Source organism: Burkholderia sp. YHN3-13, assembly GCF_055810675.1.
In genome coordinates this window covers 169468-211619 of record NZ_JBVVNQ010000013.1, presented here as the reverse complement: position 1 = coordinate 211619, position 42152 = coordinate 169468, and the positions used below count along the sequence as shown (strand labels likewise).

47 protein-coding genes, 4 tRNA genes and 2 rRNA genes (1 of these 53 running past the window's edge) are annotated in these 42152 nt (G+C 61.5%); 51 read left to right on the top strand and 2 right to left on the bottom strand.

Annotated elements, in window-relative coordinates; all coding sequences use genetic code 11:
• The 51 genes from AC0KUR_RS26500 to dsbD form a co-directional block, all read left to right on the top strand.
• Nucleotides 1–101: ribosomal RNA gene (locus AC0KUR_RS26500) — 23S ribosomal RNA — on the top strand; the annotation flags it as partial.
• Between the two features lie 121 nt (nt 102–222).
• Nucleotides 223–335: ribosomal RNA gene (gene rrf / locus AC0KUR_RS26495) — 5S ribosomal RNA — on the top strand.
• Nucleotides 336–2532: 2197 nt separating this feature from the next.
• A tRNA-Tyr gene (locus tag AC0KUR_RS26490) sits at nt 2533–2618 on the top strand.
• 43 nt (nt 2619–2661) lie between these two features.
• A tRNA-Gly gene (locus AC0KUR_RS26485) sits at nt 2662–2735 on the top strand.
• A 24-nt stretch (nt 2736–2759) separates the two neighbouring features.
• Nucleotides 2760–2834 (top strand) — tRNA-Thr (locus AC0KUR_RS26480).
• A 66-nt stretch (nt 2835–2900) separates the two neighbouring features.
• The gene (tuf, locus tag AC0KUR_RS26475; RefSeq protein WP_006482910.1) at nt 2901–4091 is read left to right on the top strand and encodes an elongation factor Tu; all 1191 of its coding nucleotides are present in this window, start codon (nt 2901–2903) and stop codon (nt 4089–4091) included.
• Between the two features lie 59 nt (nt 4092–4150).
• A tRNA-Trp gene (locus AC0KUR_RS26470) sits at nt 4151–4226 on the top strand.
• Between the two features lie 42 nt (nt 4227–4268).
• A complete protein-coding gene (secE, locus tag AC0KUR_RS26465) occupies nt 4269–4649 on the top strand; it encodes a preprotein translocase subunit SecE (protein ID WP_006482892.1) in 381 nt (126 codons plus the stop codon).
• A gap of 1 nt (nt 4650) precedes the next feature.
• Complete coding sequence (gene nusG / locus AC0KUR_RS26460; RefSeq protein WP_006400672.1) at nt 4651–5208, top strand: transcription termination/antitermination protein NusG; 558 nt, start codon at nt 4651–4653, stop codon at nt 5206–5208.
• Between the two features lie 141 nt (nt 5209–5349).
• Nucleotides 5350–5781: a 50S ribosomal protein L11 gene (rplK, locus tag AC0KUR_RS26455; RefSeq protein WP_006477201.1), complete on the top strand. Its 432-nt coding sequence runs from the start codon at nt 5350–5352 to the stop codon at nt 5779–5781.
• Nucleotides 5782–6480 (top strand): 50S ribosomal protein L1, encoded by a 699-nt coding sequence (gene rplA, locus AC0KUR_RS26450; protein ID WP_006482906.1) that lies wholly within the window; start codon nt 5782–5784, stop codon nt 6478–6480.
• A gap of 308 nt (nt 6481–6788) precedes the next feature.
• Nucleotides 6789–7286: a 50S ribosomal protein L10 gene (gene rplJ / locus AC0KUR_RS26445; RefSeq protein ID WP_034191212.1), complete on the top strand. Its 498-nt coding sequence runs from the start codon at nt 6789–6791 to the stop codon at nt 7284–7286.
• 63 nt (nt 7287–7349) lie between these two features.
• Entirely contained in the window at nt 7350–7724 is a 375-nt protein-coding gene (gene rplL, locus AC0KUR_RS26440; protein ID WP_006477198.1) for a 50S ribosomal protein L7/L12, read from the top strand.
• A gap of 381 nt (nt 7725–8105) precedes the next feature.
• Complete coding sequence (rpoB, locus tag AC0KUR_RS26435; protein ID WP_034191213.1) at nt 8106–12212, top strand: DNA-directed RNA polymerase subunit beta; 4107 nt, start codon at nt 8106–8108, stop codon at nt 12210–12212.
• Nucleotides 12213–12233: 21 nt separating this feature from the next.
• A complete protein-coding gene (gene rpoC, locus AC0KUR_RS26430; protein WP_034191214.1) occupies nt 12234–16475 on the top strand; it encodes a DNA-directed RNA polymerase subunit beta' in 4242 nt (1413 codons plus the stop codon).
• 266 nt (nt 16476–16741) lie between these two features.
• On the top strand, nt 16742–18589 hold the full coding sequence (gene recQ, locus AC0KUR_RS26425) for a DNA helicase RecQ (protein ID WP_034191215.1): 1848 nt from the start codon (nt 16742–16744) through the stop codon (nt 18587–18589).
• A 227-nt stretch (nt 18590–18816) separates the two neighbouring features.
• Nucleotides 18817–19197: a 30S ribosomal protein S12 gene (gene rpsL, locus AC0KUR_RS26420; protein WP_006400662.1), complete on the top strand. Its 381-nt coding sequence runs from the start codon at nt 18817–18819 to the stop codon at nt 19195–19197.
• 172 nt (nt 19198–19369) lie between these two features.
• Nucleotides 19370–19840, top strand: a complete 471-nt coding sequence (gene rpsG, locus AC0KUR_RS26415; RefSeq protein WP_006477195.1) for a 30S ribosomal protein S7 — start codon at nt 19370–19372, stop codon at nt 19838–19840.
• 123 nt (nt 19841–19963) lie between these two features.
• Complete coding sequence (gene fusA / locus AC0KUR_RS26410; protein ID WP_006482929.1) at nt 19964–22066, top strand: elongation factor G; 2103 nt, start codon at nt 19964–19966, stop codon at nt 22064–22066.
• Nucleotides 22067–22108: 42 nt separating this feature from the next.
• On the top strand, nt 22109–23299 hold the full coding sequence (gene tuf / locus AC0KUR_RS26405) for an elongation factor Tu (protein WP_006482910.1): 1191 nt from the start codon (nt 22109–22111) through the stop codon (nt 23297–23299).
• Nucleotides 23300–23585: 286 nt separating this feature from the next.
• Nucleotides 23586–23897 (top strand): 30S ribosomal protein S10, encoded by a 312-nt coding sequence (gene rpsJ, locus AC0KUR_RS26400; protein WP_004199280.1) that lies wholly within the window; start codon nt 23586–23588, stop codon nt 23895–23897.
• A 178-nt stretch (nt 23898–24075) separates the two neighbouring features.
• Nucleotides 24076–24726 (top strand): 50S ribosomal protein L3, encoded by a 651-nt coding sequence (gene rplC, locus AC0KUR_RS26395; RefSeq protein ID WP_006482922.1) that lies wholly within the window; start codon nt 24076–24078, stop codon nt 24724–24726.
• Nucleotides 24726–25346: a 50S ribosomal protein L4 gene (rplD, locus tag AC0KUR_RS26390; protein ID WP_006477192.1), complete on the top strand. Its 621-nt coding sequence runs from the start codon at nt 24726–24728 to the stop codon at nt 25344–25346. Before rplC ends, rplD begins: the two co-directional genes overlap by 1 nt.
• On the top strand, nt 25343–25657 hold the full coding sequence (gene rplW, locus AC0KUR_RS26385; RefSeq protein WP_004199275.1) for a 50S ribosomal protein L23: 315 nt from the start codon (nt 25343–25345) through the stop codon (nt 25655–25657). The genes rplD and rplW overlap by 4 nt, the downstream gene beginning before the upstream one ends.
• Nucleotides 25658–25659: 2 nt before the next feature.
• Nucleotides 25660–26487 carry a 50S ribosomal protein L2 gene (gene rplB, locus AC0KUR_RS26380; RefSeq protein WP_006482900.1) on the top strand — a complete coding sequence of 276 codons (828 nt, stop codon included), beginning with the start codon at nt 25660–25662 and terminating at the stop codon, nt 26485–26487.
• 10 nt (nt 26488–26497) lie between these two features.
• Complete coding sequence (gene rpsS, locus AC0KUR_RS26375) at nt 26498–26773, top strand: 30S ribosomal protein S19 (RefSeq protein WP_004199273.1); 276 nt, start codon at nt 26498–26500, stop codon at nt 26771–26773.
• A 12-nt stretch (nt 26774–26785) separates the two neighbouring features.
• Nucleotides 26786–27115: a 50S ribosomal protein L22 gene (rplV, locus tag AC0KUR_RS26370; RefSeq protein WP_004199272.1), complete on the top strand. Its 330-nt coding sequence runs from the start codon at nt 26786–26788 to the stop codon at nt 27113–27115.
• Nucleotides 27116–27126: 11 nt separating this feature from the next.
• On the top strand, nt 27127–27927 hold the full coding sequence (gene rpsC, locus AC0KUR_RS26365; RefSeq protein WP_006482899.1) for a 30S ribosomal protein S3: 801 nt from the start codon (nt 27127–27129) through the stop codon (nt 27925–27927).
• Between the two features lie 2 nt (nt 27928–27929).
• Nucleotides 27930–28346 (top strand): 50S ribosomal protein L16, encoded by a 417-nt coding sequence (gene rplP, locus AC0KUR_RS26360; protein WP_006482873.1) that lies wholly within the window; start codon nt 27930–27932, stop codon nt 28344–28346.
• Between the two features lie 9 nt (nt 28347–28355).
• Entirely contained in the window at nt 28356–28550 is a 195-nt protein-coding gene (gene rpmC / locus AC0KUR_RS26355; protein WP_006400652.1) for a 50S ribosomal protein L29, read from the top strand.
• Nucleotides 28547–28819 (top strand): 30S ribosomal protein S17, encoded by a 273-nt coding sequence (rpsQ, locus tag AC0KUR_RS26350; RefSeq protein ID WP_006752928.1) that lies wholly within the window; start codon nt 28547–28549, stop codon nt 28817–28819. Before rpmC ends, rpsQ begins: the two co-directional genes overlap by 4 nt.
• A gap of 309 nt (nt 28820–29128) precedes the next feature.
• Entirely contained in the window at nt 29129–29497 is a 369-nt protein-coding gene (rplN, locus tag AC0KUR_RS26345) for a 50S ribosomal protein L14 (protein WP_006752929.1), read from the top strand.
• Nucleotides 29498–29506: 9 nt separating this feature from the next.
• Entirely contained in the window at nt 29507–29815 is a 309-nt protein-coding gene (gene rplX / locus AC0KUR_RS26340; RefSeq protein WP_006477187.1) for a 50S ribosomal protein L24, read from the top strand.
• A 16-nt stretch (nt 29816–29831) separates the two neighbouring features.
• Nucleotides 29832–30371 (top strand): 50S ribosomal protein L5, encoded by a 540-nt coding sequence (gene rplE / locus AC0KUR_RS26335; protein WP_006477186.1) that lies wholly within the window; start codon nt 29832–29834, stop codon nt 30369–30371.
• 7 nt (nt 30372–30378) lie between these two features.
• Nucleotides 30379–30684, top strand: coding sequence for a 30S ribosomal protein S14 (gene rpsN, locus AC0KUR_RS26330; RefSeq protein ID WP_006482884.1), 306 nt, complete (start codon nt 30379–30381; stop codon nt 30682–30684).
• A 14-nt stretch (nt 30685–30698) separates the two neighbouring features.
• Entirely contained in the window at nt 30699–31094 is a 396-nt protein-coding gene (rpsH, locus tag AC0KUR_RS26325; protein WP_006477185.1) for a 30S ribosomal protein S8, read from the top strand.
• A gap of 18 nt (nt 31095–31112) precedes the next feature.
• Entirely contained in the window at nt 31113–31643 is a 531-nt protein-coding gene (rplF, locus tag AC0KUR_RS26320; RefSeq protein ID WP_006477184.1) for a 50S ribosomal protein L6, read from the top strand.
• 12 nt (nt 31644–31655) lie between these two features.
• Nucleotides 31656–32021 carry a 50S ribosomal protein L18 gene (rplR, locus tag AC0KUR_RS26315; RefSeq protein WP_006477183.1) on the top strand — a complete coding sequence of 122 codons (366 nt, stop codon included), beginning with the start codon at nt 31656–31658 and terminating at the stop codon, nt 32019–32021.
• Between the two features lie 14 nt (nt 32022–32035).
• Nucleotides 32036–32554, top strand: coding sequence for a 30S ribosomal protein S5 (rpsE, locus tag AC0KUR_RS26310; protein ID WP_006482895.1), 519 nt, complete (start codon nt 32036–32038; stop codon nt 32552–32554).
• A 15-nt stretch (nt 32555–32569) separates the two neighbouring features.
• Nucleotides 32570–32752 (top strand): 50S ribosomal protein L30, encoded by a 183-nt coding sequence (gene rpmD, locus AC0KUR_RS26305; protein WP_006400644.1) that lies wholly within the window; start codon nt 32570–32572, stop codon nt 32750–32752.
• 26 nt (nt 32753–32778) lie between these two features.
• Complete coding sequence (rplO, locus tag AC0KUR_RS26300) at nt 32779–33213, top strand: 50S ribosomal protein L15 (protein WP_006482880.1); 435 nt, start codon at nt 32779–32781, stop codon at nt 33211–33213.
• A 42-nt stretch (nt 33214–33255) separates the two neighbouring features.
• Complete coding sequence (secY, locus tag AC0KUR_RS26295; RefSeq protein ID WP_006482915.1) at nt 33256–34605, top strand: preprotein translocase subunit SecY; 1350 nt, start codon at nt 33256–33258, stop codon at nt 34603–34605.
• Nucleotides 34606–34610: 5 nt separating this feature from the next.
• Entirely contained in the window at nt 34611–34829 is a 219-nt protein-coding gene (gene infA, locus AC0KUR_RS26290) for a translation initiation factor IF-1 (RefSeq protein WP_004521905.1), read from the top strand.
• A 20-nt stretch (nt 34830–34849) separates the two neighbouring features.
• Complete coding sequence (gene rpmJ, locus AC0KUR_RS26285) at nt 34850–34966, top strand: 50S ribosomal protein L36 (RefSeq protein ID WP_004199844.1); 117 nt, start codon at nt 34850–34852, stop codon at nt 34964–34966.
• A 38-nt stretch (nt 34967–35004) separates the two neighbouring features.
• Nucleotides 35005–35370 carry a 30S ribosomal protein S13 gene (rpsM, locus tag AC0KUR_RS26280; protein ID WP_006477178.1) on the top strand — a complete coding sequence of 122 codons (366 nt, stop codon included), beginning with the start codon at nt 35005–35007 and terminating at the stop codon, nt 35368–35370.
• A gap of 28 nt (nt 35371–35398) precedes the next feature.
• The gene (gene rpsK, locus AC0KUR_RS26275; RefSeq protein ID WP_004197937.1) at nt 35399–35800 is read left to right on the top strand and encodes a 30S ribosomal protein S11; all 402 of its coding nucleotides are present in this window, start codon (nt 35399–35401) and stop codon (nt 35798–35800) included.
• A 154-nt stretch (nt 35801–35954) separates the two neighbouring features.
• A complete protein-coding gene (gene rpsD / locus AC0KUR_RS26270) occupies nt 35955–36578 on the top strand; it encodes a 30S ribosomal protein S4 (RefSeq protein ID WP_006477177.1) in 624 nt (207 codons plus the stop codon).
• Nucleotides 36579–36702: 124 nt separating this feature from the next.
• Nucleotides 36703–37680: a DNA-directed RNA polymerase subunit alpha gene (locus AC0KUR_RS26265; protein WP_006477176.1), complete on the top strand. Its 978-nt coding sequence runs from the start codon at nt 36703–36705 to the stop codon at nt 37678–37680.
• Between the two features lie 137 nt (nt 37681–37817).
• Nucleotides 37818–38213 carry a 50S ribosomal protein L17 gene (rplQ, locus tag AC0KUR_RS26260; RefSeq protein WP_006477175.1) on the top strand — a complete coding sequence of 132 codons (396 nt, stop codon included), beginning with the start codon at nt 37818–37820 and terminating at the stop codon, nt 38211–38213.
• 201 nt (nt 38214–38414) lie between these two features.
• The gene (cutA, locus tag AC0KUR_RS26255; RefSeq protein ID WP_034189858.1) at nt 38415–38741 is read left to right on the top strand and encodes a divalent-cation tolerance protein CutA; all 327 of its coding nucleotides are present in this window, start codon (nt 38415–38417) and stop codon (nt 38739–38741) included.
• On the top strand, nt 38734–40584 hold the full coding sequence (gene dsbD / locus AC0KUR_RS26250) for a protein-disulfide reductase DsbD (protein WP_124670929.1): 1851 nt from the start codon (nt 38734–38736) through the stop codon (nt 40582–40584). Before cutA ends, dsbD begins: the two co-directional genes overlap by 8 nt.
• Nucleotides 40585–40689: 105 nt before the next feature.
• On the opposite strand, the gene hemB is transcribed toward dsbD, so the two are convergent.
• Both hemB and yihA read right to left on the bottom strand, forming a co-directional pair.
• On the bottom strand, nt 40690–41688 hold the full coding sequence (hemB, locus tag AC0KUR_RS26245; RefSeq protein ID WP_124609869.1) for a porphobilinogen synthase: 999 nt from the start codon (nt 41686–41688) through the stop codon (nt 40690–40692).
• A gap of 253 nt (nt 41689–41941) precedes the next feature.
• Nucleotides 41942–42152: the end of a ribosome biogenesis GTP-binding protein YihA/YsxC gene (gene yihA / locus AC0KUR_RS26240; protein WP_034189856.1), read on the bottom strand. It continues 449 nt past the right edge of the window; only the last 211 of its 660 coding nucleotides appear in the window; its start codon lies beyond the right edge, outside the window; it ends in the stop codon at nt 41942–41944.

The following is a 42152-nucleotide window of genomic DNA, read 5'->3' as shown; positions in this document are numbered from 1 at the left end:
CCTTGAAGGGTCGTTCGAGACCAGGACGTTGATAGGTCAGGTGTGTAAGCGCAGTAATGCGTTCAGCTAACTGATACTAATTGCCCGTAAGGCTTGATCCTATAACAAGTCTGTTTTACAGACAGCGGTTGAATGACCGCGATGTGCTGATACGCACAACTCAAAAATTACTGCTTCTTCCAAGATTGGTTGCGCTGCGAAGCAACGCAACAACCCTCTTTGCCTGATGACCATAGCGAGTCGGTCCCACCCCTTCCCATCCCGAACAGGACCGTGAAACGACTCTACGCCGATGATAGTGCGGGTTCCCGTGTGAAAGTAGGTAATCGTCAGGCTCCCTAAGCCAAGAACCCCCGCCCGAAAGGCGGGGGTTTTTGCATTTCGGCGACGAAAATGCACGTGCGCGGCCACGTGCAATGCGGTCGGAACTGATGCGTCGATGACGTCGACGCGGGCCGCGCTCGTATCCAGTCGGCGCAAATTCCCTCCGTCTGCTGGGTGGCTCAGCACCTGCAAATAGCAATTGGTGTCGCTGAGGTCGGCATCCTCTCGTCATCGACTCGAAGTGACGACACGCTCGGCCGACAGCCGGTCCGCTCGATCGCTTGTTCGCCGGAACTCCATGTCGAGGATTTGCACAACGCCATGTGGCTTGGCGCAATGGTTCTTGCCGTCAGGATGTTTGCCATCTCGTCCCATCTGCATGCGTACGGAAGCCTTCTCCCGCGAAAATTGCGGCACTCGTTCCATTGTTACGAGATCCCTCCTGCGTATTTCGCGACTGGGTCGGCTGCCGGTGTGAGCGTCGTACGGCTTGCGGCGCAGCTGAACTCCGACGTTTCTTGTCGAAGGTACGGAATGATCGAGGCGCCATGAAGCGGCACGACAGAGTTGCGTCGGATAACGCAAAGTGGTGCTATCAAGTGCCGTTCCTCGCCTAATCCGCCGGATATCGTCCGGATTCGACTCATTCGAGGCGGTGAGCACCCGGTTCGCGGCAAACGTAACGATCCGGCTGGAGTGCCAGTTGTAACGCCTGTGCGTCGCCCGGCAGGCGCTATCAACAATCCGCGCTGTTCTTTTTAACGAGCATGGGGCGGCCGCCTCAGAACACGTAGATTTCCTCGATGAGCGAATAGGCGGTGCCGCCGAAGCAGGCGCTTCCTTCTTCGATCGGCGCAAAGTGCGCGCCGTTTGCGTCGACGCCGGTCGATCGCACCGCGCACGTCGTGCTGAGATCGCGCAGCGCGGAATCCTTGGTTGGCGGAAACCGGCGTGTTGTGTCCCGGCCTTATTCCCGAGTCGGCACGGGCATCGCTGGGCAGCGCGCGCCGGTCATCAACGCCGCGGGGCAGAGGTCAGCTTTCCAGTGCCTCCGGAAGTATGAGGTGCGGCGAAAGCCCCTGCACCGAACCCCGCACAACTATTCACATTCAGCTGAACGAGATGGGCGTCGTGCGGGCACGCAGGATGTCGTGTGTACGCGGAGGATTCGCTGCGATAAGCCGACCAGATGCTGACGTTGGTCGGCCAGCGCGACGGGGAGAGGTAGCGGGCACCGTATTTCAGGACGTTTGCCAAGGTCGTGGTGCGGTGACCGTATATCATCGCCGAGCAAAGGCTGCAGCACGCCCCCCCCAGGCAGGTCGCGCTGTCGGATTCGGCGGGCGGGGCGCTGTCGCCGGCCGGGACGGGATAAACGGACGCATCGTTGGTCCGCCGTGCATAGGCGATCGCGTCCTGATTCATCGGCCATGCTGCGGTCGAACCGCTATGCGTCGAGCTCAGGCAGCGGACGTCGAGCACGCGGGCTTCAACTGATCATATGCGGCGAGAGCTGCTGCCGCTCCGGAGCGTCTCTCGGCGTGGTTTTTATCCTGGGCTTGCTGACGGATCTTCGCGATCGGGCTCGAGCGACACCGGGTGTCAGTGGCTGCGGCATGTGCGGCCGGTCCGCCCAAGGCCGTGAAGGCAATCGCAAGAGCGAGCAGGTGCATGGGAATCCACGCGGGAAGATGACGGAAGGCGAGGGTTGGTATCGCGCCGGCCGTAGGTTCGCGTGGGGGATTTCATCCGGGCGCGGCGGTGCCGTTGCCATGGCGCCACCACCGGAAGGTTCGGATAACCCCTTGCCGGGTACCCCGGGCAGTTCGAGCCTGGCCGCGGCGACGCGGGTAGCGAGTAGTCCCGATTTCGCGCAAGCAACTGCGTGCGGAAGCCGCCAGGCACACCGTCCGCGAGGTCGACGAAGCCGCCCGGCACGAAATTTGCGGAAATTTTGCGTCTACCCGCTTGGCATTGTGTGAAAGAGGTCGTATGATGGCGGTCTTTCGTTTTTAGCGCAGATGCAGATCGGCGCTAAGGGCGGAGTCTGACGAAGATGTGGCGCCGGTCGGCAACATCTCGTGCTTGCCTTAGCCGGGCAAGGGCGGGAGATCGGTGGTAAAGCGGGAGTCAGGAAGAGAGTGAAAATAATCTTCCGGATGTGCTTGACACGAGTGCGATGCACCCCCATAATCGTCAGTTCTCTACGGAGGGGTGCCCGAGTGGCTAAAGGGGGCAGACTGTAAATCTGTTGGCTTACGCCTACGTTGGTTCGAATCCAACCTCCTCCACCAAGATATCAGCGTAGCGAGCGGTAGGGAATCGTTAGTGGCCCGTGCGGGTGTAGCTCAATGGTAGAGCAGAAGCCTTCCAAGCTTACGACGAGGGTTCGATTCCCTTCACCCGCTCCAGACCGCGAAGTTGAAGCGTAAAACGCCCATGTGGCTCAGTGGTAGAGCACTCCCTTGGTAAGGGAGAGGTCGGCAGTTCGATCCTGCCCATGGGCACCAGCAGTAAAAAGTCAGTGTCTTGTTTGCGCGCGGCGCAACCTGTGAAATTCCTTTTGGGAGTTGAAAATGGCCAAGGAAAAGTTTGAGCGGACCAAGCCGCACGTGAACGTTGGTACGATTGGTCACGTTGACCACGGCAAGACGACGCTGACGGCAGCGATCACGACGGTTCTGACGAAGAAGTTCGGCGGCGAGGCGAAGGCGTACGACCAGATCGACGCGGCACCGGAAGAAAAGGCGCGCGGCATCACGATCAACACGGCACACGTCGAGTATGAAACGGCGAACCGCCACTACGCACACGTCGACTGCCCGGGCCACGCTGACTATGTGAAGAACATGATCACGGGCGCAGCGCAGATGGACGGCGCGATCCTGGTTTGCTCGGCAGCTGACGGCCCGATGCCGCAGACGCGCGAGCACATCCTGCTGGCGCGTCAGGTTGGCGTTCCGTACATCATCGTGTTCCTGAACAAGTGCGACATGGTGGACGACGCTGAACTGCTCGAGCTGGTCGAGATGGAAGTTCGCGAGCTGCTGTCGAAGTACGACTTCCCGGGCGACGACACGCCGATCGTGAAGGGTTCGGCGAAGCTGGCGCTGGAAGGCGACACGGGCGAGCTGGGCGAAGTGGCGATCATGAGCCTGGCCGACGCGCTGGACACGTACATCCCGACGCCGGAGCGTGCGGTTGACGGCGCGTTCCTGATGCCGGTGGAAGACGTGTTCTCGATCTCGGGCCGTGGTACGGTGGTGACGGGTCGTGTCGAGCGCGGCATCGTGAAGGTCGGCGAGGAAATCGAAATCGTCGGTATCAAGCCGACGGTGAAGACGACCTGCACGGGCGTTGAAATGTTCCGCAAGCTGCTGGACCAAGGTCAGGCAGGCGACAACGTGGGTATCCTGCTGCGCGGCACGAAGCGTGAAGACGTGGAGCGTGGCCAGGTTCTGGCGAAGCCGGGTTCGATCACGCCGCACACGCACTTCACGGCTGAAGTGTACGTGCTGAGCAAGGACGAAGGCGGCCGTCACACGCCGTTCTTCAACAACTACCGTCCGCAGTTCTACTTCCGTACGACGGACGTGACGGGCTCGATCGAGCTGCCGAAGGACAAGGAAATGGTGATGCCGGGCGACAACGTGTCGATCACGGTGAAGCTGATCGCTCCGATCGCGATGGAAGAAGGTCTGCGCTTCGCAATCCGCGAAGGCGGCCGTACGGTCGGCGCCGGCGTCGTCGCCAAGATCATCGAGTAAGCCAGTTATTCGTTGATCGACAGTTTTGGGGCTGGCCACAGCCGGCCCCAACATGGTTTAGGGGTATAGCTCAACTGGCAGAGCGTCGGTCTCCAAAACCGAAGGTTGGGGGTTCGATTCCCTCTGCCCCTGCCAAAAATAGCCACGTGTCCTACGTGGCATTTGTTTTAAGGTGTTATGGCGAATCCATCCGTCGAAACTGTAAATACCTCCGGCGATAAGCTGATGCTGGCCCTGGGTGTATTGCTGGTGTTGGCCGGATTCGTGGGCTTCTTCTGGCTGGCCAATCAGCAGTGGTATGTCCGCGGTGCCGCGTTGGCGGTAGGGATCATCGCCGGTGTGGCCGTCGGGCTGATGTCGGCCCCTGGCAAGAGCCTCATCGCTTTTGCCAAGGATTCGTACAAGGAAGTCCGGAAGGTCGTTTGGCCCACCCGCAAGGAAGCAACGCAAACCACGCTCGTCGTGTTCGGTTTCGTGCTCGTGATGGCGATTTTCCTCTGGTTGAGTGACAAATCGATCGAATGGGTGATTTTCTCGGCGATTCTGGGTTGGAAATGATATGAGCGATACTCCGGCATCCCCGAGCGGAAAACGTTGGTACGTCGTGCACGCCTACTCCGGTATGGAGAAGAGCGTGCAACGTGCGCTTCAGGAGCGCATCGAACGTGCTGGCATGCAGGACAAATTCGGTCAGATCCTGGTCCCGACCGAAGAAGTGGTTGAAGTCAAGGGCGGTCACAAGGCGGTGACCGAGCGTCGTTTCTTCCCCGGCTACGTGCTGGTGGAAATGGAGATGACGGACGAAACGTGGCACCTCGTGAAGAACACCGCGAAGGTCACCGGCTTCGTCGGCGGTGCGCGTAACCGCCCGACCCCGATTTCCCCGAAGGAAGTCGAGAAGATCATGTCGCAGATGCAGGAAGGCGTCGAGAAGCCGCGCCCGAAGACCCTGTTCGAAGTCGGCGAGATGGTGCGTGTCAAGGAAGGCCCGTTCACGGACTTCAACGGCACCGTCGAAGAAGTCAACTACGAAAAATCGCGCGTGCGTGTGTCGGTCACCATCTTTGGTCGATCCACCCCGGTCGAACTCGAATTCGGCCAGGTCGAAAAAGTTTGATCCCGATTCGGTGGGCAGCCTCGGCTGCCCACCTTCGCGCTTACGGCCCGCGTCATGGCCGTTGAGGAGCGTCAGTAGCCAGCGGCGAACGCGCGTTATTACTCACCGAACGCCCTTTCGGCGTTCCAATGAGGTTCACAAATGGCAAAGAAGATTATCGGCTTTATCAAGCTGCAGATCCCTGCAGGTAAAGCCAACCCGTCGCCGCCGGTCGGTCCGGCACTGGGCCAGCGCGGCCTGAACATCATGGAGTTCTGCAAGGCGTTCAACGCGCAGACTCAAGGCATGGAGCCGGGTCTGCCGGTGCCGGTGGTCATCACGGCATTCGCTGACAAGAGCTTCACGTTCGTGATGAAGACGCCGCCGGCAACCGTCCTGATCAAGAAGGCGGCGAAGGTGGACAAGGGCTCGAGCAAGCCGCACACCGACAAGGTCGGTTCGATCACGCGCGCTCAAGCCGAAGAAATCGCGAAGACCAAGATGCCGGACCTTACGGCAGCTGATCTGGACGCAGCCGTTCGCACCATCGCTGGTAGCGCACGCTCGATGGGCATCACTGTGGAGGGCGTGTAAATGGCTAAGATCTCCAAGCGCCGTCAGGCATTTGCCGCCAAGGTTGATCGTCAGAAGCTGTACGCGATCGAAGACGCACTGAGCCTCGTGAAGGAATGCGCGAGCGCGAAGTTCGACGAGTCGATCGACGTCGCAGTCCAGCTCGGCATCGATGCAAAGAAGTCGGACCAGGTCGTTCGTGGTTCGGTCGTTCTGCCGGCCGGTACGGGCAAGTCGGTTCGCGTTGCCGTGTTCGCGCAAGGCGAAAAGGCCGAGCAGGCACGTGCAGCAGGCGCGGAAATCGTCGGTATGGAAGACCTGGCTGAGCAGATCAAGGCTGGCCAGATGGACTTCGACATCGTGATCGCTTCGCCGGACACGATGCGTATCGTCGGTACGCTGGGCCAGATCCTCGGTCCGCGCGGCCTGATGCCGAACCCGAAGGTCGGTACGGTCACGCCGGACGTCGCAACCGCCGTCAAGAACGCGAAGGCTGGTCAGGTGCAATTCCGTGTCGACAAGGCCGGTATCATCCACGCGACCATCGGCCGTGCATCGTTCGAACCGACCGCACTGCGTTCGAACCTGTCGGCGCTGATCGAAGCGCTGCAGAAGGCCAAGCCGGCAACGAGCAAGGGCGTGTACCTGCGCAAGATCGCACTGTCGAGCACGATGGGCGTCGGCGTGCGTGTCGACCAGGCTACGCTGGCAGCACAGTAAGCAAGTATTCGGGCCGCTTCGTTCGCGAAGCGGCCTACATGGGCTTTGGGCGGTTGCTCGTGCAGCAAGGCGAGCAACCGGTTATCAAAGACCGTTGGTGGGGCGCAGCAGTCAGGTGATCCCTTAATTCAAGCCAACGCAGATGGCGAACCCGAAAAAGTTTTGCAGTGGTGAAGCCGCAGGCCGTGAAGCGATTCGCGGCGTGAGGTGGAAATACTCCTAACGAGGTCGGACGCCGTTGTTGAACGAGGTACGTGAGGTTTCGGCCATACCGGCCGCGCCGAACGTATCGTTTCTGGAGGCTAACCGTGCCGCTTAATAGAGAAGACAAGCAAGCCGTCGTCGCTGAGGTTTCCGCGCAAGTCGCGAAGGCCCAGACCGTTGTGCTGGCTGAGTATCGTGGAATTGCGGTTGGCGATCTGACCAAGCTGCGCGCGCAAGCGCGTGAGCAGAAGGTTTACCTGCGCGTGTTGAAGAACACGCTGGCGCGTCGCGCTGTTGAAGGTACGCCGTTTGCTCCGCTGGCAGAGCAGATGACTGGTCCGTTGATCTACGGCATCTCGGAAGATGCAATTGCTGCTGCTAAGGTCGTCAACGACTTCAGCAAGGGCAATGACAAGTTGGTCATCAAGGCTGGTTCGTTCGATGGCAAGGTGATGGACAAGGCTGGCGTGCAAGCGCTGGCAAGCATCCCGAGCCGCGAAGAACTGCTCTCGAAGCTGCTGTTCGTTATGCAATCGCCTGTTTCGGGCTTCGCGCGTGCTCTGGCAGCGCTGGCCGAGAAGAAGCAAGCGGAAGCTGCATAAGCGAGCGTGCATCAGCGTTACTGATCGCTGGCTGTATCCGAATTCAATTTAGGAGTATTTCAAATGGCAATCGCAAAAGAAGACATCCTGGCAGCAGTCGAAGGGATGACCGTTCTGGAACTGAACGAACTGGTCAAGGCGTTCGAAGAGAAGTTTGGCGTGTCGGCAGCTGCAGTGGCAGTCGCTGGCCCGGCAGGCGGCGGCGCTGCTGCTGCTGCAGAAGAGAAGACCGAATTCACGGTCGTCCTGGCTGAAGCCGGCGCCAACAAGGTTTCGGTCATCAAGGCCGTTCGCGAACTGACGGGCCTGGGCCTGAAGGAAGCGAAGGACCTGGTTGACGGTGCACCGAAGCCCGTCAAGGAAGGCGTCGACAAGGCTGCTGCTGAAGAAGCCAAGAAGAAGCTGGAAGAAGCTGGCGCGAAGGTCGAAGTCAAGTAAGTTTCGACGCGCTGTGCGAAGGCTGGCGGTATTTTCACCGCCGGCCTTTTTGTGCTTTGTGGGGACGTTATTCTGGCACTCATTCGGGAGCCCGAATAATCGGCCCCAGAAGCCAAAGAAAACCGCCTGATCGTTGTGAAAGATCACGCACGATTGGCGGTTCTCTTTGTCTTCTGAAGCGACTGCAGAAGGCAAGTTTGGTCGGGTAGCGGGCAACACAGGCATCCGCTGCCGTCAGCCAGCGGTTGGTAGCGGCCAACCACCAAGCTTCTCGGCTCGTTCAAGCCGTCGAACGGCCATCGGGTCTCAGTCGGTGAACACTCGGGTTTGAAACGTCCAGGTATTCCGCCTCGATAGCACCCGCCGTGATTCGGAGATCGTATGCAATATTCCTTCACCGAGAAGAAGCGCATTCGCAAGAGTTTCGCGAAGCGCCCCATCGTTCACCAAGTTCCGTTCTTGCTGGCTACCCAGCTTGAATCATTCAGCACGTTTCTGCAAGCCGATGTGCCGGCGACGCAACGCAAGCCTGAAGGTTTGCAGGCCGCGTTCACATCGGTATTTCCCATTGTTTCGCACAACGGTTTCGCGCGCCTCGAGTTCGTGAGCTATGCGCTGTCCTCGCCGGCATTCAACATCAAGGAATGCCAGCAGCGTGGCCTGACGTACTGCTCCGCGCTGCGCGCGAAGGTCCGCCTTGTCATCCTCGACAAGGAATCGCCGAACAAGCCGGTCGTCAAGGAAGTGAAGGAGCAGGAAGTGTACATGGGCGAAATTCCGCTCATGACGCCGACGGGCTCGTTCGTCATCAACGGCACCGAGCGTGTCATCGTCTCGCAGCTGCACCGTTCGCCGGGCGTGTTCTTCGAACACGACAAGGGCAAGACGCACAGCTCGGGCAAGCTGCTGTTCTCGGCACGGATCATTCCGTACCGCGGCTCGTGGCTCGACTTCGAATTCGATCCGAAGGACATCCTGTACTTCCGCGTCGACCGTCGCCGCAAGATGCCGGTCACGATCCTGCTGAAGGCCATCGGCCTGACGCCGGAACAGATCCTCGCGAACTTCTTCGTGTTCGACAACTTCACGCTGATGGACGAAGGCGCGCAACTCGAGTTCGTGCCCGAGCGCCTGCGTGGTGAAGTCGCGCGTTTCGACATCACGGATCGTGATGGCAAGGTCATCGTCCAGAAGGACAAGCGGATCAACGCGAAGCACATTCGCGACCTCGAAGCCGCGAAGACCAAGTTCATCTCGGTGCCGGAAGACTATCTGCTCGGCCGCGTGCTGGCGAAGAACGTCGTCGACGGCGACACCGGCGAAGTGATCGCGAGCGCGAACGACGAAGTCACGGAAAGCGTGCTCGAGAAGCTGCGCGAAGCGGGCATCAAGGACATCCAGACGCTCTACACGAACGACCTGGACCAGGGCCCGTACATCTCGTCGACGCTGCGTGTCGACGAAACGACCGACAAGACGGCCGCGCGCATCGCGATCTACCGCATGATGCGTCCGGGCGAGCCGCCGACCGAAGAAGCGGTCGAGGCGCTGTTCAACCGTCTGTTCTACAGCGAGGAAGCGTACGACCTGTCGAAGGTCGGCCGCATGAAGTTCAACCGCCGCGTCGGCCGTGACGAGATCGTCGGCCCGATGACGCTGCAGGACGACGACATCCTCGCGACGATCAAGATCCTCGTCGAGCTGCGCAACGGCAAGGGCGAAGTGGACGACATCGACCACCTCGGCAACCGTCGCGTGCGTTGCGTCGGCGAACTGGCGGAAAACCAGTTCCGCGCGGGTCTCGTGCGTGTCGAGCGCGCGGTCAAGGAACGCCTCGGCCAGGCCGAAAGCGAAAACCTGATGCCGCACGACCTGATCAACTCGAAGCCGATTTCGTCGGCGATCCGCGAGTTCTTCGGTTCGTCGCAGCTGTCGCAGTTCATGGACCAGACCAACCCGCTGTCGGAAATCACGCACAAGCGCCGTGTTTCCGCACTGGGCCCGGGCGGTCTGACGCGCGAACGCGCAGGCTTCGAAGTCCGCGACGTGCACCCGACCCACTACGGCCGCGTGTGCCCGATCGAAACGCCGGAAGGTCCGAACATCGGCCTGATCAACTCGCTCGCACTGTACGCGCACCTGAACGAATACGGCTTCCTCGAGACGCCGTACCGCAAGGTCGTGGACAGCAAGGTGACCGACCAGATCGACTACCTGTCGGCGATCGAGGAAGGCCGCTACATGATCGCGCAGGCGAACGCCGCGATCGACGAGAACGGCCAGCTGATCGACGAACTCGTGTCGTCGCGTGAAGCCGGCGAAACGATGATGGTCACGCCGGACCGTATCCAGTACATGGACGTCGCGCCGTCGCAGATCGTGTCGGTGGCAGCCTCGCTGATTCCGTTCCTCGAGCACGATGACGCGAACCGTGCACTGATGGGTTCGAACATGCAGCGTCAGGCGGTGCCGTGTCTGCGTCCGGAAAAGCCGGTCGTCGGTACGGGCATCGAGCGCACCTGCGCGGTCGACTCGGGTACGACGGTTCAGGCGTTCCGCGGCGGCGTCGTCGACTATGTCGACGCGGGCCGTATCGTGATTCGCGTGAACGACGACGAAGCAGTCGCAGGTGAAGTCGGTGTCGACATCTACAACCTGATCAAGTACACGCGTTCGAACCAGAACACGAACATCAACCAGCGTCCGATCGTGAAGATGGGCGACAAGGTCTCGCGCGGCGACGTGCTGGCCGACGGCGCCTCGACGGACCTGGGCGAGCTCGCGCTCGGCCAGAACATGCTGATCGCGTTCATGCCGTGGAACGGCTACAACTTCGAGGATTCGATCCTGATCTCGGAGAAGGTGGTCGCGGACGATCGCTACACGTCGATCCACATCGAAGAGCTGAACGTCGTTGCACGCGACACGAAGCTCGGGCCGGAAGAAATCACGCGCGACATCTCGAACCTGGCGGAAGTCCAGCTCGGCCGTCTCGACGAATCGGGCATCGTGTACATCGGTGCCGAAGTCGAAGCAGGCGACGTGCTGGTCGGCAAGGTCACGCCGAAGGGCGAGACCCAGCTGACGCCGGAAGAGAAGCTGCTGCGCGCGATCTTCGGCGAGAAGGCTTCGGACGTGAAGGACACGTCGCTGCGCGTGCCGTCGGGCATGAGCGGCACCGTGATCGACGTCCAGGTGTTCACGCGTGAAGGCATCCAGCGCGACAAGCGTGCGCAACAGATCATCGACGACGAACTGAAGCGCTACCGCCTCGACCTGAACGACCAGCTGCGCATCGTGGAAGGCGACGCGTTCCAGCGTCTCGCCCGCATGCTCGTGGGCAAGGTCGCGAACGGCGGCCCGAAGAAGCTCGCGAAGGGCACGAAGATCGACCAGGCTTACCTGGAAGACCTCGACCACTACCACTGGTTCGACATCCGGCTGGCGGACGACGAGGCAGCGGCGCAGCTCGAAGCGATCAAGAACTCGATCGAGGAAAAGCGTCACCAGTTCGACCTCGCGTTCGAAGAGAAGCGCAAGAAGCTCACGCAAGGCGACGAACTGCCGCCGGGCGTGCTGAAGATGGTCAAGGTGTACCTCGCGGTGAAGCGCCGTCTGCAGCCTGGCGACAAGATGGCAGGCCGTCACGGTAACAAGGGTGTCGTGTCGAAGATCGTTCCGATCGAAGACATGCCGTACATGGCCGACGGCCGTCCGGCAGACGTCGTGCTGAACCCGCTCGGCGTGCCGTCGCGGATGAACGTGGGTCAGGTTCTCGAAGTGCACCTCGGCTGGGCCGCGAAGGGCCTCGGCTGGCGTATCGGCGAAATGCTGCAGCGTCAGGCGAAGATCGAGGAACTGCGCGTGTTCCTGACGAAGATCTACAACGAGTCGGGCCGCCAGGAAGACCTGGAAAGCTTCACCGACGACGAGATCCTCGAACTCGCGAAGAACCTGCGCGAAGGCGTGCCGTTCGCGACGCCGGTGTTCGACGGTGCGACCGAGGAAGAAATGGGCAAGATGCTCGACCTCGCGTTCCCGGACGACATCGCCGAACAGCTCGGCATGAACCCGTCGAAGAACCAGGTCCGTCTGTACGACGGCCGCACGGGTGAAATGTTCGAACGTCGCGTGACGCTCGGCTACATGCACTACCTGAAGCTGCACCACTTGGTCGACGACAAGATGCACGCGCGTTCGACCGGCCCGTACTCGCTCGTCACGCAGCAGCCGCTGGGTGGTAAGGCGCAGTTCGGTGGCCAGCGTTTCGGTGAAATGGAAGTGTGGGCACTCGAAGCGTACGGCGCGTCCTACGTGCTGCAGGAAATGCTGACGGTGAAGTCGGACGACGTGACCGGCCGGACGAAGGTGTACGAAAACCTCGTCAAGGGCGATCACGTGATCGATGCAGGCATGCCGGAATCCTTCAACGTGCTCGTGAAGGAAATCCGCTCGCTCGGTATCGATATCGATCTCGACCGCAATTAATCGGACTACGGAGAGAAAGCAATGAAAGCTCTGCTCGATCTATTCAAGCAAGTCCAACAGGAAGAAGTTTTCGACGCGATCAAGATCGGTCTGGCCTCGCCGGACAAGATCCGTTCGTGGTCGTTCGGCGAAGTGAAGAAGCCGGAGACCATCAACTACCGTACGTTCAAGCCGGAACGCGATGGTCTCTTCTGCGCGAAGATCTTCGGGCCGATCAAGGACTACGAGTGCCTGTGCGGCAAGTACAAGCGTCTGAAGCACCGCGGCGTGATCTGCGAGAAGTGCGGCGTCGAAGTGACGCTGGCGAAGGTGCGTCGCGAACGGATGGGCCACATCGAACTGGCCTCGCCGGTCGCGCACATCTGGTTCCTGAAGTCGCTGCCGTCGCGTCTGGGCATGGTGCTCGACATGACGCTGCGCGACATCGAACGCGTGCTGTACTTCGAAGCCTATGTGGTGATCGAACCGGGCATGACGCCGCTGAAGGCGCGGCAGATCATGACCGAAGAGGATTACTACAACAAGGTCGAGGAATACGGCGACGAATTCCGTGCCGAGATGGGCGCGGAAGGCGTGCGTGAACTGCTGCGCGCGATCAACATCGACGAGCAGGTCGAGACGCTGCGCACCGAGCTGAAGAACACCGGCTCGGAAGCGAAGATCAAGAAGTACGCGAAGCGCCTGAAGGTCCTCGAGGCATTCCAGCGCTCGGGCATCAAGCCCGAGTGGATGATCCTCGAAGTGCTGCCGGTGCTGCCGCCGGAACTGCGTCCGCTCGTGCCGCTGGACGGCGGCCGCTTCGCGACGTCGGACCTGAACGACCTGTATCGCCGCGTGATCAACCGTAACAACCGGTTGAAGCGTCTGCTCGAGCTGAAGGCGCCTGAAATCATCGTCCGCAACGAAAAGCGGATGCTGCAGGAAGCCGTCGACTCGCTGCTCGACAACGGCCGTCGCGGCAAGGCGATGACGGGCGCGAACAAGCGTCCGCTGAAGTCGCTCGCCGACATGATCAAGGGCAAGGGCGGTCGTTTCCGTCAGAACCTGCTGGGCAAGCGCGTCGACTACTCGGGCCGTTCGGTCATCGTGGTCGGCCCGACGCTGAAGCTGCACCAGTGCGGTCTGCCGAAGCTGATGGCGCTCGAGCTGTTCAAGCCGTTCATCTTCAACAAGCTGGAAGTGATGGGCGTCGCGACGACCATCAAGGCTGCGAAGAAGGAAGTCGAGAACCAGACGCCGGTGGTGTGGGACATCCTCGAAGAGGTGATCCGCGAGCACCCGGTGATGCTGAACCGTGCGCCGACGCTGCACCGTCTCGGTATCCAGGCGTTCGAGCCGGTGCTGATCGAAGGCAAGGCAATCCAGCTGCACCCGCTCGTTTGCGCGGCGTTCAACGCCGACTTCGACGGTGACCAGATGGCCGTTCACGTGCCGCTGTCGCTCGAAGCGCAGATGGAAGCGCGTACGCTGATGCTGGCGTCGAACAACGTGCTGTTCCCGGCCAACGGCGATCCGTCGATCGTGCCGTCGCAGGATATCGTGCTGGGTCTGTACTACGCGACCCGCGAAGCCGTCAACGCGAAGGGCGAAGGCCTGTCGTTCACGGGCGTGTCGGAAGTGATCCGCGCGTACGAGAACAAGGAAGTCGAGCTGGCCTCGCGCGTCAACGTGCGGATCACCGAAATGGTCCGCAACGAGGACACGTCGGAAGGCGCGCCGGAATTCGTGCCGAAGATCTCGCTGTACGCGACGACCGTCGGCCGCGCGATCCTGTCGGAGATCCTGCCGCACGGCCTGCCGTTCTCGGTGCTGAACAAGCCGCTGAAGAAGAAGGAAATCTCGCGCCTGATCAACACGGCTTTCCGCAAGTGCGGTCTGCGCGCGACGGTGGTGTTCGCCGACCAGCTGATGCAGTCGGGTTTCCGTCTCGCGACGCGTGCCGGCATTTCGATCTGCGTGGACGACATGCTCGTGCCGCCGCAGAAGGAAACGATCGTCGGCGACGCCGCGAAGAAGGTGAAGGAGTACGACCGCCAGTACATGTCCGGTCTCGTCACCGCGCAGGAACGCTACAACAACGTGGTCGACATCTGGTCGGCAACGTCGGAAGCGGTCGGCAAGGCGATGATGGAGCAGCTGTCGACGGAGCCGGTGACGGACCGCGACGGCAAGGAAACGCGCCAGGAGTCGTTCAACTCGATCTACATGATGGCCGACTCGGGCGCCCGGGGTTCGGCGGTTCAGATTCGTCAGCTGGCCGGTATGCGCGGCCTGATGGCGAAGCCGGACGGCTCGATTATCGAGACGCCGATTACCGCGAACTTCCGCGAAGGTCTGAACGTGTTGCAGTACTTCATCTCGACCCACGGTGCACGTAAGGGTCTGGCTGATACGGCACTGAAGACCGCGAACTCGGGTTACCTGACGCGTCGTCTCGTCGACGTCACGCAGGATCTGGTCGTGGTGGAAGACGATTGCGGCACGTCGAACGGCGTCGCGATGAAGGCGCTGGTCGAAGGCGGTGAAGTCGTCGAAGCGCTGCGCGACCGTATCCTCGGCCGCGTCGCGGTCGCGGACGTCGTGAACCCGGAAACGCAGGAAACGGTGTACGAATCGGGCACGCTGCTCGACGAAACGGCGGTCGAGGAAATCGAACGCCTCGGCATCGACGAAGTGCGCGTGCGCACGCCGCTGACCTGCGAAACGCGCTACGGCCTGTGCGCGGCCTGCTACGGCCGTGACCTCGGCCGCGGCTCGCTCGTGAACGTCGGCGAAGCAGTCGGCGTGATCGCGGCACAGTCGATCGGTGAGCCGGGCACGCAGCTGACGATGCGTACCTTCCACATCGGTGGTGCGGCATCGCGTGCGGCAGTGGCTTCGTCGGTCGAAGCGAAGAGCAACGGTATCGTGCGCTTCACGGCGACGATGCGCTACGTCACGAACGCGAAGGGCGAGCAGATCGTCATTTCCCGCTCGGGCGAAGCGATGATCACCGACGACTTCGGTCGCGAGCGCGAGCGTCACAAAGTGCCGTACGGCGCGACGCTGCTGCAGCTCGACGGCGCGACGATCAAGGCCGGCACGCAGCTCGCCACGTGGGATCCGCTGACGCGTCCGATCATCACCGAGTACGGTGGTACGGTGAAGTTCGAGAACGTCGAGGAAGGCGTGACCGTCGCGAAGCAGATCGACGACGTGACCGGCCTGTCGACGCTGGTCGTGATCGACGTGAAGCGTCGCGGTTCGCAGGCTTCGAAGAGCGTGCGTCCGCAGGTGAAGCTGCTCGACGCGAACGGCGACGAAGTGAAGATTCCGGGCACGGAGCACGCGGTGCAGATCGGCTTCCAGGTCGGCGCACTGATCACCGTGAAGGACGGCCAGCAGGTGCAGGTCGGTGAAGTGCTCGCACGTATCCCGACCGAAGCGCAGAAGACGCGTGACATTACCGGCGGTCTGCCGCGGGTGGCGGAACTGTTCGAAGCGCGTTCGCCGAAGGATGCCGGCATTCTCGCGGAAGTCACGGGTACGACGTCGTTCGGCAAGGACACGAAGGGCAAGCAGCGTCTCGTCATCACGGATCTCGAGGGCAACCAGCACGAGTTCCTGATCGCGAAGGAAAAGCAGGTTCTGGTTCACGATGCCCAGGTCGTCAACAAGGGCGAAATGATCGTGGACGGTCCGGCCGATCCGCACGACATCCTGCGTCTGCAGGGTATCGAGGCGCTGTCGCGCTACATCGTCGACGAAGTGCAGGACGTGTATCGTCTGCAGGGCGTGAAGATCAACGACAAGCACATCGAGGTGATCGTTCGCCAGATGCTGCGTCGTGTGCAGATCACCGACAACGGCGATACGCGCTTCATCCCGGGCGAACAGGTCGAGCGTTCCGACATGCTGGACGAGAACGATCGCATGATCGCCGAGGGCAAGCGCCCGGCCTCGTACGACAACGTGCTGCTCGGTATCACGAAGGCATCGCTGTCGACCGACTCGTTCATCTCCGCGGCATCGTTCCAGGAAACGACCCGCGTGCTGACCGAAGCGGCGATCATGGGCAAGCGCGACGATCTGCGCGGCCTGAAGGAAAACGTGATCGTCGGCCGTCTGATTCCGGCCGGTACGGGTCTCGCGTTCCACAAGGCACGCAAGGCGAAGGAATCGTCGGATCGCGAGCGTTTCGACCAGATCGCAGCGGAAGAGGCATTCGACTTCGGCACGCCGAGCGCGCCGGCGGAAGAGCCGCAACACCCGGCAGCCGAGTAAGTGCGGGCGGCGCAAGCCGCCTCACCTCGCTGTCACCGAAACCGTCCGGTTCCGCCGGGCGGTTTTTTTTCATCCGTCGTTCACGTGCATGACGTGCCTGAGCCGCGCCCGCGCATGCCCGCAATCGCCGGCCGCGCGGCCGCGACAGGCCCGTGATGCACGCGAACGGACCCTGACCGAACGGCCAACAACGCTCGATTCGCCACGCGCCGCGCAAGCGGGTTGTTAAAATCGCGATCATCGTTCAGCCGTCCTTGTTCCCATTCATGTCCCGCGCCCTCGAAATCCTCGACGAAGTCTTTGGTTATTCCGCCTTTCGCGGCCAGCAGGGCGAGATCGTCGAGCACGTCGCCGGCGGCGGCGATTGTCTCGTGCTGATGCCCACGGGCGGCGGCAAGTCGTTGTGCTACCAGATCCCGGCGCTGCTGCGCCGCGAGGCCGGGCAGGGCGCCGGCATCGTCGTGTCGCCGTTGATCGCGCTGATGCAGGACCAGGTCGCCGCGCTGCGCGAAGTCGGCGTGCGCGCGGCCTACCTGAATTCGACGCTGTCGGGCGCCGAGGCCGCGGCCACCGAGCGCGCGCTGCGCGAAGGCGAGATCGATCTGCTGTACGTCGCGCCGGAGCGGCTGATGACCGGGCGCTTCCTCGACCTGCTCGAACGCGCGAAGATCGGCCTGTTCGCGATCGACGAAGCGCACTGCGTGTCGCAATGGGGGCACGATTTCCGTCCGGAATACATCCAGCTGTCGGTGCTTCACGAGCGCTTCCCGTCGGTGCCGCGCATCGCGCTGACGGCCACGGCCGACGCGATCACGCGCGACGAGATCATCCATCGTCTCGCGCTCGACGACGCACGCGTGTTCGTATCGAGCTTCGATCGCCCCAACATCCGCTACCGGATCGTCGAGAAGGACAACGCGCGCGCGCAGCTGCTCGACTTCATCCGCGCGGAGCACACGAATGCCGACGGCACGACCGACGCCGGCGTCGTCTATTGCCTGTCGCGTCGCAAGGTCGAGGAAACGGCCGAATGGCTGAAGGCGCAAGGCGTGCGGGCGCTGCCCTATCACGCCGGGATGGAGTTCGAGGTGCGGCAGAAGCACCAGGAAATGTTCCAGCGCGAAGAGGGTATCGTGATGTGCGCGACGATCGCGTTCGGCATGGGCATCGACAAGCCCGACGTGCGCTTCGTCGCGCACCTGGATCTGCCGAAGAGCGTCGAAGGCTACTACCAGGAAACGGGCCGCGCGGGCCGCGACGGGATGCCCGCGAATGCGTGGATGGCGTACGGCCTCGGCGACGTCGTCCAGCAGCGCAAGATGATCGACGAATCGGATGCGGACGACGCACACAAGCGCGTGCAGACGTCGAAGCTCGACGCGCTGCTCGGGCTGTGCGAGACGATTTCGTGCCGCCGCGTGCGGCTGCTGAACTACTTCGGCGAAGAGAGCCGGCCGTGCGGCAACTGCGACACCTGCCTCGAGCCGCCTGCGTCGTGGGACGCCACGCGCGAGGCGCAGATGGCGTTGTCGTGCGTGTTCCGCGCGCAGCGCGCGAGCGGTTTCAATTTCGGCTCGAGCCACCTGATCGAGATCCTGCGCGGCGGGCGCACCGAGAAGGTGTTGCAGCGCGGCCACGACCAGCTCAGCACGTTCGGGATCGGCGCGGCGCTGTCCGAACCGGAATGGCGCGCGATTTTCAGGCAGCTCGTCGCGTACGGCTACCTGGCGGTCGACCATGGCGGCTTTGGCGCGCTGATGCTGACGGAGGCCGCGAAGGCCGTGCTGAAGAACGAGGAGAAGGTCACGCTGCGCCGCTACGTGAAGCCGCAGCGCACGCGTCAGTCGTCGAGCCGCAGCGGCACGCGCGTCGATCCGACCGCCGGCATGGGCACGCGCGAGCGCGCACGGTGGGACGCGTTGCGCGCGTGGCGCGCGGAAACCGCGAAGACCGACGGCGTGCCGGCCTACGTGATCTTCCACGATGCGACGCTCGCGGAAATCGCGCGCAACGCACCGGAGTCGATCGACGACCTGCGCCACATCCCCGGCATGGGCGTACGCAAGCTCGAACGCTTCGGCGACGAGATCATCGACGTGGTCGAATCGGCCTGACACAGGTGTTCAGACCCTTCCTGCAAACCACGCGGTCGACCGGCAAATCACGCAACCCGTTGACTTAGTTGGTATTTCCGGACTATTATGCTGGGTTCCGGTATTCGGTGGGCTGTGTCGCGTTCGAAAGCGCGCGCCCGATTCGCCGGTGCGGAAGTCAACTGTGCGCCGATTCTCGCTTTGCCCGAAATCGATGCGCAGATTTTGTTCAATTTCAGGAATAAACAATGCCAACCATCAACCAACTGGTTCGCAAAGGCCGTCAGTCGGAAACGACGAAGAGCAAGAGCCCGGCCCTGCAGGACTGCCCCCAGCGTCGCGGCGTGTGCACCCGTGTGTACACGACGACGCCGAAGAAGCCGAACTCGGCACTCCGTAAGGTCGCCAAGGTTCGTCTGACGAACGGCTTCGAAGTGATTTCGTACATCGGCGGTGAAGGCCACAACCTGCAGGAACACTCGGTTGTGCTGATCCGCGGCGGCCGTGTGAAGGACTTGCCGGGTGTGCGTTACCACATGGTTCGCGGCTCGCTGGATACCCAGGGCGTCAAGGACCGTAAGCAAGCGCGCTCGAAGTACGGCGCGAAGCGTGCAAAGGCTGCCAAGTAAGCAGTTTTTGATCAGGGATCGCCGCAGGGCGGTCAAGGCGGGAGTGCCGGATTGCCGGTGCTGTCGAGTAAGTGGTCACCCGGCCAAGCTGGTTAGTCGTGAAGATGTGATCGGGTTTGTTGGTGGCCGCGGAGCTGGAACCAGCTCCAACTGAACAAGTAAAGGAAGAATCATGCCGCGTCGTCGCGAAGTCCCCAAGCGGGAAGTGTTGCCGGATCCGAAGTTCGGCAACGTTGATGTTGCCAAGTTCATGAACATGCTGATGCTGTCCGGCAAGAAGTCGGTCGCAGAGCGCATCGTTTATGGCGCATTCGAACAAATCCAGACCAAGGGTGGCAAGGACCCGCTGGAAGTGTTCACGGTTGCGCTCAACAACGTGAAGCCGGTGGTCGAAGTGAAGAGCCGTCGCGTTGGTGGTGCCAACTATCAAGTTCCGGTCGAAGTGCGCCCGTCGCGTCGTATGGCATTGGCGATGCGCTGGCTGCGTGAGGCTGCGAAGAAGCGCAGCGAGAAGTCGATGGCTCTGCGCCTGGCAGGTGAACTCTCCGAAGCGGCCGAAGGCCGTGGCGGCGCGATGAAGAAGCGCGACGAAGTTCACCGCATGGCAGAAGCCAACCGCGCGTTCTCGCATTTCCGTTTCTAAGCGCCTGGCTGGGCTGTTAGCGGAAATAAATTCCGGGCGGGTGCGCTTTTCAGGCGCCTCGCCCGTTTGTGTTGAAGCATGATGCAGCCGGGCTGCATCGTGTTATCCCAGTAGAGGATCAAAGTGGCTCGCAAGACTCCTATCGAGCGCTACCGCAATATCGGTATTAGCGCTCACATCGACGCCGGCAAAACGACGACGACCGAGCGCATTCTGTTTTACACCGGTGTGAACCACAAGATCGGTGAAGTCCACGACGGCGCAGCCACGATGGACTGGATGGAGCAGGAACAGGAACGTGGCATCACGATCACGTCCGCTGCTACCACGGCCTTCTGGAAGGGCATGGGCGGCAACTATCCGGAACACCGCATCAACATCATCGACACCCCGGGCCACGTCGACTTCACGATCGAAGTCGAGCGCTCGATGCGCGTGCTCGACGGCGCGTGCATGGTGTACTGCGCAGTGGGCGGCGTGCAGCCGCAGTCGGAAACGGTGTGGCGCCAGGCGAACAAGTACAAGGTGCCGCGTCTCGCGTTCGTCAACAAGATGGACCGTACCGGCGCGAACTTCTTCAAGGTCTACGACCAGCTCCGTCTGCGCCTGAAGGCGAACCCGGTTCCGGTCGTGGTGCCGATCGGCGCGGAAGAAAACTTCAAGGGCGTCGTCGACCTGATCAAGATGAAGGCGATCATTTGGGACGAAGCGTCGCAAGGCACGAAGTTCGACTACGTCGACATCCCGGCCGAGCTCGCGGAGACCTGCAAGGAATGGCGCGAGAAGATGGTCGAAGTGGCTGCCGAAGCCAGCGAAGACCTGATGAACAAGTACCTGGAAGAAGGCGATCTGCCGGAAGCCGACATCGTCAAGGCGCTGCGCGACCGTACGATCGCGTGCGAAATCCAGCCGATGCTGTGCGGTACCGCGTTCAAGAACAAGGGCGTGCAGCGTATGCTCGACGCCGTGATCGACTTCCTGCCGTCGCCGGTCGACATCCCGCCGGTCAAGGGCGAGCTCGAAAACGGTGAAGAAGCGGAGCGCAAGGCGTCGGACGAAGAGAAGTTCTCGTCGCTCGCGTTCAAGATCATGACCGACCCGTTCGTCGGCCAGCTGATCTTCTTCCGTGTGTACTCGGGCGTCGTCAACTCGGGCGACACGCTGCTGAACTCGACCAAGGGCAAGAAGGAACGCCTCGGCCGTATTCTGCAGATGCACGCGAACCAGCGTGAGGAAATCAAGGAAGTTCGCGCAGGCGACATCGCTGCTGCGGTCGGCCTGAAGGAAGCGACCACGGGCGACACGCTGTGCGACCCGGCGAACCCGATCGTTCTCGAGCGCATGGTGTTCCCGGAGCCGGTGATCTCGCAGGCTGTCGAGCCGAAGACCAAGGCTGACCAGGAAAAGATGGGCCTCGCACTGAACCGTCTGGCTCAGGAAGACCCGTCGTTCCGCGTGCAGACCGACGAAGAATCGGGCCAGACCATCATTTCGGGCATGGGCGAGCTCCACCTCGAAATTCTGGTCGACCGGATGAAGCGTGAATTCGGCGTGGAAGCAACCGTCGGCAAGCCGCAGGTTGCGTACCGCGAGACGATCCGCTCGACGGCGAAGGATGTCGACGGCAAGTTCGTCAAGCAATCGGGTGGTCGCGGCCAGTACGGTCACGCGGTCATCACGCTCGAGCCGAACGAACAAGGCAAGGGCTACGAGTTCTTCGACGAGATCAAGGGTGGTGTGATTCCGCGTGAATACATCCCGGCGGTCGACAAGGGTATCCAGGACACGCTGAAGTCGGGCGTGCTGGCTGGCTTCCCGGTCGTCGACGTGAAGGTTCACCTGACGTTCGGTTCGTACCACGACGTTGACTCGAACGAAAACGCGTTCCGCATGGCCGGTTCGATGGCGTTCAAGGAAGCGATGCGCAAGGCGAACCCGGTCGTCCTCGAGCCGATGATGGCCGTCGAAGTCGAGACGCCGGAAGACTACATGGGCAACGTGATGGGCGACCTGTCGGGCCGTCGCGGTATCGTCCAGGGCATGGAAGACATGGTCGGCGGCGGCAAGATCGTTCGCGCCGAAGTGCCGCTGTCGGAAATGTTCGGTTACTCGACGTCGCTGCGCTCGCTGACGCAAGGTCGCGCAACGTACACGATGGAGTTCAAGCACTACGCTGAAGCTCCGCGCAACGTTGCCGAAGCGATCATCAGCGCGAAGTCGAAGTAAATCTGCAGCTACCAACTGATTATTTTTTGAAAGAAGAGAATCATGGCAAAAGAAAAGTTTGAGCGGACCAAGCCGCACGTGAACGTTGGTACGATTGGTCACGTTGACCACGGCAAGACGACGCTGACGGCAGCGATCACGACGGTTCTGACGAAGAAGTTCGGCGGCGAGGCGAAGGCGTACGACCAGATCGACGCGGCACCGGAAGAAAAGGCGCGCGGCATCACGATCAACACGGCACACGTCGAGTATGAAACGGCGAACCGCCACTACGCACACGTCGACTGCCCGGGCCACGCTGACTATGTGAAGAACATGATCACGGGCGCAGCGCAGATGGACGGCGCGATCCTGGTTTGCTCGGCAGCTGACGGCCCGATGCCGCAGACGCGCGAGCACATCCTGCTGGCGCGTCAGGTTGGCGTTCCGTACATCATCGTGTTCCTGAACAAGTGCGACATGGTGGACGACGCTGAACTGCTCGAGCTGGTCGAGATGGAAGTTCGCGAGCTGCTGTCGAAGTACGACTTCCCGGGCGACGACACGCCGATCGTGAAGGGTTCGGCGAAGCTGGCGCTGGAAGGCGACACGGGCGAGCTGGGCGAAGTGGCGATCATGAGCCTGGCCGACGCGCTGGACACGTACATCCCGACGCCGGAGCGTGCGGTTGACGGCGCGTTCCTGATGCCGGTGGAAGACGTGTTCTCGATCTCGGGCCGTGGTACGGTGGTGACGGGTCGTGTCGAGCGCGGCATCGTGAAGGTCGGCGAGGAAATCGAAATCGTCGGTATCAAGCCGACGGTGAAGACGACCTGCACGGGCGTTGAAATGTTCCGCAAGCTGCTGGACCAAGGTCAGGCAGGCGACAACGTGGGTATCCTGCTGCGCGGCACGAAGCGTGAAGACGTGGAGCGTGGCCAGGTTCTGGCGAAGCCGGGTTCGATCACGCCGCACACGCACTTCACGGCTGAAGTGTACGTGCTGAGCAAGGACGAAGGCGGCCGTCACACGCCGTTCTTCAACAACTACCGTCCGCAGTTCTACTTCCGTACGACGGACGTGACGGGCTCGATCGAGCTGCCGAAGGACAAGGAAATGGTGATGCCGGGCGACAACGTGTCGATCACGGTGAAGCTGATCGCTCCGATCGCGATGGAAGAAGGTCTGCGCTTCGCAATCCGCGAAGGCGGCCGTACGGTCGGCGCCGGCGTCGTCGCCAAGATCATCGAGTAACATCGACGATCCGCGGATCCCGACGGGGTCCGCGATTCCGCGGTACGCAGTTGTGCCGTCGAAACCGGGTGTCCAGCTTGTGCTGGCACCCGGTTTTGTTTTTCCGGCGGCGCGTTGCGTGGGCCGTGAAATGCACGCCACGGTTTCAGAATTTCGTGTAGAATCGCGGGCTTAGCAGTGGAAGTACTGTCCGGAACCTGATGCTTCGCTCCCCGCTGGCGTCATGTTTCACGTTCTTTTAGTGTCCGGCGATGCAACATCGCCTCGCTCTTTTCAAGGAATCGTCATGCAGCAACAGAAAATCCGCATTCGCCTGAAGGCATTCGACTATCGTCTGATCGATCAATCGGCTGCCGAGATCGTCGATACCGCGAAGCGGACTGGCGCAATCGTCCGTGGCCCGGTGCCGCTGCCGACGCGCATTCAGCGTTTTGACATCCTGCGTTCGCCGCACGTCAACAAGACGTCGCGCGATCAGCTCGAAATCCGCACCCACCAGCGCCTGATGGACATCGTCGACCCGACGGACAAGACCGTCGACGCGCTGATGAAGCTCGACCTGCCGGCTGGCGTCGACGTGGAAATCAAGCTGCAGTAAGGCTTCCGGCGCCGATCGGCATGTCGGGCGGCGCTAAGTCTTTGTATTGCTTGCGGAAATGGAAAAGTCGGGCTATACTGCTTGGCTTTTCGCGTATTCGCGTAAAAAAGTTGGGCCTTGCGTGCCCGGCATTTTGTAAATCAGCCCCGACCAATCGCAGTCGGGAATGGAGAAAATGATGAGCCTTGGACTCGTAGGTCGCAAGGTTGGCATGACCCGTATCTTCACGGCTGAAGGGGATTCGATTCCCGTCACCGTGCTGGACGTGTCGGACAACCGCGTGACGCAGATCAAGACTGTTGAAACCGACGGCTACACGGCCGTGCAGGTTGCATTCGGCTCCCGTCGTGCATCGCGCGTGACGAAGCCGCTGGCAGGTCATCTCGCCAAAGCCGGTGTCGAAGCCGGTGAAATCCTCAAGGAATTCCGCATTGACGCGGCCAAGGCAGCCGAGCTGTCGAATGGCGCCGTGGTCGGTGCAGATCTTTTCGAAGTGGGCCAGAAGGTCGACGTGCAAGGCGTGTCGATCGGTAAGGGCTACGCCGGTACGATCAAGCGTTACAACTTCTCCTCCGGCCGTGCCACGCACGGTAACTCGCGCTCGCACAACGTGCCGGGCTCGATCGGTATGGCGCAGGATCCGGGTCGTGTTTTCCCGGGTAAACGCATGACGGGTCACATGGGTGACGTGACGGTGACGGTGCAGAACCTCGAAATCGCTCGTATCGACGCAGAGCGCAAGCTGCTGCTCGTGAAGGGTGCGATTCCGGGCGCGAAGGGCGGCAAGGTCTTCGTGACGCCGGCCGTCAAGACCAAGGGGGCGAAATAATGGAACTCAAGCTCCTGAACGAAAATGGTCAGGAAGGTGCAGTGGTCAACGCATCGGACGTCGTGTTCGGTCGTGACTACAACGAAGCGCTGATCCACCAGGTCGTCGTCGCTTACCAGGCGAATGCTCGCCAGGGTAACCGCGCACAGAAGGACCGTGAGCAAGTCAAGCACACGACCAAGAAGCCGTGGCGCCAGAAGGGTACGGGCCGTGCTCGTGCCGGTATGTCGTCGAGCCCGTTGTGGCGTGGCGGTGGTCGTATCTTCCCGAATTCGCCGGAAGAAAACTTCTCGCACAAGGTCAACAAGAAGATGCATCGCGCAGGTCTCTGCTCGATCTTCTCGCAGCTGGCCCGTGAAGGCCGCCTGTCGGTCGTCGAGGACATCATCCTCGAAGCGCCGAAGACCAAGCTGCTGGCCGACAAATTCAAGACCATGGGTCTCGACTCCGTGCTGATCATCACCGACACGGTTGACGAAAACCTGTACCTGGCATCGCGCAACCTGCCGCACGTGGCAATTGTCGAGCCGCGCTACGCTGACCCGCTGTCGCTGATCTACTTCAAGAAAGTGCTGGTCACGAAGGCTGCGGTCGCCCAGATCGAGGAGTTGCTGTCATGAGCGAGATTCGCAAGAACGATCATCGTTTGATGCAGGTCCTGCTCGCACCGGTGATCTCGGAAAAGGCGACGCTGGTTGCCGACAAGAACGAGCAAGTCGTGTTCGAAGTCGCACCGGATGCCACGAAGCAGGAAGTGAAGGCGGCCGTCGAGCTGCTGTTCAAGGTTGAAGTTGATTCCGTCAACGTGCTGGTTCAGAAGGGCAAGCAAAAGCGCTTTGGCCGTTCGATGGGCCGTCGCAAGGACGTGAAGAAGGCGTACGTTTGCCTGAAGCCCGGCCAGGAAATCAACTTTGAAGCGGAGGCCAAGTAATCATGGCAATCGTTAAAGTTAAGCCGACATCGCCGGGTCGCCGCGCGATGGTCAAGGTGGTCAACAAGAATCTGCACCAGGGCAAGCCGTTCGCGGCACTGCTCGACTCGCAGAGCTCGACCGCCGGCCGTAACAACAACGGTCGTATCACCACGCGTCACAAGGGTGGTGGTCACAAGCAGCACTACCGTATCGTCGATTTCCGTCGCACGAAGGATGGCATCCCGGCAAAGGTCGAGCGTCTCGAGTACGACCCGAACCGCAGCGCGAACATCGCGCTGGTGCTCTACGCAGACGGCGAGCGTCGCTACATCATCGCCCCGAAGGGCCTGACCGTCGGCCAACAGCTGATGTCGGGTTCGGAAGCGCCGATCCGTGCAGGCAACACGCTGCCGATCCGCAACATTCCGGTCGGTACGACGATCCACTGCATCGAGATGCTGCCGGGCAAGGGCGCGCAAATGGCGCGTTCGGCTGGCACGTCGGCCATGCTGCTGGCACGTGAAGGCGTCTACGCGCAGGTTCGTCTGCGTTCGGGCGAAATCCGCCGCGTGCACATCGAGTGCCGTGCAACGATCGGTGAAGTCGGTAACGAAGAGCACAGCCTGCGCCAGATCGGCAAGGCTGGCGCGAACCGCTGGCGCGGTATCCGCCCGACGGTGCGTGGCGTTGCGATGAACCCGGTTGATCACCCGCACGGTGGTGGTGAGGGCAAGACGGCTGCAGGTCGCGATCCGGTGAGCCCGTGGGGTACGCCGGCTAAGGGTTACCGCACCCGCAGCAACAAGCGCACGACGACGATGATCGTCCAGCGCCGTCACAAGCGTTAAGGAGTAGGCAATGGCACGTTCTGTTAAAAAAGGTCCGTTCTGCGACGCCCATTTGCTGAAGAAAGTTGAGGCGGCTGCAGCTTCGCGCGACAAAAAGCCGATCAAGACCTGGTCGCGTCGCTCGACGATTCTGCCGGATTTCATCGGCCTGACGATCGCTGTTCACAACGGCCGTCAACACGTTCCGGTGTACATCTCGGAAAACATGGTCGGCCACAAGCTTGGCGAGTTCGCACTGACCCGTACGTTCAAGGGTCACGCAGCCGACAAGAAGGCCAAGAAATAAGGGGCAATCAAGATGGAAGTGAAAGCAATTCATCGCGGTGCCCGCATCTCGGCGCAAAAAACGCGCCTTGTGGCTGACCAGATCCGCGGTTTGCCGGTCGACAAGGCGCTGAACGTTCTGACGTTCTCGCCGAAGAAGGCGGCTGGCATCGTGAAGAAGGTTGTGCTGTCGGCAATCGCGAATGCGGAGCACAACGAAGGCGCCGATATCGACGAGCTCAAGATCAAGAGCATCTACGTCGACAAGGCTGCATCGCTCAAGCGTTTCACCGCGCGCGCCAAGGGCCGCGGTAACCGCATCGAGAAGCAATCCTGTCACATCACTGTGACGGTCGGGAATTAAGGAGCCATACGATGGGACAGAAAATTCATCCGACTGGCTTCCGCCTGGCTGTCAGCCGCAATTGGGCTTCGCGTTGGTACGCGAACAACAACAATTTCGCGGCGATGCTGCAGGAAGACATCGGTGTTCGTGAATACCTGAAGAAGAAGCTGAAGAACGCTTCGGTCGGTCGGGTCGTCATCGAGCGTCCGGCGAAGAACGCGCGCATCACGATTTACAGCTCGCGTCCGGGCGTGGTCATCGGCAAGAAGGGCGAGGATATCGAGCAGCTGAAGACGGAACTGCAACGCCGCATGGGCGTGCCGGTTCACGTCAACATCGAGGAAATCCGCAAGCCGGAAACCGATGCTCAGCTGATCGCTGACTCGATCACGCAACAGCTCGAGCGCCGGATCATGTTCCGTCGCGCGATGAAGCGTGCGATGCAGAACGCGATGCGTCTGGGTGCCCAAGGCATCAAGATCATGAGCGCGGGCCGTCTGAACGGTATCGAAATCGCTCGTACGGAGTGGTATCGCGAAGGTCGCGTGCCCCTTCACACGCTGCGTGCTGATATCGACTACGCGACTTCGGAAGCGAAGACGACTTACGGGATCATCGGCGTCAAGGTGTGGGTCTACAAGGGCGATACGCTCGGCCGCAACGACGCACCGGTGGTGGAAGAAGTAGCCGAAGACAAGCGTCCGCGTCGCAATGCGCGTCCGGGCGACCGTCGTCCGCGCCGTGACGGCGAAGGCGGCGCTCCGGGTGCTCGTCGTGGCGCACCGCGCCGTGGCGCCGGCAAGCCCGAAGACGGCAAGACTGGAGAATAACGATGCTGCAACCGAAACGCAGAAAGTATCGTAAAGAGCAGAAGGGTCGTAACACCGGCAAGGCGACGCGCGGCAACGCAGTGTCGTTCGGTGAATTCGGCCTGAAGGCGATCGGTCGCGGTCGTTTGACCGCACGCCAGATTGAAGCGGCGCGTCGTGCAATGACGCGTCACATCAAGCGTGGCGGCCGCATCTGGATCCGGATCTTCCCGGACAAGCCGATTTCGCAGAAGCCGGCCGAAGTGCGTATGGGTAACGGTAAGGGTAACCCGGAGTACTACGTCGCCGAGATTCAGCCGGGCAAGATGCTCTATGAAATGGACGGCGTAACCGAAGAACTGGCACGCGAAGCGTTCCGTCTGGCTGCAGCCAAGCTGCCGCTGAAGACGGCATTCATCGTGCGCCAGCTCGGCGCCTAAGGAGAAAACATGAAGGCTTCCGAACTTCTCCAGAAAGACCAGGCCGCGCTCAACAAGGAGCTGGCGGACCTGCTGAAGGCGCAATTCGGCCTGCGCATGCAACTCGCGACCCAGCAGCTCACGAACACGAGCCAGCTGAAGAAGGTTCGTCGCGACATCGCACGTGTGCGGACCGTCATGACTCAGAAGGCGAACCAGAAATGAACGATAGCGTGAAAACCTCGCTGAAGCGGACGCTGGTCGGTCGGGTCGTCAGCAACAAGATGGACAAGACCGTCACCGTGCTGATCGAGCACCGCGTCAAGCACCCGATCTACGGCAAGTATGTCGTGCGCTCGAAGAAGTACCACGCGCATGATGAAGCGAACACCTGCAACGAAGGCGATCTCGTCGAAATCCAGGAAACTCGTCCTGTTTCGAAGACGAAGGCCTGGACGGTGTCGCGCCTCGTCGAAGCCGCTCGCGTCATCTAAGCGGGCAGCGCAGTAGGCAGTAACAGGCACCTCTCCTCGAAGTGCTTGAAATCGCAAAGTTTTTGCTTGCGTGACCAGGATTATTTGTTATAATCCTGGTCTTCCCTCTTTATGGGAGCCCCGTCGCGGGCGAAGTTGGTGGGGGAAGCGGACTGGCGCCTGCCTGTCCGAAAGATTCACCGAATTGCGATGGCGGGTTTCGTTTGCCGTCGCTGCTGTTCCAACCCAAGCAGCCGATTGGCTGACGGGACCAAGACTGACCGAATGCATCATGGTGGTGCATCCGGATTAAGTTGGGAAAGACAAACCATGATCCAGACCGAATCTCGGCTCGAAGTAGCCGACAACACGGGTGCGCGTGAAGTCATGTGCATCAAGGTGCTCGGCGGCTCGAAGCGTCGTTATGCCGGCATTGGCGACATCATCAAGGTGACCGTCAAAGAGGCAACGCCGCGCGGGCGCGTGAAGAAAGGCGAAATTTACAACGCCGTGGTGGTCCGCACCGCCAAGGGCGTGCGCCGTCAAGACGGCTCGCTGATCAAGTTCGACGGCAACGCCGCTGTGCTTTTGAATAACAAGCTCGAGCCGATCGGCACCCGTATCTTCGGGCCGGTGACGCGTGAGCTGCGTAGCGAACGATTCATGAAGATCGTTTCGCTGGCGCCGGAAGTGCTGTAAGGAGTCGCGATGAACAAGATTCGCAAAGGCGACGAAGTGATCGTCGTCACTGGCAAGGACAAGGGCAAGCGCGGCGTCGTGCTGGCTGTCGGTGCTGAGCATGTGACGGTTGAGGGTATCAACCTCGTCAAGAAGCATGTGAAGCCGAACCCGATGAAGGGTACGACGGGTGGCGTGGAAGCGAAGACGATGCCCCTGCATATTTCGAACGTCGCACTGGTCGACGCGAATGGCAAGGCGTCGCGTGTTGGCATCAAGGTCGAGGAAGGCAAGAAGGTTCGCTTCCTGAAGACGACCGGTGCCGTACTGAGCGCCTGACGCAGCGGAGTAAAAAATGGCTCGTTTTCAAGAGTTTTACAAAGAAAAGGTTGTGCCCGGCCTGATCGAGAAGTTCGGTTACAAGTCGGTCATGGAAGTGCCGCGCATCACCAAGATCACGCTGAACATGGGTCTTGGCGAAGCGATCGCTGACAAGAAGATCATCGAGAACGCCGTTGGCGACCTCACGAAGATCGCCGGCCAGAAGCCGGTCGTCACGAAGGCACGCAAGGCAATCGCTGGCTTCAAGATCCGCCAGGGTTACCCGATCGGCGCGATGGTGACGCTGCGTGGCCAGGCGATGTACGAATTCCTCGACCGTTTCGTGACCGTTGCCCTGCCCCGCGTGCGAGATTTCCGCGGCGTGTCGGGTCGTGCGTTCGATGGCCGTGGCAACTACAACATCGGTGTGAAAGAGCAGATCATTTTCCCCGAAATCGACTACGACAAGATCGACGCACTGCGTGGGCTGAACATCAGCATCACGACGACTGCGAAGACCGACGACGAAGCAAAGGCTCTGCTCGCCAGCTTCAAGTTCCCGTTCAGAAACTGAGGTTACCGTGGCTAAACTGGCACTGATCGAACGTGAAAAGAAGCGCGCCCGCCTGGTCGCGAAGTTCGCAGCAAAGCGCGAAGCGCTGAAGGCGATCGTCGAAGACCAAAGCAAGTCGGAAGAAGAGCGCTACGAAGCACGCCTGGAGCTGCAGCAACTGCCCCGCAACGCAAACCCGACCCGCCAGCGTAACCGCTGCGCGATCACGGGCCGTCCGCGTGGCACGTTCCGTAAATTCGGCCTCGCGCGTAACAAGATTCGTGAAATCGCATTCCGTGGCGAGATTCCTGGCCTGACCAAGGCGAGCTGGTAATAGGAGAAACGTAAATGAGCATGAGTGATCCTATCGCCGATATGCTGACTCGCATCCGCAACGCGCAGATGGTCGAGAAGGTATCGGTTGCGATGCCCTCGTCGAAGGTCAAGGTTGCAATCGCGCAAGTCCTCAAGGACGAAGGTTATATCGACGATTTCGCCGTGAAGGCGGAAGGTGCGAAGTCCGAACTGAATATCGCGCTGAAGTACTACGCAGGTCGCCCGGTCATCGAACGCCTCGAGCGCGTGTCGAAGCCTGGTCTGCGCGTGTACCGCGGCCGTAACGACATTCCGCAGGTCATGAACGGCCTCGGCGTGGCTATCGTGTCGACGCCGAAGGGCGTGATGACCGACCGCAAGGCGCGCGCTACCGGCGTCGGCGGCGAAGTCATCTGCTACGTCGCTTAAAGCCGAGGAGAGAGAAACATGTCTCGAGTAGGTAAGAGCCCGATCGCGCTGCAAGGCGCGGAAGTCAAGCTGGCCGACGGTGCTATCACCGTCAAGGGCCCGCTGGGCACCATCACGCAAGCGATCAATCCGCTCGTGAACGTGGCGAACAACGACGGCACGCTGAATCTGTCGCCGGTCGACGAAAGCCGCGAAGCAAATGCACTGTCGGGCACGATGCGCGCGATCATCGCGAATGCCGTGCACGGCGTGACCAAGGGTTTCGAGCGCAAGCTGACGCTGGTTGGCGTCGGTTACCGTGCGCAAGCGCAAGGCGACAAGCTGAACCTGTCGCTGGGTTTCTCGCACCCGGTGGTGCACCAGATGCCGGAAGGCGTCAAGGCTGAAACCCCGACGCAAACCGAAATCGTGATCAAGGGGATCAACAAGCAACAAGTCGGTCAAGTGGCTGCGGAAGTCCGCGGTTACCGTCCGCCGGAGCCCTACAAGGGCAAGGGCGTGCGTTATGCCGACGAGGTTGTGATCCTCAAAGAAACGAAGAAGAAGTAAGGGTGCGCAATCATGGATAAGACTCAATCTCGCCTGCGCCGCGCTCGCCAGACGCGTATCAAGATCGCTGAGCTGCAGGTCGCGCGTCTCGCCGTGCATCGCACGAACACGCACATCTACGCTCAAGTGTTCTCGCCCTGCGGCACCAAGGTGCTCGCCAGCGCGTCGACGCTCGAAGCAGAAGTGCGCGCCGAACTGGCCGACAAGTCGGGCAAGGGCGGCAACGTGAATGCCGCGACGCTGATCGGCAAGCGTATTGCCGAGAAGGCAAAGGCTGCCGGCATCGAATCCGTCGCCTTCGACCGCTCGGGCTTCCGCTACCACGGCCGCGTCAAGGCGCTGGCTGAGGCAGCTCGCGAAGCTGGGCTCAAGTTCTAAGGAAGGAATTCGTCATGGCAAAGATGCAAGCGAAAGTTCAGGCTGACGAGCGCGACGACGGCCTTCGCGAAAAGATGATTTCGGTCAATCGCGTGACCAAGGTCGTGAAGGGTGGCCGTATTCTCGGCTTCGCCGCACTGACCGTGGTTGGCGACGGTGATGGCCGCATCGGTATGGGCAAGGGCAAGGCGAAGGAAGTGCCGGTCGCTGTCCAGAAGGCAATGGAACAAGCTCGCCGCAACATGTTCAAGGTGCCGCTCAAGAACGGCACGCTGCAACACGAAGTGCACGGCAAGCACGGCGCATCGGCCGTCCTCCTCGCTCCGGCGAAGGCAGGTACGGGCGTGATCGCCGGCGGCCCGATGCGCGCAGTGTTCGACGTGATGGGCGTTCAGAACGTCGTGGCGAAGAGCCACGGTTCGACGAACCCGTACAACCTCGTTCGCGCCACGCTGGACGGCCTGCGCAAGCAGTCCACCCCGGCAGACATCGCGGCGAAGCGCGGCAAGTCCGTCGAAGAAATTTTGGGCTAAGCCCGGGTGGTCACCATGTCTGAAAAAACTGTCAAGGTTCAGCTCGTTAAGAGCCTGATCGGGACCCGCGAATCGCACCGCGCGACCGTGCGTGGTCTGGGCCTGCGCCGACTCAATTCGGTCAGCGAGCTCCAGGACACGCCGGCGGTCCGCGGCATGATCAACAAGGTCTCGTACCTCGTTAAGGTCATCGCGTAAGCGGCCCTACGGATCAAGGAGTTGATATGGAATTGAATAACCTGAAGCCGGCCGCTGGCGCCAAGCACGCCAAGCGTCGCGTTGGTCGTGGCATCGGTTCGGGCCTCGGCAAGACGGCTGGCCGTGGTCACAAGGGTCAGAAATCGCGTTCGGGCGGCTTCCACAAAGTCGGTTTCGAAGGCGGTCAGATGCCGCTGCAACGTCGTCTGCCGAAGCGCGGCTTCACGTCGCTGACGAAGGAATTCGTCGGTGAAGTGCGCCTGGGCGACCTCGAGAAGCTGCCGGTCGACGAGATCGATCTGCTCGCACTGAAGCAAGCCGGCCTGGTGGGCGAGCTGACGAAGAGCGCAAAGATCATCGCGACGGGCGAACTGAAGCGCAAGATCGTCGTGAAGGGTCTCGGTGCCACCAAGGGTGCGCGCGCTGCGATCGAAGCGGCCGGCGGTTCGTTCGCCGAGTGACACGCGTAGCGCGTCGTCACTTGCATTCATCGGAGAAGGTACTTGGCTAACAGCCCGAGTCTTGCAAAACCCGGTCGAAGCACGGCGAAATTCGGCGATCTGCGTCGGCGAGCGATGTTCCTGCTCCTGGCGCTGATCGTCTATCGCATCGGCGCGCACATTCCCGTGCCGGGCATCGATCCGGATCAACTGGCTAAGCTGTTCCAGAGCCAGGCGGGCGGCATCCTGGGCATGTTCAACATGTTCTCGGGTGGCGCGCTTTCCCGCTTCACGATCTTTGCGCTGGGGATCATGCCGTACATTTCGGCGTCGATCATCATGCAGTTGCTGGCGATCGTATCGCCGCAGCTCGAGGCGCTGAAGAAGGAAGGGCAGGCAGGGCAACGGAAGATCACGCAGTACACGCGGTATTTCACCGTGGTGCTCGCGACCTTCCAGGCGTTCGGTATCGCGGCCGCGCTGGAAAACCAGCCGGGCCTCGTCACCGACCCCGGCATGCTGTTCCGTCTGACGACGGTCGTGACGCTGGTTACCGGTACGATGTTCCTGATGTGGCTCGGCGAGCAGATTACCGAGCGTGGTCTGGGCAACGGTATCTCGATCATCATCTTCGGCGGGATCGCAGCAGGGTTCCCGAATGCCGTGGGTGGGTTGTTCGAGCTGGTGCGTACGGGTTCGATGAGCATCATTTCGGCGATCATCATCGTCGTTCTGATCGCCGCGGTGACTTACCTGGTCGTGTTCATCGAACGCGGTCAGCGCAAGATCCTCGTGAACTACGCGAAGCGCCAGGTCGGCAACAAGATCTACGGTGGGCAGTCGTCGCATCTGCCGCTGAAGTTGAACATGTCGGGCGTGATTCCGCCGATCTTTGCATCGTCGATCATCCTGTTCCCGGCGACGATTCTCGGCTGGTTCAGTACCGGTCAGCCGACGGGAAGCTGGATTTCCAATACGTTGCATAACGTAGCGGAAGCGCTGAAGCCGGGCCAGCCGGTCTATGTGCTGCTGTACACGCTGGCGATCGTGTTTTTCTGCTTCTTCTACACCGCACTGGTGTTCAACAGCAGGGAAACCGCGGACAACCTGAAGAAGAGCGGCGCGTTTGTTCCGGGCATCCGTCCGGGCGATCAGACCGCACGATATATCGACCGCATCCTCACGCGTCTGACGCTGGCCGGTGCGATCTACATCGTCTTCGTGTGTCTGCTGCCGGAATTTCTGGTGCTGCGCTGGAACGTGCCGTTTTATTTTGGTGGAACGTCGCTGCTGATCATTGTCGTCGTCACGATGGACTTTATGGCGCAGGTGCAGTCGTACGTTATGTCGCAACAGTATGAGTCTCTGCTCAAGAAGGCGAACTTCAAGGGCGGCAACATCCCGATGCGTTAAGGACTATGGCCAAAGACGATGTAATCCAGATGCAGGGAGAGGTGATTGAAAACCTCCCGAATGCGACCTTCCGTGTGAAGCTGGAAAACGGCCATGTCGTATTGGGACATATTTCCGGGAAGATGCGGATGCACTACATCCGTATCCTGCCGGGCGACAAGGTGACGGTTGAGTTGACGCCTTACGATCTGTCTCGTGCGCGGATCGTGTTCCGGGCGAAGTGATTTGAAAAAAGGGTATTATCATGAAAGTGATGGCATCGGTTAAGCGCATTTGCCGCAATTGCAAGATCATCAAGCGCAAAGGCGTCGTTCGCGTGATCTGCAGCTCGGATCCGCGCCACAAGCAGCGCCAAGGCTGACCGCGCGTTTGTTTGCGCTTTTTGTTTGAGGAAAAACAATGGCTCGTATCGCAGGGGTTAACATCCCGAATCACCAGCACACCGAGATCGGCCTGACGGCTATCTTTGGTGTCGGCCGCACCCGTTCGCGCAGCATCTGCGTGGCAGCTGGCGTCGATTTTTCGAAGAAGGTCAAGGATCTGACCGACGCAGACCTGGAAAAGCTGCGTGAAGAAGTGGGCAAGTTTGTCGTCGAAGGCGATCTGCGCCGTGAAGTGACGATGAACATCAAGCGCCTGATGGACCTCGGTTGCTACCGTGGCGTCCGTCATCGCAAGGGCCTGCCGATGCGCGGTCAGCGTACGCGTACGAACGCACGTACCCGTAAGGGTCCGCGTCGTGCAGCGCAAGCGCTGAAGAAGTAAGCGGAACTGACAGTTACAGGAAAACGTAATGGCTAAGGCTTCGAACACCGCGGCGCAACGCGTTCGCAAGAAGGTTAAGAAGAACGTCGCTGAAGGCGTGGTTCACGTTCACGCGTCGTTCAACAATACGATCATCACGATCACCGATCGCCAAGGCAACGCTCTGGCATGGGCGACGTCGGGCGGTCAGGGCTTCAAGGGCTCGCGCAAATCGACGCCGTTCGCTGCTCAGGTCGCAGCCGAGTCGGCTGGCCGCGTCGCGATGGAATACGGCGTGAAGAATCTGGAAGTGCGGATCAAGGGCCCGGGCCCGGGTCGCGAGTCGGCAGTGCGCGCACTGCACGGCCTCGGCATCAAGATCACCGCGATTTCGGACGTCACCCCGATTCCGCACAACGGCTGCCGTCCGCCGAAGCGTCGTCGTATCTAAGGATGTGCTGGCACGTTCGTGCTAGCGCATTGCCTGTCGCCGCTCAGCGTCGACGGGCGTTGCTTTTTTGATTGACTAAGCCCACCGTTCGCCCCAAAGGGAGCGGACTAGCGCGGATTTCGGTTCGCGTGACTGATTGATAAAGGAATGCAAAGTGGCACGTTATATCGGCCCCAAAGCCAAGCTGTCCCGCCGTGAAGGCACCGACCTGTTCCTGAAGAGCGCACGCCGCTCGCTCGCCGACAAGTGCAAGCTCGACAGCAAGCCGGGCCAGCACGGCCGTACCTCGGGCGCACGTACGTCCGACTACGGTACGCAGCTGCGTGAAAAGCAGAAGGTCAAGCGCATCTACGGCGTGCTGGAGCGTCAGTTCCGCCGCTACTTCGCTGAAGCCGACCGCCGCAAGGGCAACACGGGTGAAAACCTGCTGCAACTGCTCGAGTCGCGCCTCGACAACGTCGTGTATCGCATGGGCTTCGGCTCGACCCGCGCTGAAGCGCGTCAGCTGGTGAGCCACAAGTCGATCACCGTGAACGGCGTCGTCGCAAACGTCCCGTCGCAGCAAGTGAAGGCAGGTGACGTCGTCGCGATCCGCGAAAAGGCGAAGAAGCAAGCGCGTATCGTCGAAGCGCTGTCGCTGGCCGAGCAAGGCGGCATGCCGAGCTGGGTTGCAGTCGATGCGAAGAAGTTCGAAGGCACGTTCAAGCAAATGCCGGAACGCGCCGAGATCGCAGGCGACATCAACGAAAGCCTGATCGTCGAATTGTATTCGCGTTAATCCGATTGACGGCCGAGGTACCCCGATTGCGTTGCGCAAGGAAGGGCCTCGGCTGTTTATTTTCTGGTTGTTACCGGTCAGCCTTATCGGTGTAACGAGCCGAGGGTATTGAAAAGGAAAACCCATGCAAACCAGTTTGCTGAAACCCAAGATCATCGCCGTGGAATCGCTGGGCGAGAACCACGCGCGGGTGGTCATGGAACCGTTCGAACGCGGTTACGGCCATACCTTGGGCAATGCGCTTCGCCGCGTGCTGCTGTCGTCGATGGTTGGCTACGCGCCGACCGAAGTCACGATCGCAGGCGTGGTGCACGAGTACTCGACGCTGGACGGTGTGCAGGAAGACGTCGTCAACCTGCTGCTGAACCTGAAGGGCGTGGTGTTCAAGCTGCATAACCGTGACGAAGTGACGGTTACGCTGCGCAAGGAAGGTGAAGGCGTTGTCACGGCCGGCGATATCGAACTGGCCCACGATTGCGAAGTCATCAACCCGAATCACGTGATTGCGCACCTGTCGAAGGGCGGCAAGCTCGACGTTCAGATCAAGATCGAAAAGGGTCGCGGCTATGTGCCCGGCAACGTCCGTCGTTATGGCGAAGACACGGCCAAGATTATCGGCCGCATCGTCCTCGACGCATCGTTCTCGCCGGTTCGCCGCGTGAGCTACGCGGTCGAAAGCGCACGTGTCGAGCAGCGTACCGACCTCGACAAGCTCGTGATGAACATCGAGACGAGCGGCGTGATCACGCCGGAAGAAGCGATCCGTCAATCGGCCCGCATCCTGGTCGACCAGCTGTCCGTGTTCGCGGCGCTGGAAGGCACGGAAACGGCAGCCGAAGCACCGTCGCGCGCGCCGCAGATCGACCCGATCCTGCTGCGTCCGGTGGACGATCTCGAGCTGACGGTTCGTTCGGCGAACTGCCTGAAGGCCGAGAACATCTACTACATCGGCGACCTGATCCAGCGCACGGAAAACGAGCTGCTGAAGACGCCGAACCTCGGTCGCAAGTCGCTCAACGAGATCAAGGAAGTGCTCGCTTCGCGCGGTCTCACGCTGGGCATGAAGCTCGAGAACTGGCCGCCGGCTGGTCTCGACAAGTAAGCCCGGTTGTTGCTGTAGTTGGCAAAGATGCGGATTTTCCTTTAAAATCCGCATCTTGCTTTTTTTCGCTACCGGCCCGTGCACCCTCGGGGTGCGATAGAAGAGCTGGATCAAAACTTTGAATCAAGGAAACTGAAATGCGCCATCGTCATGGTCTGCGGAAACTGAACCGCACGAGCAGCCACCGTCTGGCTATGCTCCGTAACATGTCCAACTCGCTGATCGAGCACGAAGTCATCAAGACGACGCTGCCGAAGGCGAAGGAACTCCGTAAAGTCGTCGAGCCGCTGATCACGCTCGGCAAGAAGCCGTCGCTGGCAAACCGTCGCTTGGCGTTCAACCGCCTGCGCGATCGTGACTCGGTGGCGAAGCTGTTCGACGTGCTCGGTCCGCGTTTCGCGAACCGTCCGGGCGGCTACCTGCGCGTGCTGAAGTTCGGCTTCCGCGTGGGCGACAACGCACCGATGGCACTGGTCGAACTGCTCGACCGTCCGGAAGTCGACGAAACGGAAAACGTGCAAGAAGCCGAGTAAGCTTCCGGTACGCCGCAGTATCTGAAAAGGGCCGAGCAATTGCTTGGCCCTTTTTGTTTTCGAGCTGCCGGCTGCGATCGATTGTCGCAGGCCGGCCCCGGCAGCATTGCGCGGGCTGCGCTACGATACGGGCAACCGACGCGATCCGAGGACAGGCAATCCGCGCCGGCCGGAGCCGGTAGACCAGCCAGGAGGGCGCGGATGATAGTGGTGCTGATGCTGACGACGGTGCCCGATGCGGCGACGGCTGCAGCGCTGTCCGATGGCGCGCTCGACGCGCGGCTGGCCGCATGCGTGTCGGAGCTCGGCGCGATCAAGTCGCGCTATCACTGGCAGGGCAAGGTCGAAACGGCCGACGAGATCCAGTTGCTGTTCAAGACGAGCCCCGTGCGGGCGCTCGAACTGGAGCGATTTATTCTCGCGCATCATCCGTACGAGACGCCCGAAATCGTCTCGTGGCAAACGACGGCGTCGGCCGCGTATGGCCAGTGGGTGACCAGCGAAACTCAACGTCTATTTCATGTTTAACGGTATGGCGCTTTCCGTGCGCGTGCGCGCGCTGCGGTTCCTGGCAGTCCTGTTGTCGTTCGCGGTCATGCTGGGCGGCCTGTCGGTCGCGCGCGCGGCCGACGATTTCCTCGATCCGTCGGTCGCGTTCAAGTTCAGCGCGAGCGAGTCGCCGGGGCAGGTGGACGTCCGCTTCAAGGTCGCCAACGGCTATTACCTGTACCGCGAGCGGTTCGCGTTCGCGGTGAAGAGCGGACAGGCGACGCTTGGCGAGCCGCAATTCCCGGCCGGCCACGTGAAGTTCGACCAGACGTTCCAGAAGAACGTCGAGACCTATCGCGACGAAGTCGTCATCCACGTGCCGGTGAAGCAGGCGGCCGGGCCGTTCGACCTCGCGGTGACGTCGCAGGGCTGTGCGGACGAAGGGATCTGCTATCCGCCGGCCGAGCACGTCGTGAAGGTCGGCGGTGCGGCGCTCGGCGCCGCGTCGTCGTCCAGTGGAGACGCTGCGGCCGCGGGCAGCTGGTTCGACAAGGTCACGAGCGCCGATTTCGCGCAGTCGCTGCTCGAAGGCCACGGCTTCTTCACGATCGTCGCCCTGTATTTCGTCGCGGGTGTCGTGCTGAGCCTCCTGCCCTGCTCGTACCCGATGATCCCGATCGTGTCCGCGATCATCATCGGCCAGGGCACGCGGGCGACACATGCACGCGGCCTCGCGCTGTCGCTGACCTATGTGGTCGGCATGGCGCTCGTCTACACGGTGCTCGGCATTGCCGCGGCACTGGTCGGCCAGAGCCTCGGCGCGTGGCTGCAGAACCCGTGGGTGCTCGGCGCGTTCGGCGTGCTGCTGACCGCGTTCGCGGTATCGCTGATCTCGGGCAAGGACATTGCGTTGCCCGCACGCTGGCAGAACGGCGCGGCCGAAGCCTCGAGCGCGCGACAGGGCGGCCACTTCGTCGCGGTCGCGGCGATGGGCGCGTTGTCGGCGCTGGTCGTCGGCGCCTGCATGACGGCGCCGCTGTTCGCCGTGCTCGCCTTCATTGCGCACACCGGCAATGCACTGCTCGGCGGGGCGGCGCTGTTCGCGATGGGGCTGGGGCTCGGCGTGCCGCTGCTGGTCGTCGGCGTCGGTGCCGGGACGGTGCTGCCGCGCGCAGGCGCGTGGATGGACGGCGTGAAGGTGTTCTTCGGCATCGTGCTGCTCGCGGCCGCGCTGTGGATCGTGTGGCCGGTGCTGGCAGGCGGCCTGAAGATGGTGCTCGCCGCGTTGTGGCTGCTGGTCGCGGCCGCGGCGCTCGGCCTGTTCACGCCGAATGCCGGCGCCGCGTCGATCTGGCGCCGCCTCGGCAGGGGCCTTGGCGCCGCGCTCGCGATCTGGGCCGCGACGCTGCTCGTCGGCCTGGCGGCCGGCTCGACGGATCCCGTGAAGCCGCTGGCCGTGCTGGCGGCACGCACGGCGGCGTCCGGCGGCGCTGCGGCTGCCGGCGCGGCCGCCGCGCAGGACGGCCCCGCGTTTGCGTCGGTGCGCTCCAGTGGCGAACTCGACGCGCTGCTGAAGACGTCTGGCAAGCCCGTGATGCTCGACTTCTACGCGGACTGGTGCGTGAGCTGCAAGGAGATGGAGCATCTGACGTTTACCGACGCTCGCGTGCAGGCGCGTCTCGCACAGCTCCATCTCGTGCGCGCGGACGTCACCGCGAACAATCCGGACGACCAGGCGCTGCTCAAGCGCTTCAACCTGTTCGGGCCGCCGGGCATCATCTTCTTCGATCGCGGCGGCAACGAGATCGGGCGCGTGGTCGGTTATCAGGCGGCCGAGACGTTCCTGCGCAGCCTCGACCGCGCCGCCGTCCCGACGGTGTAGCGAACGAGGGCGTTCGACGCGGCATCGGCCTCGATCGTCGGTAAACAAAAAACGGCGGAACACCGAAGTGTCCCGCCGTTTTTCGTTGGGCCTGCCGGCGCGCGATCAGTGCTGCGCTTTCAGCAGGCGCGCGGCGTCGAGCGCGAAGTACGTGAGCACGCCGTCGGCGCCGGCGCGCTTGAACGCGAGCAGCGATTCGAGCACGACCTTGTCGTGGTCGAGCCAGCCGTTCATCGCGGCCGCCTTCAGCATCGCGTATTCGCCGCTCACCTGGTACACGTAGGTCGGGAAGCGGAACTCGTCCTTCACGCGGCGCACGATGTCGAGATACGGCATGCCGGGCTTGACCATCACCATGTCGGCGCCTTCGTCGATGTCGAGGCGCACTTCGCGCAGCGCTTCGTCGCTGTTCGCCGGATCCATCTGGTAGGTCATCTTGTTGCCCTTGCCCAGGTTGGATGCCGAGCCGACCGCATCGCGGAACGGACCGTAGAACGCCGACGCGAACTTGGCCGAATAGGCCATGATCCGCGTGTGGATGTGGCCGTCGCTTTCCAGCATTTCGCGGATCGCGCCGATGCGGCCGTCCATCATGTCCGACGGCGCGACGATGTCGACGCCGGCTTCAGCCTGCGCGCGCGCCTGATCGATCAGGATCTCGATCGTGTCGTCGTTGATCACGTAGCCGTTCTCGTCGAGCACGCCGTCCTGGCCGTGGCTGGTGTACGGGTCGAGCGCGACGTCGGTCAGCACGCCGAGCTCGGGGAAGCGTTTCTTCAGCTCGCGCACCGCGCGCGGAATCAGGCCTTCCGGATTGGCTGCCTCGCGGCCGTCGGGCGTCTTCACCGACGGCTCGATGGCCGGGAACAGCGACAGCACGGGCACGCCGAGTTCGACGCATTGCTCGGCGACGTGCATCAGCAGATCGACCGACACGCGCTCGACGCCGGGCATCGACGGCACCGGCTGCCGTTCGTTGGTGCCTTCGACGACGAACACCGGGTAGATCAGGTCGTCGGTGGTCAGGCGGTTTTCGCGCATCAGGCGGCGGGAGAAGTCGTCGCGGCGCATCCGGCGCGGACGATGAAGCGGATGGAAGCTCATGGCGATTTGGCAGAAATCAGGGCGGTAAGGACCTTACGGAACCCTTAGGTGATTTTTGAGAGCGTTGGTATATGATAGCGATCGAGCGGCACGCGTCGCGTGCAGCTCCCCGCTTCTCCTCCCTGAGCGGGTGCCTGTCGTTTTTCGATTAGGCTGTTTGACCCGCCGTCCAACGGCGGGTTTTTTTATGAGCCGGCCGAATCCGCAGGCGCCATCAGGTGCGCGCCGCCGATCCCGGCCGCGCGTTGCCCGATCATTGTGCTACAGGCTCGCCTTTTTCGTCGGCGACGGACGGCCGCACCCAGCTCTCGATCAGCTCATGTGCCTCGTCGAGCCCCGTGCGCTTCAGCGCGGAGAACAGCTGGACCGTCAGCTTGCCCTGGACGCCCTGGTCGCGATATGCATCGAGCCCCTTTTGCGTGGTCCGCAGCGCGTTGATGCTTTCCTGGCGCGTCAATTTGTCG

Excerpts from the sequence above, each read along its gene's own strand:
- tuf (WP_006482910.1), top strand. The coding sequence starts at position 2,901 with ATGGCCAAGGAAAAGTTTGAGCGGACCAAGCCGCACGTGAACGTTGGT.
- secE (WP_006482892.1), top strand. The coding sequence starts at position 4,269 with ATGGCGAATCCATCCGTCGAAACTGTAAATACCTCCGGCGATAAGCTG.
- nusG (WP_006400672.1), top strand. The coding sequence starts at position 4,651 with ATGAGCGATACTCCGGCATCCCCGAGCGGAAAACGTTGGTACGTCGTG.
- rplK (WP_006477201.1), top strand. The coding sequence starts at position 5,350 with ATGGCAAAGAAGATTATCGGCTTTATCAAGCTGCAGATCCCTGCAGGT.
- rplA (WP_006482906.1), top strand. The coding sequence starts at position 5,782 with ATGGCTAAGATCTCCAAGCGCCGTCAGGCATTTGCCGCCAAGGTTGAT.
- rplL (WP_006477198.1), top strand. The coding sequence starts at position 7,350 with ATGGCAATCGCAAAAGAAGACATCCTGGCAGCAGTCGAAGGGATGACC.
- rpoB (WP_034191213.1), top strand. The coding sequence starts at position 8,106 with ATGCAATATTCCTTCACCGAGAAGAAGCGCATTCGCAAGAGTTTCGCG.
- rpoC (WP_034191214.1), top strand. The coding sequence starts at position 12,234 with ATGAAAGCTCTGCTCGATCTATTCAAGCAAGTCCAACAGGAAGAAGTT.
- recQ (WP_034191215.1), top strand. The coding sequence starts at position 16,742 with ATGTCCCGCGCCCTCGAAATCCTCGACGAAGTCTTTGGTTATTCCGCC.
- rpsL (WP_006400662.1), top strand. The coding sequence starts at position 18,817 with ATGCCAACCATCAACCAACTGGTTCGCAAAGGCCGTCAGTCGGAAACG.
- rpsG (WP_006477195.1), top strand. The coding sequence starts at position 19,370 with ATGCCGCGTCGTCGCGAAGTCCCCAAGCGGGAAGTGTTGCCGGATCCG.
- tuf (WP_006482910.1), top strand. The coding sequence starts at position 22,109 with ATGGCAAAAGAAAAGTTTGAGCGGACCAAGCCGCACGTGAACGTTGGT.
- rpsJ (WP_004199280.1), top strand. The coding sequence starts at position 23,586 with ATGCAGCAACAGAAAATCCGCATTCGCCTGAAGGCATTCGACTATCGT.
- rplC (WP_006482922.1), top strand. The coding sequence starts at position 24,076 with ATGAGCCTTGGACTCGTAGGTCGCAAGGTTGGCATGACCCGTATCTTC.
- rplD (WP_006477192.1), top strand. The coding sequence starts at position 24,726 with ATGGAACTCAAGCTCCTGAACGAAAATGGTCAGGAAGGTGCAGTGGTC.
- rplW (WP_004199275.1), top strand. The coding sequence starts at position 25,343 with ATGAGCGAGATTCGCAAGAACGATCATCGTTTGATGCAGGTCCTGCTC.
- rplB (WP_006482900.1), top strand. The coding sequence starts at position 25,660 with ATGGCAATCGTTAAAGTTAAGCCGACATCGCCGGGTCGCCGCGCGATG.
- rpsS (WP_004199273.1), top strand. The coding sequence starts at position 26,498 with ATGGCACGTTCTGTTAAAAAAGGTCCGTTCTGCGACGCCCATTTGCTG.
- rplV (WP_004199272.1), top strand. The coding sequence starts at position 26,786 with ATGGAAGTGAAAGCAATTCATCGCGGTGCCCGCATCTCGGCGCAAAAA.
- rpsC (WP_006482899.1), top strand. The coding sequence starts at position 27,127 with ATGGGACAGAAAATTCATCCGACTGGCTTCCGCCTGGCTGTCAGCCGC.
- rplP (WP_006482873.1), top strand. The coding sequence starts at position 27,930 with ATGCTGCAACCGAAACGCAGAAAGTATCGTAAAGAGCAGAAGGGTCGT.
- rpmC (WP_006400652.1), top strand. The coding sequence starts at position 28,356 with ATGAAGGCTTCCGAACTTCTCCAGAAAGACCAGGCCGCGCTCAACAAG.
- rpsQ (WP_006752928.1), top strand. The coding sequence starts at position 28,547 with ATGAACGATAGCGTGAAAACCTCGCTGAAGCGGACGCTGGTCGGTCGG.
- rplN (WP_006752929.1), top strand. The coding sequence starts at position 29,129 with ATGATCCAGACCGAATCTCGGCTCGAAGTAGCCGACAACACGGGTGCG.
- rplX (WP_006477187.1), top strand. The coding sequence starts at position 29,507 with ATGAACAAGATTCGCAAAGGCGACGAAGTGATCGTCGTCACTGGCAAG.
- rplE (WP_006477186.1), top strand. The coding sequence starts at position 29,832 with ATGGCTCGTTTTCAAGAGTTTTACAAAGAAAAGGTTGTGCCCGGCCTG.
- rpsH (WP_006477185.1), top strand. The coding sequence starts at position 30,699 with ATGAGCATGAGTGATCCTATCGCCGATATGCTGACTCGCATCCGCAAC.
- rplF (WP_006477184.1), top strand. The coding sequence starts at position 31,113 with ATGTCTCGAGTAGGTAAGAGCCCGATCGCGCTGCAAGGCGCGGAAGTC.
- rplR (WP_006477183.1), top strand. The coding sequence starts at position 31,656 with ATGGATAAGACTCAATCTCGCCTGCGCCGCGCTCGCCAGACGCGTATC.
- rpsE (WP_006482895.1), top strand. The coding sequence starts at position 32,036 with ATGGCAAAGATGCAAGCGAAAGTTCAGGCTGACGAGCGCGACGACGGC.
- rpmD (WP_006400644.1), top strand. The coding sequence starts at position 32,570 with ATGTCTGAAAAAACTGTCAAGGTTCAGCTCGTTAAGAGCCTGATCGGG.
- rplO (WP_006482880.1), top strand. The coding sequence starts at position 32,779 with ATGGAATTGAATAACCTGAAGCCGGCCGCTGGCGCCAAGCACGCCAAG.
- infA (WP_004521905.1), top strand. The coding sequence starts at position 34,611 with ATGGCCAAAGACGATGTAATCCAGATGCAGGGAGAGGTGATTGAAAAC.
- rpmJ (WP_004199844.1), top strand. The coding sequence starts at position 34,850 with ATGAAAGTGATGGCATCGGTTAAGCGCATTTGCCGCAATTGCAAGATC.
- rpsM (WP_006477178.1), top strand. The coding sequence starts at position 35,005 with ATGGCTCGTATCGCAGGGGTTAACATCCCGAATCACCAGCACACCGAG.
- rpsK (WP_004197937.1), top strand. The coding sequence starts at position 35,399 with ATGGCTAAGGCTTCGAACACCGCGGCGCAACGCGTTCGCAAGAAGGTT.
- AC0KUR_RS26265 (WP_006477176.1), top strand. The coding sequence starts at position 36,703 with ATGCAAACCAGTTTGCTGAAACCCAAGATCATCGCCGTGGAATCGCTG.
- rplQ (WP_006477175.1), top strand. The coding sequence starts at position 37,818 with ATGCGCCATCGTCATGGTCTGCGGAAACTGAACCGCACGAGCAGCCAC.
- cutA (WP_034189858.1), top strand. The coding sequence starts at position 38,415 with ATGATAGTGGTGCTGATGCTGACGACGGTGCCCGATGCGGCGACGGCT.
- dsbD (WP_124670929.1), top strand. The coding sequence starts at position 38,734 with ATGTTTAACGGTATGGCGCTTTCCGTGCGCGTGCGCGCGCTGCGGTTC.
- hemB (WP_124609869.1), bottom strand. The coding sequence starts at position 41,688 with ATGAGCTTCCATCCGCTTCATCGTCCGCGCCGGATGCGCCGCGACGAC.